Source organism: Embleya sp. NPDC020886 (assembly GCF_044333915.1).
GTDB lineage: Bacteria > Actinomycetota > Actinomycetes > Streptomycetales > Streptomycetaceae > Embleya.
The window spans coordinates 399,652-451,081 of the sequence record NZ_JBIRRX010000009.1; the positions used below are offsets into that span (position 1 = coordinate 399,652).

A 51,430-nucleotide genomic window follows, 5' to 3' on the forward strand; every position below is an offset into this window, starting at 1 on the left:
AGCGCGGTCGCCGACGGGGAGTCGGGCGCGGCCGTGGCCACCACCAGCGCCGGGCCGGTTCCCTGCGGGCTCTGCAACGTCTGCTGGGTGACGGTCAGCGTGCCGACCAGGGGATGGCGCATCTCGTAGTCGGCGACATGGCAGGCGACGATCCGATGGTCCGCCCACATCGCGGCGAACTCCCGGCTGCGCATCGTCAGTTCGCCGATCAACCGGGCCAGCGCGGCGTCTTCGGGATGGCGCCCGGCGGTCAGTCGCAGATTGCCGACCACGGTTCTGGCCTTGGCCTGCCAGTCGGCGTACAGGTCGCGGGTGTGCGGGTCGAGGAACACCATCGCGGTCAGGTTCGGCCGCCGACCCGGCTCGCTCGGACCGCCCGGGTCGAGATGGCCCGCGAACAGCGCGTGACCCTGCCGATTCCAGGCCAGCACGTCGCCACTGCGACCGATCGCGACGGCGGGCGTGCCGTCCAGGGCGGTCAGCAGGGCGATGGTGGACGCGGTGACGCGTTCCGGGCGTGGCCGACCGGCGGTGCCGCCGCGGCTCGGGGCGGTGGCCAGGAGGTGCAGGTGGGCCCGCTCGGAGTCGTTCAGGCGCAGGGCGTTCGCGATGGCGTCGAGCACCTCCCGCGACGCGTTGCGGGATTCGCCGCGCTCCAGGCGGGCGTAGTAGGGCGCGCTGATGCCCGCGAGCAGTGCCAACTCCTCGCGTCGCAGGCCCGGTACCCGACGCCGCTCACCGTAGGTGCGCAGCCCGACGTCCGCGGGGCGCAGCCGGCCCCGGCGGGCGCGGAGGAAGTCGGCGAGATGCCCGTTCGTGTTCATGCAGTCGAGTATGCGAACCATCGGCGCCGGGCGCCGCACCCTGCCGGGGTACGGATCCGCGCGGCGCCGATACGCCCGTACCCGCGATCCGGTGCGGATCGCGGGTACGGGTGCGCACGGCCGCCTCGGTGCGAGGCGCTACCTCACTTCTCCCACATCACGATCTGGTTGCCCCACGGGTCCAGGAACGAGGCGTGTTGTCCACCGAACTCCTCCCAGAAGCACTGCTCCCACAGCGCGGTCGCACCCAGCAGCACGGCCTTGTTCAGGTATTCGCTGGGTGCCGCGTCGACCAGGATGTACACCCGGGCGTGCAGTCCCGCGCGGGTCTGCTGGGGCAGCGGCGCCGGGTCGGGCACCTGGGCGACCTCGTCGTACAGGCCCAGGTGCAGCCCCTCGCCCGGCACGATCTGGTGGAAGACGCCCTGCGGGCGTGGGTTGATGGTCCAGCCGAACAGTTCGCGGTAGAACTCGGTGGTCGCGTCGATGTCGGGCGTGGGCATGTCGACGAAGACCAGGGTGTTGGTCATGCGGGGTCCTTTCCGGGGGGAACTCGGGTGCACCGAACGGGATCCGACGCGGCGTCGGACTCGGGGACGGGCGGGACGGGCGGGAGGGACGGGACGGACGGAACCGACAGGCGTCGGACTCGGGGACCGCCGGGGTCAGACCTGGTGGGCGTGGCCGTGGGTGAAGTACGTGCCCTTGTCGCGCCACAGCACGACCTCGTTGCCCCACGGGTCGCGGAACGCCGCGTAGCGGGCCTCGAACTCGGCCCACGGCTTCTCCTCCCACAACACGCTCGCGCCGGCGGCGACCGCCTTGTCGAGGTAGACGGGCGGCTCGTCGACCATCACGTAGATGCGCGGCACCGGACCCACCGCCGGGCTTGCCTCGCGGCGGATCCCGAGGTTGGGCTTGACGCCCGGGAGCACCTCGCTGAACTCGCCGGCGGGTCGCCGCTTGAAGTCCCAGTCGAACAGCGCCGCGTAGAAGGCCGAGGTGGCCTCCACGTCGGGGGTCGGCAGGTCCATGAAGATCACCGGATTGGGCACGTCGGCTCCTCGGAGCGAATCGGTTCGGATCGGATGGGTTCGGCGCACACCGGTTCGGCAGGCGTCGCCGCGGCGGGCGTCGCTTCGGCGCGGGCGGCAACGCCGGCCCCCGCGGGTACGGACACCCGCGCCTGTGCGGCGTCGCCGAGTTCGAGGAAGCGGCGCAGGCCGGTCGCGTACTCGGGGTGCGGTTCGGGCTCGAACACGGTCATCGCCGGGCGCGGCCAGTCGCCGGCCCGCCCGGCGCCGGGCGCGGGCCACCAGCGCGCCCCGGCCCCGGCGGCGAGCGCCGCGCCGTAGGCGGCCAGGTCGGTCTCCGCGGGCACCTCGACCGGCACGCCGAGCACGGCGGCCTTGATCGAGCACCACAGCGGGCTGCGCGCGGGCGATCCGGCGCAGACCAGGGTGGTCGGGCGGGCGCCGCGCGCGCTCAGTTCCAGGGCGATGTGCGCGAGCCCGTACGCGGCGCCTTCCAGGACCGCGCGGGCCAGTTCGCCGGGCCCGGCGCCCGCGCTCAGGCCGAAGACCTCGCCGCGCAACTCCCGGTTCCAGCGCGGTGCGCGCTCGCCCTCCAGATACGGCAACACCATTACGCCGCGGGCGCCCGGCGGCACGTGCGCGGCCAACCCGAGCAGGTCGCGCACGTCGCGCCCGGTGAGATCGCGCAGCCACTCCAGGATCAGCCCGTGCGCGGCCACCGGGCCGCCGACTATGTCGATCCCGGGCACCGCCGAGGGCAGCGCGTACGCGTCGGCGGCCGGCGAGCCCGCGGCCACCGCGACGGCGAGCCCACCGGTGCGTCCGCCGGGATCCATCGCCCGGCCGGGCCGGTCCAGGCCACCCGCCCAGAACGCCAGATACGCGTCCTGCGCGCCGGCCACCAGCGGCGTGCCCGCCGCGATGTCGTGCCCGGTGCCGACCGTGCCCAGCACCGACCCGGTCGGCACGATCGGCCCGTACCCGGTCAGCGGCGGATCCCCCGGCCAGCGGGCCTGCGCCCGCTCCGCGCCGAACCGCGCGGCCAGCCAGTCGTAGAGCTGCCACGCCCGCACGTCACTGCCGTGCTCGGCGCGCAACGCGGCGTGCTGCGCGTGGTGTTGCTCGACCGGCGAGCCGGTCGCGCCCGCCGGATGCCGGCAGGTCAGCGCCGACGCGGTGCCCGGTCGGGGCACCGCGTCGGGCACCGTGGTCGGGCTCTGCCCGCCCAGGCACAGTGCGGCGGGACGGGCCGCACCGGGCACCAGTGCGCGCAGTTCGGCGAGCGCCTGCGCGGTGGCGGCGAACCAGGCGTACGGATCGGCGCGGCCGGGCTCCCAGGTCGCCGCGCCGGGATAGCCGGCGGTGGCCGCGCCCAGGACGGCGCCGTCCGGATCGAGCGCGAGCGCGCGTACCGAGTTGCTCCCGACGTCGACGCCGACGACGACCGCGGGCGAGCCGGGCACGCTCAACCGCCCACGAGGACGCGATAGACCGGCGACTTCGCGGCCAGCCGGAAGGCGTCGTCGACCTCGGCGAGCGAGTAGGTCGCGGTGACCAGCGCGTCCAGTTCGGCGGCCAGGCGCCCGGAGGCGATGATCGCGGCGGCCTCGGTCCAGTCCTGCGGTTCCTGGCTGTACACACCCACGATGCTCAGCTCGTGATGGTGCACCAGGTCCGGACCGACCCCGGCCAGGACGTCCTTGGGGAAGGCGCCGAACAGCACCACGGTGCCGCCGTCGTCACACAGGGCCAGGGCGCTCTCCAGGGCGCCGGGGGCACCGGCGGTGACGAAGACGACGTCCTGTTTCCCGCCGGTGTCGGCGGCCTCCTGGGGGGTGCTCGTCCAGTCGGCGCCGGCCGCGCGGGCCTCGGCGAGCCGTTCGTCGCTGATGTCGATCAGGCCGACCGACGCGGCGCCCTTGAACCGGGCCAGGGCCAGATGCAGTCGGCCCATGTAACCGGCGCCGATCACCGCGACCCGGTCGCCGGCCCGCAGCCCGCCGAGTCGGGCCGAGTGGGCGACGCACGCCAACGGCTCGCCCATCGCGGCGTGCGCGATCGGCGCGTCGCCGGTGCGGAACGCCTGCAACGCCTTGACCCTGACGAACTCGGCGAAACCGGCGCCCATCGAGATGGTGCCGTCGGCCAGCGCGCCGCCCTGCGGTCGCTTGCACAGCGCGCTGCGCCCGCGCCGACACGAGGTGCAGGTGCCACAGCGGGTGAGCAGGTCGACGGTGACCGTGTCGCCGACGGCCGCGACCCCGGGCAGCCCGGCGACCGCGCTGCCGACCGCGACCACCTCGCCGGCGACCTCGTGCCCGGGGGCCACCGGGTAGATCGGCTTGGTGCCCAGGTAGAGCCGGCGCTCCATGGTGCACAGGCCCGCGAGGCCGACCCGGATCAGCACGTCCTCGGGCCCGACCTCGGGGACCGGCTCCTCGCGCAGATCGACCTGTTCGGGGGCGGTGACTACGGCAACTCGCATGTGGGACTCCTCGGTTGGCGAAATCTGTGGAATGCGGGTACGCGGTGGCCGGCGCGGCGCGCCGGGCGCGGATCAGTGCGCGGGCAGCGTCGGCCAGCGCGAGCGCAGCGGTACGCCGGCCCGGGCGAGCAGGGCCGTCGACGCGCGGCCGGCGAAGGTGCGCAGGGCCCGCTCGTCGACGGTCGTGCAGGTGTGGTCGCGGACCACGACCCGTCCGCCGATCAGCACGTCGCGCACCGAGCGGCCGTCCGAGGACCACACCAACTGCTGGGCGATGTCGCCGCGCGGGGTCCACTGCGGGCCGGTGGCGTCGTGCACCACCAGGTCGGCGTACTTGCCGGGTTCCAACGAGCCGATGCGATCGGCCATGCCGACCGCCTCGGCGCCGCCGATGGTGGCCAATTCCAATGCCTCGGCGGCGCCGGGGCCGGTGGGGTCGACCGCCATGTCCTTGGCCAGGCCCACCGCGAGCGCCGCGGTGCGCAGCAGGTCGGCCGAGTCGGCGGCGTTGCCCGCGTCGGTGCCCAGCGCGAGCCGGCCGCCGCGGCGCAACAACTCGGCGTGCCGCCCGGCGTGTGTGACGCCCTGGCCCAGCCGCAGATATGCCCACGGACAGTAGGCGACCGCGGTACGGTCCGCCAACAACGCCTCGACCTCGGCGTCGTCGAGCCACACCGCGTGCGCGAGCAGCAGGTGCGGGCCGAGCACCCCCAGGTCGGCCAGGTGCAACACGGGGCGACGCCCGGTGCGACGCAGGTAGTCGTCGGGGTCGGCGCCCGACGGCGACAGGTGCATCGTCATCCGGGCCCCGGTGCTCCGGGCCAAGTCGGCCGCGCCGCGCAGCAGTTCGTCGGAGGCCAGGCCGTGCCCGACCAGGGTGACCCAGCCCTCGACCGGCCCGCCGGCCGGGTAGGCGGCGACCAGTTCGGCGAGCCGGTCCACCACCTCGGCGGCCGGTGCGGCGAACGGCGCGCCGGGCACGTCCCAGCCCCACGCGCCGATCCCGCCGCGCACGCCGACCTCGGTCATCGCGGCGGCCACCCGGTGCGGGTGGGCCACGGTGCCGGCCTCGATGATGGTGGTGACGCCGTTGCGTACGCTCTCCACGCCGGCGAGCAGCGCGGAGAGTTCGTCGTCGCCCGGTCGGTGCGCCGCGTGCAGCGGCACCGCCCAGGTGTCGACCGAGGCGCCCGGCGGCAGGTCGTCCGGGATCCGGGCGCGGGCCAGTGGATCGCCGGTCTGGTGCAGGTGCGCGTTGACCATGCCCGGGGTGACCACGCAGTCGCTCGCGTCCCACTCCGGCGTGCCCGGCCAGCGTTCGCGCAGCTCGCCGGTGGCGCCGACGGCCACGATGCGCTCGCCCGCCACCGCGACCGTGCCGCCCAGCAGCACCTCGCGGCGCGCGTTCATGGTGACCACGTCACCGCCCACGACCAACAGGTCGGGCCGCGTCGGCCCGGTGCCGCTCACGTTGCTCTCACCTGCGAACTCGCCATGTCTGGGGACACTAGGCCCGGCGCCGTCCGCCGGCATCGTGGCCGGGAGCACAATCAAGTGGGCCCAGTACATGCCGGGGACACAATGCGAGCACAGGGCGACGAGGGCAAACCTGAACCGGTGCCGTGTCGGGCGAGGCTTCCAGGTTGCGGCGTCCGGCACGGCGTACGGCTCGAAGGTCCGTCCGCCGCGTCCAGGGAGTTGCCGCATGTCCGACACCACCAGCAGCGAGCCGCGCATCCGCGCCGAGTGGCTGCGTCCGGACCCGTACCCGCAGTTGATCGACGGGCGCGAGTCCTTCGACGGCGAGCCGCGCCCGGTGTTCGACCCCTCGACCGGCGGGCGGCCCGCCTCCTGGCTGGCGGCGAGCGACGCCGAGGTCGAGGCCGCGATCTCCGCCGCGCGCACCAGCTTCGACAGCAGGGTGTGGCGGCGCATGCCCGGCCCGCGCAAGGCCGAGGTGCTGGAAGCCGCCGCCGCGGCGATTCGGGCGGACGCCGGCCGGCTGGCCGCGCTGGAGGCGCTGGACACCGGGAAGGCGATCTCCGGGGCCCTGACGAACGACGTGTACGAGGCGGCCAACGCCTTCTCCTACGCCGCCGCGATCTGCCGCACCACGCACGGCGACGTGCGCCGCTCGTCCTTCCCGCCGGAGCTGCTGCCCGGGGGCGGTCCGGACCTGCTGACCCTGCGGCTGCGCGAACCGGCCGGTGTGGTGGCCGAGTTGTTGCCGTGGAACGGGCCGCTGATGACGGGCAGCCAGCGGATCGCCTCGGCGCTCGCGGCCGGCTGCTCGATCGTGGCCAAGCCGCCGGTGGACGCGGTGCTGACGCTGGTCGAGCTGGGCCGGATCCTGACCGCCGCCGGGTTGCCGGCGGGCGTGTTGAACATCGTGCTGGGCCCCGGCTCCACGGTCGGCGAGCGACTGATCACCGACCGGCGCATCGATCTGATCAGCCTGACCGGCGGCACCGAGACCGGCCGACACGTGCTGGCCGCCGCCGCGCGCAACCTGACCCCCGTACATCTGGAACTGGGCGGCAAATCCCCGGTCGTGGTGTTCGCGGACGCCGACCTGGACCAGGCGGTGGGCTGGGCGATGATGGCCGCGTTCGTGAACATGGGCGAGGTGTGCGTCGCGGGCAGTCGACTGCTGGTCGAGGAGTCGGTGTACGACCAGGTGGTGGAGGCGGTCGCGGCGGCGGCGGCCGGCCTGCCGGTGGGCGACGCGCTGCACCCGGACACCTTCATCGGACCCTTGATCAACGAACGGCACGCGGACCGGGTCCGCGGCTTCGTGCGCCGGGCACTGGACGCGGGCGACGCCACCGAGGTGGGCAAGCCGGGCCTTCCGGACGGCCTCCTGCCGACCTATGTCGCGCCGACCGTGCTGGGCCGGGTGCGTCGCGGTTGTGAGGTGGAACAGCAGGAGGTGTTCGGGCCGGTGCTGGCCGCGATGCCCTTCCGGGACGAGGCCGAGGCGCTGGCGTTGGCGAACGGGACCCAGTACGGGCTCAACGGCACCGTGTTCACCCGCGACATCGAGCGGGCGTTCCGCTTCTCGGACGGACTGGACTGCGGCGAGGTCAACGTGAACTGCCATTTCGCGCCGGACATGAACGGTGGGCGCGGCGAGCCGCGTCGGGCCAGTGGGTTCGCCCGGACCGGCGTGGACGCGTACACCCGGACCAAGGCCGTGAACGTCCAGGTGCACAGCGGGTGAAGCGTGGGGTTGTGCTGCGGGACCAATGACCACACCTGACCGAGCTTCATACCTTCTGATTGTCAGACCAACAGCCTGACCCACACCCTGAGGAGGCCCGATCGTGGCCGTTACCGGGATGAACCACGCGGTGCTGTACGTGCGCGACGCACACCGGACCGCCCGGTTCTACAACGAGGTGCTGGACTTCATCACCGTCATCGACGGCCCGCCCGGCAGCTACGTCTTCATGCGGGCGCCGGCCTCCGCGAACCACCACGACATCGCGTTCTTCACGATCGGTGCCGAGGCGGGCGACTCGCAGGCCGGCCGGCGCACCGTGGGCATGTACCACGTCGCGTGGGAGGTGCCCACCCTCGACGCGCTGGCCGAGGCCCGCGAACGCCTGGTGGCGGCGGGCGCGTTGATCGGCGCGAGCGACCACGGCGCGAACAAGAGCCTGTACGCCAAGGACCCCGACGGCCTCGAATTCGAGGTGATGTGGCTGGTCCCGCCCGCCCATTGGGGCGACGAGGAACACGAGGCGATCATCCGGCCGCTGGACCTGGACGCGGAACGCGAGCGGTTCGCGTCCCTGGCGGACGCGTAGTGCCCTTGCGGGCACCGGGGGACCGGATCCGGTTCGCCAAGGTCGCGCGACGCACGATCTCCGAAGAGGTCCGCGACGCGCTCCTGACGAGCGTGCGTGAGGGCGAACTGCGCCCGGGCGCCCAACTTCCCCCGGAACGCACCCTGTGCGAACAGTTCGGGGTGGCCCGCACCTCGGTGCGCGAGGCGATCCAGGGACTGGTCTCGCTCGGCTGCCTGGTCAAGCGCGGCAACCGGTTCTACGTCGCCGAGCGACTGCCCGGGGTGTCCTTCGACGCGGACGACGGCCGCAAACTGCGCGTCTCGGAACTGTTCGAGGTGCGCCAGGTCACCGAGGTGGCCATCGCCCGCCTGGCCGCCCTGCGGGCCGCACCCGACGAGCGGGCCGAGATCAGCGAACTCGCGGCCGGCTTCGACCCACAGATGACCCTGGAGGCGTTTCGCCGCCAGGACCGCCGCTTCCACGCGGCACTGGCCCGCGCGTGTGGCAACACCACACTGCGCGAGTTGTACGCGAAGGTGCTCGACGCGGTATTCGCGTCCGGCGACTTCGCCTCGCTGCTCGACGCCGAGGGCAACGCCGAGGCGGTCCGCCAGGTGATCGCCGAATCCTGCCGCTCGCATCGCGGCATCGCCGAGGCGGTCGCGGCGGGCATCCCCGACGCCGCCGCGCACGCCGCCGCCGACCATCTCGGCGAAGTGGAGCGGCAGATGACCGCCCGGATGTTCTAGGGCGTGTCCCCGGCCACACCCCGGCGTGGTCGGCCCGGGGCCGACCCGCCCGCACTGCGCGCATCAACCGGAGAGGACGGCCGTGACATGAGCGACATACAACGCGTATGGACCTTCGACGACAGCGAGTTCGTCGAGGTCAAGCCGGGATTTCGGCGCCGCGTCTACACCGGCGACGAGATGATGTTGACCCTGTGGCGGATCCGCGAGGGTTGCGGCCCCACTCCCTACGACGACCATCCCGAGCACGAGCAGTACGGCATGGTGCTCAAGGGCAAGCTGGACTTTCGCATCGACTCGGACGAACGCCGGGTGCTCGGCCCGGGTGACGTCTACTGGGCGCCCAAGGGCTGCGACCACGGGGACAGCCTGTTCATCGGCGACCCCGAGCACGGCGAGACCTGGATCCTGGACATCTTCACCCCGCCGCGCGACGAATACCGCAACGGCTGACCCACGCACCACCCGCGACCCGCCTCACCCGGGGGTCGCACCCGGGCAACTCCGCACCACTGTCGGACGGTCGCGCGCGCCGCAGGCGTCGCGCACCGACCCCCACCCGCTTCCGGGCCGGACATTCCCGCGCCACCGGAACGGGTCCCACCGCCGGACCGACACCCACCCCGGCCGCGACACTTCACCCCCGAACCCGGCACACCCACCGTGCCCGTCCGGGGTGCCGCGCACCCGTCGGTCCGTGTCGAACCAACGCGCCCTGATTCGTCTGGAGACCTTCCGATGAAGAACATGGTTCGAGTCATCGCGGCCTCGGTCATCATACCGGGACTGCTGGTCACCGCCTGTGGCGGTGGCTCCTCCTCCTCGTCGAGCCCCGCCGCGGCGCCCGCCTCGGCCGGTGCGCCCGGCGCCGGCACCCTCCCCGCCAACGAGCCCGACGTCAACAAGGACAACAAGGTCGTCATCGGGGTGATGAGCCCCGGCGACACCAAGGACAAGGGCTACTACCAAAGCTTCGTCGACGAGGCGAACGGCTATGCCGACGCCAACGGCTGGAAGCTCGTCGTGGTCGACAAGATCAACCCGGCCAACGCCGTCCAGCAGGCCCGCAACCTGTGTCGGCAGAAGGTCGACATGATCGCGATCGGCGCCAGCGAGCTCAAGGACGCGCTCAGCGCGGCCAAGGAACCGCAGTGCAAGGGTATCGCCTGGTACATCAGCGGCGGCCAGGGCGTGACCCAGACCCCCGAGTTCACCCAGTCCCTCGACTACATCAACGAGTCGCTGTACGTGGCCGGTTACGCGGCCGGCCTGATCCTCAAGGAGAACGGCGGCAAGAAGGCCGGCTACATCACCGGCCCCGACCTCCAGTTCGCCCGGGACGTGGCCAAGGCGTTCGAGGCCGGCATCAAGAAGGTCGTCCCGGACGCCGAGATGGTGCAGACCTACACCGGCGACTTCAACGACTCCGGCAAGGCCAAGGAGGCCGCCCAGGCGCAGATCAGCCAGGGCGTCAAGGTGATCTACCCCTACCTCGGCGGCGCCACCGACGTGGTCACCCAACTCGCCAACGAGAAGGGCGTCCCGGCGCTCACCCCCGGCACCGACCGCTGCTCGACGCCCGGCGCGCAGTACGCGGTGTCGGTGATCTTCAGCCCCGGCGCCTACTTCGCCGGCGCCCTGGAGGACTTCAAGAAGGGCACCCTGCGGATGGGCGTGGCCCGCGAATGGCACCTGGGCAAGGACCCGGTGCCCACGGTCAAGCTCTGCAAGCCCACCGGCGACCAGGAGCAGCAACTCAAGGCACTGATCCAGGACATCGGCAGCGGGAAGGTGAAGGTCGATGAGGCCGTCGCCGCAGGCAAGTGACACCGCCGTGACCCCACCCGCCGCGCGACCTCGAACGGGCGACGAACACCCGCCCGCACCCTCGGTACTCCCCGTCCCCGTCGTGCAACTGCTCGGCATCGGCAAGCGGTTCGGCGCGGTCCGGGCCTGCGAGGACGTCTCGCTGCGGGTACAGGCCGGCGAGATCCACGGCCTGCTCGGCGAGAACGGCGCGGGCAAGAGCACCCTGATGAAGATCCTGCTCGGCCTGGTCGTGCCGGACACCGGGCGGATCCTGCTGCACGGCGAACCGGCCGTGATCACCGACCCGTCGGCCGCCGCCGCACACGGAATCTCGATGGTGCACCAGCACTTCAGCCTGGTGGACCGGCTCAGCGTGTGGGAGAACGTGGTGCTCGGCGACCGGGGCCGGGTGGACCGGGACCGGGCCCGGACCCTGGTCCGCGAGGTCGGCGCGCGCTACGGCCTGGAGGTGGACCCCGACGCGTGCGTCGAGGACCTGTCCACCGGCCAGCGCCAACGCGTGGAGATCGTCAAGTGCCTGCGTCGGGACCCCGGCGTGCTCATCCTCGACGAGCCCACCTCGGTGCTCACCCTGGAGGAGTCGCGCGAACTGTTCACCGTGCTGCGCCGGGTGGTCGCCGACGAGGGCAGGGCGGTGATCCTGATCAGCCACAAGCTGGACGAGATCGTGCACGCCACCGACCGGGTCACCATCATGCGCCAGGGGCGCGTGGTGGCCCGCCGGGCCACCGCCGACACCGATGTGCGCTCACTGGCCCGGGAGATGGTCGGCCGCGAACTGTCCAAGTGGACCGCCGCGTCGGCGGTCGGCGCACTGGACGCGCTGATCGAACCCGGCACCGGCGAGCCGACCGGCGGCACCGCGCTGCTGGACGTACGCGAACCGGCCGCCGCACCCGCACCGGACCCCAGGCCGCCGGCCGGCGAGGTCCGGCTGCGGATCAGCGACGCGCACGCGAGCACCCTCGACCGGCGCCCGCTGCTGCGCGGCCTGACCCTGGAGGTGCGCGCCGGCGAGATCCTGGGCCTGGCCGGCGTCGAGGGCAACGGTCAGGCGGCGCTGGGCGATCTGCTCTCCAGCCTGCTCCCGCTCGGCACCGGCCGGGTCGAGGTGTGCGGCGTGCCGGTGGCCACCGGGCGACCCGGCGCGATGCACGCCGCCGGGGTCGGCATCGTGCCCGAGGACCGACACGTGTCCGGGTGCGTCCTGGACATGAGCGTCGCGGAGAACCTGCTCCTCGCGGACCTGTCCTCGGTGACCAGCCGAGGACTGCTCAGCCGGCGCCGGATGGCGGACCGGGCGCGGCAGTTGATCGAGGAATTCGAGATCGCCACACCCTCGCCGGACACCCCGATGCGGCAACTGTCCGGCGGCAACCAGCAAAAGGTGGTGTTGGCCCGCGAACTGGCGGCCCAACCGCAGGTATTGGTCGCCGCGCAGCCCACCCGGGGGCTGGACATCGGTGCGATCGAGTACATGACCGAGCGGTTGCACGCCGCGGCCCGATCCGGCATCGCGGTGCTGCTCCTGTCCACCGAACTGGGCGAGATCCTCACCCTCTCGCACCGTGTCGCGGTGATCCACCGCGGCGCCGTCGTCGGCGAGATGGACCGCGCCGACGTCGACACCGAACGACTGGGCCTGCTGATGGGAGGTCAGGCGGCATGACCCCGACCCTGATATCCGAACCCGCCCCGGCCCTCGCCGTGCCGCCGGCCGACCCGCGCCGCCGACCCCGGGTCGCCGACCTGGGCACCCCGTTGCTGTACGCGGCCTCGTTGTCCACCGCACTGGTCCTGGCCGGTCTGCTGATCGCGCTGGTCGGCCTGTCCCCCTGGGACGCGGCCCGCGCGATGTACGACGGCAGCCTGGCCGACGGCGCGGCCATCGGGCAGAGCATCGACCAGGCCGCACCGCTGCTCCTGGTCGCGATCGGTTCGGTGATCGCCGCCCGCGCGGGCATCTTCAACATCGGCCAGGAGGGCCAACTCCTGGTCGGCGCGAGCGTGGGCGCCGCGATCGCCCTGTTCACCCCGGGCCCCGGCCCGCTGGTGCTGATCCTGGCCCTGCTCGGCGCCGCCGTCGGCGGCGCCCTGTGGGCGGCGATCGCGGCCGTGCTCTTCTACTGGCGCGGTGTCGCGGTGGTGATCAGCACCCTGCTGCTGATCTTCGTCGCCAACCAGGCCGTCTCGTACGCGGTCAACTCGCCGTCGCTGCTGCGCGAGAAGGCGGTGGCCGGCCAGGTCACCACGTCGCAGACGGACATGCTGGCCGAGTCGGTCTGGCTGCCCCGGATCGGCGAATACCCCGACTTCAACATCGGCGCGGGCATCTTCATCGCGCTCGCGCTCGCCGCGGGCACCTCGGTGGTACTGGTCCGCAGCCGACTCGGCTTCCGGATACGGATGCTCGGCCTCAACCCCAAGGCCGCACACCGGGCGGGCGTCGGCGCGGTGCTGATCGGCGGCGGCGCGCTGCTCGCCTCCGGCGCGTTCGCCGGCCTCGCGGGCGGCGTGATGCTCACCGGCAGCGGCCACCGCATGCAGGACGGCTTCGCCGACAACGTCGGCTTCGACGGCCTGTTGGTGGCACTGGTGGCCCGGGACAAGCCGATGCTGGCCGTGCCCGTCGCGCTGTTCTTCGGGGCGCTGCGCGCGGGCGGCGGATTCCTGTCCGCGACCGGCGTGCCGCGCTACATCGTCGCCGTGGTCACCGCGCTCCTGGTGCTGGCCACGGTCTTTCCCGCCGCCTACGCCGAGGTGCGCCGCCGGCGCACCGCAGGCGCCTGAGACCAGGAGGTTGACATGATCGACGACCTTGCCATGGTCCTGGCCAGTTCGGTCCGACTCACCGTGCCGCTGGCCTTCGCGGCCTGCGGCGAGTACATCGCCGAACGGGCCGGCACGATCAACATCTCGGTCGAGGCGATGATGCTCGGCGGCGCGTTCAACGCCGTGTGGGGCGCCTCGTTGACCGGATCGGCGTCCTTCGGCCTGGTCTTCGGCATGCTCGCCGGGCTGGTCATCGGGTTCGTGCACGCCGAGTTCAGCCACCGTCTGTCGGTCAACACCTACGTGGTCGGGTTGGCCCTGAACGCGCTCGTGCTCGGCCTGACCAGCTTCCTGCTCGACTCGGTCGACCTGACCGGGCACCAAGTCGACGCGCTGAACATCCCCGTACTGTCCGATCTGCCGCTGCTGGGCCCGGTGTTGTTCGCCCACCGCTGGCCGGCCTATCTGCTGGTCGGGCTGATCCCGCTGGTGTGGTGGCTGGTCCAGCGCAGCCGGTTCGGCCTGGAACTGCGCGCCGCCGGGGAGAATCCCCAGTCGGCCGACGTGACCGGCATCGACGTACGCCGCCGGCGTCGGCAGAGCGTGCTCTTGTGCGGTGTGCTGGCCGGACTCGGCGGCGCCTACCTGGCGGTCGGCGAAGTCGGCGCGTTCAACCAGAACATGACCGCCGGTCGAGGCTTCGTGGTGATCGCCGCGGTGATCTTCGGCGGCTGGACCCTGCGCGGCACGATGGCCGGTTGTCTGGTGTTCGGCGCGGCCGACGCGATGCGGCTCGCGCTGCCTGCGCTGGGCGTGCACCTGAACTCCCAACTGCTGATCGCCGCCCCCTACCTGTTGGCGCTGCTCGCGATGATGTTCCTGGCCAAGACACACCGCCAACCGGCGGCCCTGGGCGCGCCGTTCGTCCGGGGGATCGTATGAGGGCCGTCCTGCACCGGGGCCACGGCGGGCCCGAGATCCTGGAACCGGTGTCCCTGCCCGATCCCGAACCGGGCCCCGGCGAGGTGCTGATCGCGGTGCGCGCGGCGGCGGTGAACCGACTCGACCTGCTCCAGCGGCGCGGCCCCGGCCTGCTGCCCCACTTCAGCCTCCCGCACGTGCCCGGCATGGACGTCGCGGGCGACGTCGTCGCGCTGGGCGCGGGAGTGCACCAACGTCGGGTCGGCGACCGGGTGTTGGTCAACCCGGCACTGCACTGCGGGCATTGCGCCGGGTGCCGGTCGGGGGACGACGCGTGGTGCGTGGGGTTGCGCGTGGTCGGCGGCAACCGGCCGGGCGGCTACGCCGAGTTGACGGTGGTACCGGCCGACCGCACGCATGCGATCCCGGCGACCCTGGACCATGTGGCTGCCGCGAGCCTGCCCACCGCGTACGGCATGGCCTGGCAGGGCCTGGTGGTGCGCGGCGGGTTGCGGGCCGGCGAGACGTTGATGGTGCACGGCGCGGGCAGCGGGATCAGCATCGCGGCGGTGCAACTGGCCCGGGCACTGGGCGCACGGGTGCTGGTCACCTCCGGTTCGCGGGCCAAACTCGACCGGATGGCCGAGCTGGGTGCCGACGTGCTGATCGACACCGCCACCTCGGACCTGGTGACCCGGGCCCGGGCGGCGACCGGCGGGGCCGGCGTCGACCTGGTGTTCGATCATGTCGGTCCGGCGTTGTTCCAGGCGTCGCTGCACGCGTTGCGGCCGCGCGGCCGGTTGGTCTTCTGCGGTGACACCACCGGGACTTCGGCGACCTTCGACCTGCCGCACGCCTTCCACACCGGGGTCACCCTGCTGGGCGCGGGCTCCTGCGGGGCGGCGGACTTCGCCACGATGGTCGATTTCTGCCTCGATCGCGCGCTGATCCCGGTCCCGGACACGAGCTACCCGCTCGCGGACGCCGCGCACGCACACCGCCGGGTGGCGAGCGGCGCCGCGTTCGGCAAGGTCACGCTGTTGCCCGGAAGTTCGGCATGAACCCCGCCGAGGCTCTGCTCGTGCTCGTGGCGGGCCTCGGCGCGGGCACGGTCAACACGGTGGTGGGCTCCGGCTCGTTGCTGACCTTTCCGGTGTTGCTCGCGCTGGGTTATCCGCCGGTGGTGGCCAACGTCTCCAACACGATCGGGCTCACCCCCGGCTCGATCAGCGGTGCACTCGGCTATCGACGCGAACTGGCCGCGCAGTCCGCCCGGTTGCTTCCGCTGTCGATCGCCGCCGTGCTCGGCGGGGTGAGCGGCGGGCTGCTCCTGCTGGGCCTGCCGCCGGGTGCGTTCCGCGCCGTGGTCCCGGCACTGGTACTGCTCGCCGCACTCCTGATGGCGGCGCAACCGTGGTTGTCCCGACGACTGCGCGCACGGCGCGAACGGCGCGCTACCCCCGAGGGCGGCACCGGTGTCGGCGCGGCGCTGCTCGCGGCGGTGTTCACGGTCAGCGTGTACGGCGGCTACTTCGGCGCCGCACAGGGCGTACTCCTGCTCGCCCTCCTCGCCACGCTCCTGGACGAGGACCTGAACCGGCTCAACGGCCTCAAGAACCTCCTCCAGGCCCTGGTCAACCTGGTGGCCGCGGTGCTGTTCACCATCACCGCCGAAGTCGCCTGGTACCCGGTGCTGTTGCTCGCCCTCGGCTCGGTGGCCGGCGGCCGCCTCGGCGCCCTCCTCGGCCGCAACATCCCGGCCCCGGCCCTGCGCACCCTGGTGGTCGCGATCGGCACCACAGTCGGCCTGGCCCTCCTCCTCACCTGACCCCACCCACCCACCCGCCTCCCCACCGGCCCGTCGAGCCACCCGCCCAGCCCGAGCCACCCGCCCCGCCCACCCGCCTCCCCACCGGCCCGTCGAGCCACCCGCCCAGGTCCGAGCCGCCCGTCCCGCCCGCCCCACCGGTCCGTCGAACCATCCGTTCAGGTCCGAGCCGCCCGCCCCGCCCGCCCGTTTCCCCACCGGTCCGTCGAGCCATCCGCCCAGGTCCGAGCGACCCGTCCCGCCCGCCCGCTTCCCCCCGCCCGCCCCGCCCGCCCCGCCCGCGCTGCCCGACCTGCCCGCACCGCCCGACCGATCCGTATCCGTATCCGTATCCGTGAAAGAAGGACCCCCATGTTGCGTTGGCTCACCGCAGGTGAATCGCATGGTCCCGCGCTCACCGCCGTCCTGGAGGGGCTGCCCGCCGGCGTGGAGGTGTCCTCCGCCGACCTGGCGCGCGCGTTGGCTCGGCGCCGGCTCGGCAACGGTCGGGGGGCGCGGATGCGCTTCGAGCGCGACGAGGTCGAGTTCAACGGCGGGGTGCGACACGGGCTGACCCAGGGCGGCCCGGTCGCGCTGCGGGTGGCCAACACCGAATGGGCCAAGTGGGCCGAGGTGATGGCCCCCGATCCCACCGACGCCGACGGCCGGCGCTACGACGAACCGGGCCGGCTCCCCGACCGCGGCCGCGGCGCCGCGCTGACCCGACCCAGGCCCGGCCACGCGGACCTGGCCGGCATGCAGAAGTACGGCTTCGACGACATTCGCCCCGTGCTGGAGCGCGCCAGCGCCCGCGAGACGGCGGCCCGGGTGGCCATCGGCGAGGTCGCCCGCGCGTTCCTGGCCCAGGCGCTGGGCGTGGAGATCCTCAGCCACGTGGTCCGGATCGGCGCGGTCGCGCTGCCCGAGGCCCTGGTCCCCGAACCCGGCAGCGGGGACGCGATCGACGCCGACCCGGTGCGCTGCGTCGACCCGGACACCGCCGCCGCGATGAACGCCGAGATCGAGGCCGCGCACAAGGACGCCGACACGCTCGGCGGCGTGGTCGAGGTGGTGGTCTACGGACTGCCGCCGGGCCTGGGCAGCCACGTGCACTGGGACCGACGCCTGGACGCCCGCCTGGCCGCCGCGCTGATGGGCATCCAGGCGATCAAGGGGGTCGAGGTCGGCGACGGCTTCACCACCGCGACCCGACGCGGCTCGGTCGCTCACGACGAGATCACCCCGGTCGCCCCCGGCCGGCCCGGTCCCGCCCGGGTGCGCCGCGAGACCGGTCGCGCGGGCGGCATCGAGGGCGGCATGACCTCCGGCGAACTCCTGCGGGTGCGCGCCGCGATGAAGCCGATCTCCACCCTGTCCCGGGCACTGGCCACCTTCGACGTGCGCACCGGCGATCCGGCCAAGGCGATCGCGCAACGCAGCGACGTGTGCTCGGTGCCCGCGACCGGCGTGGTCGCCGAGGCGATGGTGGCGCTGGTCCTCGCCGACGCGGTACTGGAGAAGTTCGGCGGGGACAGCGTGGCCGAGACCCGCCGCAACGCCGAGGCGTACCTCGAGGCCCTGCCGGTGACCGTCGCCGACGCGTGAGCGCGGGTGCCGAGCCGAAGCGGACCGACGGGCTCCGGGGCGATCGCCCCGGAGCCCATCGGCGGGTCAGCCCCCGGCCGGCGCGCCCGCCAACAGCCGCTCGCGCAGGCCCTGGTCCAGCGCCGCGTCCACAGCCGTCCAGGCCATCGCCAGCCCACCGTCCAGCAGCGCCCGATCCGCCGCCGGCCGCACCGCGTAGGCGGCGAACTCGGCCTGATGCAGCCCGGCACTGCCCGAGTCGATCGACACCAGCGGCTGGATGGACGGAATCGCCAGCGACACGTTCGCCATGTCGGTCGAGCCCGCCTGCCGATCGTCGGCCGCGGTCACCGGCGGGAACTCCCGCCCCACGGTCAGCGCATTGCGCTCGTACGCGGCCAGCAGGTCGCCGTCGTGCCGGAACTCCGAGTACGCGGGCGAGGTCGAGGAGATGGTCAACCGCGACCGGGTGGCCACCGCGCCCGCCTGGAAACACTCGCGCACCCGCGCCTCCAGGTCGGTCAGCCCGGCAAGCGTCGCGGCCCGTACGTAATAGGCGGCCTCGGTGTGCTCGGGGATCACGTTCGGCACCTGCCCGCCGGTCGTGGTGATCCCGTGCACCCGCTGATCCGGCGTCATGTGCTGGCGCAGCAGCCCGATCGCCACCTGGGCCACGGTCAGCGCGTCGGCGGCGTTGACGCCGTCCTCGGGACACGCGGAGGCGTGCGCGGCCCGCCCGTCGTACTCGACGTGCAGTTGCGCGCGGGCCAGGCACGTCGGGTCCAGCCGCTCGCGCGGCGAGGGATGCACCATCATCGCCGCGTGCACCCCGGCGAACGCGCCGCGCTCCAGCATCAACACCTTGCCGCCGCCGTTCTCCTCGGCGGGCGTGCCCAGCACGCGTACGGTGATGCCGAGGTCGTCGGCCAGCGCGCCGAGCGCGAGCGCGGCGGTGGTCGCGGCGGAGGCGATCACGTTGTGCCCACACGCGTGCCCGATGCCCGGCAGCGCGTCGTACTCCGCGCAGATCCCGAGCACCAGCGGTCCGCTGCCGCGTTCGGCGACGAAGGCGGTCGGCAGCTCACAGACCCCGGGGGTGACGGTGAAGCCGTGTTCGGTCAACGTTTCGCCCAGCCAACCGCAGGCCCGTTCCTCGGCGAAGCCGAGCTCGGGGTGGGCGTGCAGGCGGTGACTGAGTGCAACCAGATCCGGGGCGGCGGCGTGCACCGCCGCCTGGGCAGCGGCCTTTGCACCGGCCGCGAGGTCGAAGGCTCGCATGGGCGCATCCTGCCCCACGAAAGACGTAACGGGAAGTGACCGATCGAAGTATCTGTTCCGCGTAACAACGACCGGCTAAGGTGCGGAAATCCATGATCGACAAGGCAGAAGTCACGGCACACCGGACCCCCGTGGCGGACCGGGCAGAGGCGTTCGAGCGGGAGCTGAACGTGCTGGCCCTGTCCGGCGACGGCTGGCTCGCCATCCTGCGCGCCCTGGCCCAACGCACCGGTAGGACCGCCCGACTGGTGGGCGTGCACGGCGGAGTGCTCGCCGCCACCGACGACGGCACCGAGTCGATGACCCCGGTCGCCGTCGCCCACGTGTTCGTCGAGGACAAGGTGGTCGAGGTCACCTGCGACGAGGGCTGGCCGGCCTCGGCACTGGCCGTCCGGGTGGCGCAACGCCGGGTCGGACTGCTGCTGTTGGGCGAACCGGACGGCGCCGCCGACGACGAACCGCTGCTGCGGGCCGCGGTCACGGCGGTGGCGATCGAGGCGATCCGGCGGGACGCGGTGGCCACCGCGACCGCCGAGACGGCCGGCCGGCTGATCGACGAACTGCGCTACGGCGCGCTGCGCAACCTCGCCGACGTGACCCGGACCGCCGCGCGCTTCGGACTGCACCTGGACCGCCCGCACTCCGCCGTGGTGTTCGCCTACGCCGGACCCAACCAGCGCACCTGGACCACCGCGCTGTCCTGGCTGGAGATGCCGGTGCGCCAGGAGGGCGAATTGGGCCTCGCGGTGCTCTCCGGCAACGTCGAGCGGGAGATCAGCCGGATCCGGATCCGCCTTCAGGGCATGGTCGGCGACGTTCCGGTGCTGGCCGCCGCCGGGCCCACGGTCAGCGACCCGCGCGGCACCGCACGCTCGTTCCACGACGCCGAGACGGTGCTCGGCCTGCTGCGCCGGCGACCCGGCGAGGTGCAGTTGATGTTCTCCTCGCTGGGCCTGGCCCAGTTGTTGTTCGGTGTGCCGCCGGCCCGACTCCAGGCGTTCGTGGACCAGCACCTGGGGCCGATCCTGGAACGCGAGGAATGGGTGGCCACCCTCAGCGCGTGGCTGGCCACCAACGGCAGCCGCGCCGCGGTCGCCGAACTGTTGCACCTGCACCGCAACTCGGTCGGCTACCGGATCGGCCAGATCCGCGAACTCCTCGGCGCCAACCCCCTCGACCCCGAGGTCACCCTGCAACTCCAGGCCGCCCTCACCGCCCGCGAACTCCTCCTGGCCCTCAAGGAAGTGCCCTGAGCCCGGCCGAGCGGGCCCGACCACGGCCCGGGCGGGGCAGCGCCTCGTAGCGGACGCCCGGGGTGTGGGTCTGCGGCCATTCGGATGAGTCGTGGGCGCGTCTTCGTCCGAACCGGCCGCGCCTCGGCGGTGGGTCGGCGACTGTGGGTCACAGTCGTTCCAGCCCCGGCGCGGACCGCCGGGACGTCGGTGCGCGGGTCGTTGCGGTCGAGTTCCGCCGGCCCGGCCCCGGATGGTCCACCGGTTGAGAGGCGATCAGCATGACCGATACCGACGTCACCCGTGCCCCGCAGGCGGCCACCCGGCTGCGCGAACTCGCGTTCAGCGCGATGTCCGCCGCCGCGGTGCGCGCCGCCCTGCGCCTGGGGCTTCCGGACGCGCTGGGCGAGGGCCCGGCGACCGTGGACGAGTTGGCGAGGGCGGTGTCCGCCCACCCCGGTGCGCTGCACCGACTGCTGCGCGCGTTGGCCTGCCAGGGCATCTTCGCCGAGGAGCCGGACGGCCGGTACACGCACACCGAGGAGTCCCGACTGCTGCGGGCCGACGCGCCGCGCAGCATGCGCGACGTCGCGCTGTGGACGACCGAGCCGTGGACGTGGGAGGTGTGGCCGCGCCTGGACGAGGCGGTGCGGACCGGCAAGAGTGTCTTCCCGGGCCTGCACGGCAAGCAGTTCTTCGACTACCTGCACGAGGACGCGCCGGAATCGGCCGCCGCCTTCGACCGGGCGATGACCCAGTCCAGCCGGCAGTCCGCGCAGGACGTCACCGCGGTGCTCGACCTGACCGGCATCGACAGCGTCGCCGACATCGGCGGCGGCCAGGGACTGGTGCTGGCCACCCTGCTGGAGCGCAACCCGACCCTGCGCGGCACCCTGCTCGACCTGCCCGGCGTGGTCGCCGCGGCCGACCCCAGACTGCGCGACGGCGGCGAACTCGCGCCCAGGGCGACCCTGGTGGGCGGCGACTGCCGGGTGGACATCCCGGTCCGAGCCGACCTGTACATCGTCAAGAACATCCTGGAATGGGACGACGACAGCACCCTGCGCACCCTGCGCAACATCGTGGCGACGGCCGCGCCGGGCGCCCGGGTCGTGATCATCGAGAACCTGGTCGACGAGACCGCCTCGATGCGATTCACCGCCGCGATGGACCTGTTGTTGCTGCTCAACGTCGGCGGCCGCAAGCACACCACGGACAGCCTGCTGACCCTGATCGAACAGGCGGGCCTGCGCGGCCGGGACGTGCGCGCGGTGAACCCGTCGCTGCACATGTTCGAGTGCACGGTTCCGGCCTAGCACCCCACTCGGGAGCTCCGCCGACGTCGGGAAAGCTACTTAAAGTGACATTCCATGACCCTGTGCCAAACATCGGGCTGCTCCCGGCGAGTGAAGCACGCCGCGATTTCCATCCGAGAGGCCCAGGGGCGGACCTCGAATGCAGTCATGCCGGTCGCGGGTCGGCAGGGGCCGTTCGATGGTGATTAAGGCGCCTCGCCGATCCCCGTGTGCCGACGTCCGTCGGCAGTTCGCGAAGCGTCCGGAAGGAATATCACGATGCGTCGTGCACGCGCTCTTGTCGCCGGTACCGCCCTCGGCTTCGCCGCCCTGACCCTGGCGGTTCCGTCCGCCTACGCCGACGCTCCGGCGCCGGTGAAGCCGGATTCCGGGCCGGCGGCTCCGGAAAACGGTGCGTCGGAGAAGTCCTGGTCCGGCGAGTCGAAGTGGACGCCCGAGAAGGATTCCGAGCACCGCGAGAGCTCGGACAAGGGTGGCGAAAGCAAGGGCAAGGAAGGCAAGAGCACCGAGAGCAAGGGTGACGAAGGCTCCTCGCACGAGAAGTCCTGGAAGGACCACAAGAGCCCGCACGGCGGCGTGCACACCGGCATCGGTGGCGCCTTCCTCGACGACGGCGCGGCGCTCGGCACCGGCGCGGCCCTGATCGCCGGCGGCATCGGCCTGGGCGTATACGCCCTGCGTCGTCGCCCCGGTGCGGCGGCCACGGCCTGATCCGTCCTCGCCCAGGCAACACGAGCCGTGGCCACCGCCCTTCACCGGGGCGGTGGCCACGGCGACGTCGTTGTCGGCGCGGCATCGCGAGCCGCGGCCCAGGAGCGTCCGCAGCCCAGGAGAAAGGCACCGCCTTGCAAGACCCGGCACCGCCCATGGACAAGTCCGAGCCCCCCGCGCCGCGCCGCGTCAGCGCGGGCAAGCTGATGCTGATCGCGGCCACGGCCGTCCTGCTGGGCGTCCTGATGATCAAGCACGACCTGACCACCGACTCCGGGCCACCACCCCAACCGATGCCCGCCGCCGCCCAACCGAGCGCCCCGCCGACCGCCGCGTCCTCGGCGAGCCCGGGCGCGAGCTCCGCCGGGTCGCCGGCGATGCGGCGCTCGCCACCGGTGCGGATCAAGATTCCCACCATCAAGGTGGACGCGCCGTTCATCGGGTTGAACCTGAACGGCTCCGGCGTGCTGGAGGTGCCGCCGCCGGCGGATCGCAATCTGGCCGGCTGGTACGCGGACGGGGTCACCCCGGGCGCTCGCGGCAACGCGATCGTGCTCGGCCACGTGGACACGATGATGGGCCCGGCGGTGTTCTGGGGGCTCGGCAGCCTCAAGCCCGGCGACACGGTGGAGATCGCCCGGGCGGACGGCAGCGTGGCCCGGTTCGCGGTGGACTCCGTCGAGGCGTTCCCCAAGGACGCGTTCCCCGACGAGCGGGTCTACGGCAAGACGACGGACGCCCAGCTTCGCCTGATCACCTGCGGTGGCGTCTACGACAAGAAGGCCAAGGACTACAAGGACAACGTGGTGGTGTTCGCACACCTGTTGCCGCCGACGTAGACCGCACACGCACACCGAACGGCCGGCCCCGGAATCCGCTCCGGGGCCGGCCGTTCGTTCCGGTGCTCAGCGGTCGACTTCGACACCCACCCCGGCGTCCACCTCGGCGTCCGACTCGGCCCGGCACGCCACCGTACGCAGCACGATCAGCATCGCCTGCTCCGGATCCAGCTCGACGGCCGGCGCCCGCCACGCGACGAACCCGTCCGGACGGATCAGCACCGCCCCCTCGTCGGTGACCCCGTGCAACTCCGCCCAGTCCACGTCCGACGCGGTGACCAGGTCCACCGAGGCCGACTCCGCCTCGGTGCCCACCCGGTGGATCGTCAGGGGCACCTCGAGCAGCCGGCTCGCCGCCCGCGCGGCCCGCTGCCACGCCTCGCCCGCCGCACCGGCACCGACCAGCAACACCGGTGAGGTCTCGTACAGATCCAGGGTGGACAGCCGAACGCCGTCCCGGTGCAACCACAGGTGCGGAGCCCGGGTGCCGGGTTCGCCGGCGGGCGGGCGGAACCGCTCGGGCAACACCGGCACTTCCGGGTCGACGCCGAGCACCGCCGCGGACGCGTAGCGGTAGCCGAGCACCACTCCCAGCACGCCGGGTTGCCGGCCGCCGGCCACCGGGGGAGCGGCGTACCCCGGGTGGCTGTGCTCGGCGGATCGGGAGGACGCACGCGCGGCGGTGGCGCGGGCCACCGGTCGGCGCTCGGCCTCGTAGGTGTGCAACAGGTCGGTGCCCGCATGCCCGTTCAGCACGGTGGCGAGCTTCCAGGCCAGATTGTGCGCGTCCTGGATACCGGTGTTGGAGCCGAACGCCCCGGTCGGCGACATCTCGTGCGCGGAGTCGCCCGCCAGGAACACCCGCCCGACGCGGTAGCGTTCGGCGACCCGCTCGGCCGCGTGCCACGGCGCCTTTCCGGTGATCTCCACATCCAGATCCGGGACACCCGCGGCGGCCCGGATGTGCTCGACACAGCGCTCATCGGTGAACGCCTCGATCGGCTCGCCCCGTTCGGGGTGCCATGGCAGGTGGAAGACCCAGTGATCCCGGTTGTCCACCGGCAACAGCGCGCCCTCGCCCAGGGAGTTCGTCAGATAGCAGACGATGAACCGCCGTTCGCCGACGAACTCGGCCAACCGGCGGGAGGTGAAGGTGACACTCACGTTGTGGAAGAGGTCGCCCGGACCGGACACCGCGATGCCCAGTCGCTCGCGCACCGGACTGCGCGGCCCGTCCGCGGCGACCAGATAGTCCGCCCGTACGGTCTGTTGCCGCCCGTTCGCCCTGGTCCGAACGATCGCGGTGATGCCGTCGTCGTCCTGCTCGAAGGACACGAGTTCGGTGCCGAAACGCAGGTCGCCGCCGAGTTCGCGGGCATAGTCGGCCAGCACCGGCTCCAGATCGTTCTGGCTGCACAGGCACCACGAACTCGGACTGAACCTGGCCAGACCACCACCGGGGTCGATCTCCTTGAACAGCCACTCCTGACGGTCCCCGGCGATCGTGTCCGCCTGCAGGATGCCGTGGTTGTCGGCCAGTACGGCGGACGCGGCACGCACTCGTTCCTCGACCCCCGCGGTCCGGAACACCTCCATCGTGCGCACGTTGTTCCCGCGCCCGCGGGGGTGTCTCGAGGTGTCGGCGTGCCGTTCCACCACCAGGTGCGGTACGCCCAGCCGGCCCAGGAAGACGGACGTGGACAGCCCGACCAGCGAGCCGCCCACGACCAGGACCGGTACCCGGTGTTCGATCTCGGGATTCATCAGTTCTCCTGCATTGGCGAGTACTGCGGACCTGTGAGCTCGCGGTGCGGGCCCTGTCCGTCGGTGTGCTCCTGTTCCCGCTGAGTTCCGCTGAGCCGTTCGCCGTGGCGAATGTCACTCATATGCCCTCAAAAGATGCAGAGAGTGATGATTCGCCGCCACGCTCGAAGTCGAGGCCGGGCGGCTTCGGCGTGGCCCGGTCCCCCGGGATTGCCCGCGCCGGATGGCACCACACAGGCCGATTCCCAAGACCAAAGGAATGACATGGACACCCTCGTCCACTCCTCGGCGAATCCCACCGCCGACACCACGTCCAAGCTCCGGGTACTGCTCATGCTGGAGCTGCACGAGGGGTCGGAGCAGCGCTTCCTCGAAGCCTACGAACGCATCCGGCACCAGGTCGCCGCCGTACCGGGCCACCTGCGCGACCAGTTGTGCCAGTCGATCGAGGACCCGACCCAGTGGCTGATCACCAGCGAGTGGGAGGGCAGTTCGCAATATCTGGCCTGGGTGGACAGCCCCGAGCATCAGGTGATGGTGCAGCCGCTGCACGGTTGTGTGCGCGGCACCCGGTCGTTGCGCTTCGCGGTGGCCCGGGAGACCGACCTGCGCGCGGACGCGGCGGGCTCGGTGATCACCAAGGGGGGCGCGGGCGGGAAGGCGAAGGCGGGTGCGCCCGGCAAGGCCAAGGCCAAGTCCGGGACGAGCGACAAGGTCAAGGCCGGTGTGGGCGACCGGGCCAAGGCCGGCGTGGGCGAGAAGGCGCGGGCCGGGGCCTCGGCGGCGCCCGGCGTGGTGCGCTGCGCGCTCACCTTCACCGTCAAGCCGGGCAGCGAGGCCGAGGTGGCCAGGATTCTGGCCGGCTACAAGTCCCCGGCGGCCCGGGTGAACGCCACCACATCGCTGCGCCGGACGTCGGTGTTCATGCTCGGCAACCGGGTGGTGCGCGCGATCGAGGTGGAGGGCGACCTGCGGGCCGCGCTGCGGCACGTGGCCGAACAGCCGCAGGTACGCGCTGCCGAGGAACTGCTGAACCCGCACCTGGAGGAGGCCCGCGACCTCAACGACTCGGAGGCCGCCCGGGCGTTCTTCATGCGCTCCTCGCTGGCCGAGGCGTACCACCTGGAGGCCCCGGCCGGAAAGTCGGCGAAGGCGTCGACCAAGCGCCGCGCGCTGCTGTACCCGGTCCGGCACGGTTGTGGCGAATCCGCCGCCACCGTGCTCCAGCGCCACGACGAGCGGGTGATCGGGTCCGGATCCGGACCGATCGCGAGCAGTTCGGTGTTCCTGCGCGGCGAGATCCTGGTCCGGGTGCTCGACCTGCGCGGCGACCCGGACGACCCGGCGCTGATCCTGGGCATCGACCGCAAGGAGTCCGCGGCCCGGTTGAGCCGGCTCCTGGCGGTGGGCGAGGACGGTGCGCTGGACACCGACGAGGGCCTGCGGCACCTGCTGGCCTCCGCCGAGACCACCCTCGTCACCGACCGTCGCGCCGACCGCGACGCCTGATCCCACGGGCGGCGCCTGCGGGCGCCGCCCGCCACTTGGAGGTGGCACACATGACCACGCAGACCGTACGCATCGTCAACGTCGACGAGGTCGAGCCCAATCGGCGTCGGGGCGGTGAACTGCGCGTCACGCTCGGCCCGGCGACGGTGGGATGCACCAGCGGCTTCATGGGCCTGGCGATCATCGAGCCCGGCGAGATGATCACCGAGCACTACCACCCGTACTCCGAGGAGTTCATCCACGTCATCACCGGGGAGCTGGAAGTCGACCTGGACGGCGTCACCTATGAACTCCGGCCCGACCAGGGCCTGATGGTGCCCAAGAACATGCGGCACCGATTCCGCAACGTCGGTCGGGCGCAGGCGCGGATGGTCTTCCAAATCGCCCCGTTGGCGCCCCGGCCGGAACTGGGGCACGTCGACACCGAGGGGATCGAGCCCGCCGAGACCGTGGGCGTCGACTCTTGAGGCGCCGGGTGGCGGTCACCGGCGTCGGCGTCGTGGCGCCCGGCGGCGTGGGTGTCACCGCGTTCTGGGACATGCTGATGGCCGGCCGTACGGCGACCCGAGGCATCACCTTCTTCGACCCCACCGGCTTTCGCTCCCGGATCGCCGCCGAATGCGATTTCGACCCGATCGCGTGCGGCGTAGACCGGGCCCGGGCCGAACGCGCGGACCGCTACGTGCAGTTCGCGCTCGCGGCGGCGGCCGAGGCGATCGGCGACTGCGGTCTGGACCGGGACGCGGAGGATCCCTGGCGGATCGGCGTCTCGCTCGGTACCGCCGTGGGTGGCACCACCCGGCTCGAACACGACTACATCGCGGTCAGCGACCGGGGCCGCGACTGGGCGGTGGACCCCAAGCGGGCCGACCCGTTCCTGCACCGGGCGTTCTCCCCGAGCACGCTGGCCTCCGAGGTGGCCGAGGAGTTCGACGCGCGCGGCCCGGTGCAGACGGTGTCCACCGGTTGTACGTCCGGCCTCGACGCGATCGGGTATGCCGCACACGCGATCGAGGAGGGTCGGGCGGACGTCTACCTGGCCGGTGCCTCGGACTCGCCGATCTCGCCGATCACGGTCGCCTGCTTCGACGCGATCAAGGCGACCTCGACCCGCAACGACGACCCGGCGCACGCGTCCCGGCCGTTCGACGCGGACCGGGACGGCTTCGTGTTGGGCGAGGGCGCCGCCGTGCTCGTGCTGGAGGAACTCGAACACGCCCGGCGCCGCGGTGCCCATGTCTACTGCGAGGTCGGCGGCTTCGCCACCCGGGGCAACGCGCACCACATGACCGGCCTGACCCGGGAGGGCCTGGAGATGTCCGAGGCGATCGACCGTGCACTGGCCGACGCACAGGTCGACCCGACCGGGATCGACTACGTCAACGCGCACGGCTCGGGCACCAAGCAGAACGACCGCCACGAGACGGCGGCGGTCAAGCGTTCGCTGGGCGAGCACGCGTACCGGACGCCGATGAGTTCGATCAAGTCCATGGTGGGCCACTCGCTCGGCGCGATCGGTGCGATCGAACTGGCGGCGTGCGCCCTGGCGATGGAACACAAGGCGGTGCCGCCCACGGCGAACTACCAGACCCCGGACCCGGAGTGCGACCTCGACTACGTGCCGGGGACGGCCCGGCCGATGGCACTGAAGACGGTGCTGTCGGTGGGCAGCGGGTTCGGCGGCTTCCAGTCCGCCGTGGTGCTGGACCGCCGGGAAAGGAGACCCCGGTGAAAAACTCCGCACCCAGACGCACGGTGGTGACGGGTGTCGGCGTCGTCGCGCCCAACGGCATCGGCCCCGACGTGTTCTGGAAGGCCACCCGCGAGGGCCGGTGCGTGCTGGACCGGATCACCCGTGAAGGGTGCGCGGACCTGCCGTTGGCGGTCGCCGGCGAAGTGCGCGAGTTCGACCCCGCCGCCGTGGTCGAGGAGCGCTTCCTGGTCCAGACCGACCGCTTCACGCACTTCGCGATGGTCGCCGCGGATCAGGCACTGGCCGACGCCGCGCTCGGCCCGATGCCCACCTTCGGCGTCGGGGTGACCACCGCGAGCTGCTCCGGCGGCGGCGAATTCGGCCAGCGCGAGCTGCAGAACCTGTGGGGTCAAGGCCCCGGCTTCGTCGGGCCCTACCAGTCGATCGCCTGGTTCTACGCCGCCACCACCGGCCAGATCTCCATCCGCGGCGGTTTCAAGGGGCCGTGCGCGGTGCTGGCCAACGACGAGGCGGGTGGGCTGGACGCGCTCGCGCACGCGGCCCGCACCATCCGACGCGGCACCGACGCCGTCGTGGTCGGCGCGGCGGAGGCCCCGCTGGCGCCGTACTCGATGGTCTGCCAGCTCGGCTACGACGCGCTCAGCCTGGCTCGCGAACCCGGGCAGGCGTACCTCCCGTTCACCGCGAACGCGTGCGGGTTCGCCCCCGCCGAGGGCGGTGCGATGTTCGTCGTCGAGGAGGCGGCGGCGGCGCACCGGCGCGGCGCCCGGATCCGGGCCGAAGTGGTCGGACACGGCGCGACGTTCACCGGCACCTCGGGCTGGGGACCTTCCCGGCACGGTCTGGCCCGGGCGATCCGCGACGCGCTGGCCGAGGCCGAATGTGCCCCGCAGGACATCGACGTGGTCTTCGCGGACGCGCTCGGGGTGCGCGAGGCCGACCAGGCCGAAGTACTGGCCCTGAGCGACGCGTTGGGCGGACACGCGGCCCGGGTGCCGGTGACCGCCCCCAAGACGGGCATCGGCCGCGCCTACTGCGGCGCGCCGGTGTTGGACTGCGCCGCCGCGATCCTGGCGATGGAACACGGCGTACTGCCGCCCACGCCGGGCGTCTTCGACGTCTGCCACGACCTGGACCTGGTCACCGGCCGGGCCCGGAGCGCCGAACTGCGCACCGCCCTGGTGCTCAGTCGGGGCCTGATGGGCCACAACGCGGCCCTGGTGTTGCGCCGCGGCGACGGCCGGCCCGGGACGCCCTACCCGACCGCGTAGCGGTCCCCGCAAGGAAGCACGGAAGAAGGAAGCCTGCGATGAACGGACCCTTCAGTTACGAAGAACTCGCCGCGCTGATGAAGACCTGCGCCGGCGTCACCGCCGATCCGCAACGGATGAGCCTGCCGGGGTCGACGTTCGAGGAATTCGGACTCGACTCGCTCGGCCTGCTCGGGATCGTCTCCGAACTGGAGCGGCGCTACCAATTCCCGCTCGGCGCGGACGTGGACCAGTGCAAGACCCCGCGCGAGTTCCTGGAAACCACCAACTCCCAACTCACCTCCGGAGTGTGACATGGCAGGCCATACCGACAACGACATCGTCATCTCGGCCCCGTTCGACCTGATCTGGGACATGACCAACGACGTGGAGCACTGGACCGACCTGTTCAGCGAATACGCGTCGGTGGAGATCCTCGCGCGCGAGGACAACAAGGTCACCTTCCGGCTGACCATGCACCCGGACAAGGACGGCAAGATCTGGAGCTGGGTCTCCGAGCGCGAGGCCGACCGCGAGGCGCGGACGGTGTGGGCCCGCCGGGTGGAGACCGGGCCGTTCGCGCACATGCACATCCGCTGGGAGTACCAGGAGGTCCCCGACGGCGTGCGGATGCGCTGGGTGCAGGACTTCGCGATGAAGGAGACCGCGCCGGTCGACGACGCGTGGATGACGGACAACATCAACCGCAACTCTCGCGTGCAACTGGAGCTGATCCGGGACCGGATCCAGCAACGCGCCCGGGAACTGGACGTGGCGCCCACCGCGCGCACCTGGTGACACCCGCGTCGGTGCCGGTTCGCCCGGCGCCGACGCGCCCGGTCGGCGGGTCCGCCCCGCGCGGTCCCGCCGACCTCCCACCGATCGACCGGAAAGGACCATCGCACATGCACCGCACCCTGATCGTGGCCCGGATGAAGCCCGATTCGGCCCCCCGAATCGCGGACATCTTCGCTTCCTCCGACACCGGTGAACTCCCGCACCTGGTAGGGGTCACCGGCCGCAGTCTGTTCCAGTTCGGCGACCTGTACCTGCATCTGATCGAGGCCGATCGGCCACCGGGGCCCGCCGTCGCCAAGGTGGCCGGACACCGCCAGTTCCGCGACATCAGCGAGCGACTGGCCGCGCACGTGGGCGCGTACGACCCGGAGACCTGGCGGTCGCCGCAGGACGCGATGGCCCGGGAGTTCTACCGCTGGGAGCGGGACGCGCAGGAATAGCGCGTACGGCCGTCGTGTACGTCGCCGTCGGCCAACGCCCCTTCTTCTTGGGCCCCTTCGTCCCAGGCCCCTTCGTCCAAGGACCCTGAAGCCATGATCGAGACCGACCTCGGGCTCACCGTCCACGCCCGACCCGACTGGGTCAAGTGCGGGCGCTGCGCCGAACTCGTATACGGCAAACGCTTCGCCCGGGACCTACAGGTGTGCCCCGACTGCGGTGATCACGCCCGGCTCACGGCGCGGCAACGACTGGATCAACTACTGGATCCCGGCTCGGAGACTCCGCTGACCGCCGGGCCCACCCCCCACGACCCGCTGGAGTTCGTGGACTCGCGCCCCTACGCGGAGCGCCTGGCCCAGGCACGCGCCGCCACCGGCATGGACGAGGCGGTGCTGTGCGCGCGGGGCACCGTCCACGACCGGCCGGTCGTGGTGGCCGCGATGGACTTCCGCTTCCTGGGCGGCAGTCTCGGCTGCGCGGTGGGCGCGTTGGTCACCGAGGCCGCGAACGAGAGCCTGCGCAGCCGTACTCCACTGCTGCTGGTCACCGCCTCGGGCGGGGCCCGCATGCAGGAGGGGGTGCTCTCGCTCATGCAGATGGCCAAGACCGCCCACGCCCTGGCGGAGTTGCACGAGGCCGGCGTCCTGGTGGTGTCGCTGATCACCGACCCCACCTACGGCGGGGTGGCCGCCTCGTTCGCCACGCTGGCCGACGTCATCCTGATCGAACCCGGCGCCCGACTGGGCTTCGCCGGCCCCCGGGTGATCGAGCACACCATCCGCGAACGGCTGCCCACCGGCTTCCAGACCGCCGAATTCCTGCTGGAACACGGGATGGTCGACGCGATCACACCCCGACCGGCGTTGCGCGCGACCATCCGCCACCTCCTCGCAGCGGGCGATGCGCGCGAGGTTCGTCCCGAGGAGGCACCGGGCGAGCCGACCACGCAACCGCCCGCGCCCGGACCGGCGGCGAACGCGTCGACGGCGAACGGGGCGGCGGACCAGGGCGATCCGTGGGAGGCGGTCCGGCTGGCCCGGCACCCCGCGCGACCCACCGCCCTCGACTACGCCGGGCGAATCCTGGACGACTTCCACGAGTTGCACGGCGACCGGATCGGCGCGGACTGCCCCGCGGTGATCGGCGGCATCGGCCGGCTGGACGACGTGCCGGTGATGCTGATCGGACATCACAAGGGGGGTGACAACCTCGCCGAACGTCAACACCGCAAGTTCGGCATGGCCACCCCGGCGGGTTTTCGCAAGGCCGCCCGGCTGATGCGGTTGGCCGCCAAGCTCGGCCTGCCGGTGATCACCCTGGTGGACACGCCCGGCGCCAACCCCGGACCGGACGCGGAGCGGGACGGCCAGGCCGTGGCGATCGCGGAGAACCTGCGCCTGATGTCCCGACTGCCCACCCCGATCGTCACGGTGATCACCGGCGAGGGCGGCAGCGGCGGCGCCCTCGCGCTCGCGGTCGCCGATCGGGTGATGATCGGCGAGCACGGTGTGTATTCGGTGATCAGCCCGGAAGGGTGCGCGGCCATCCTGTGGAAGGACGCCGCAGCCGCGCCCGCGGCCGCCGCGGCGCTGCGCATGCGCCCACGCGAACTGCTGCGCCTGGGCGTGGTCGACCGGATCGTGCCCGAGCCGCCCGGTGGCGCGCACACCGACCCGGGCAAGGCCGCCGCACTGCTGCGCGCCGCACTGATCCCGGTCGTGCACGAGTTGCGCGCGCTGGACCAGACCCGGCTCCTGCGCGAACGCGGGGACCGATTCCGGGGCTTCGGCGTCGCGCCGGCTGCCCGTGTCGAAGGAAGTGCGTGATGACCCCACCCCACGGAGCACCGGACGCGCACGACGCGCACGCCGACAACCACGTCAACCACTCCGGCTATGCGGACGAGCGGTGGGTCAAGCCGCTCACCCCCGCCTCCGCCGCGCAGCCGCACACCCACCCGCACCCGGCCGACCGGCCGCAGCCGGCACCCTCCGCCCCGGTTCCGCCGCGGTTGATCCGGTTGCGCTGCGGCGACACCAGCATCGAGATCGAGTGGCCGGAAACCCCCGCGCCCGGCCCGGCCGCCGTCGCCCTCGACGCACCCGCCGCCGCGCCGCGGAGCGAGCAATCGGCCGCGCCGGAGGGCACCCGGCGGTTCGTCCGCGCGCCGATGGTCGGCACCTTCTACCACGCGCCCGAGGTGGGTGCGAAGCCCTTCGTCAGCCTCGGCGACACCGTCCGCGCCGGTCAGACGGTGGGCATCCTGGAGATCATGAAGATGATGAACACCATCACCGCCGAGGTGTCCGGACAGGTGGTGGAGGTGCTGGTGGCGGACGCGCAACCGGTGGAGTACCACGAGCCGTTGCTCGCGATCGAGCCACGCGCGACCGGCCGGGACGCGAACGCCGAGCACGACGGCGGGCCCGACGACCGTCCCGGTACGGGCCACGACGGCCCGGCCGGGCGGCACTGACAACGACCGAGGGGGTCCAGGTGTTCTCGACCGTGCTCATCGCCAACCGCGGGGAAATCGCCCTGCGGGTGGCCCGCACCTGCCGCGAACTCGGTATTCGCAGCGTCGCCGTGTACTCGACCGCGGACCGTGATTCCGCCGTGGTGCGTTTTGCCGACGAGGCCGTGCACATCGGCCCGCCATCCGCCAGATCCAGCTATCTCAACATGCCGGCGATCATCGAGGCGGCCCGACGCACCGGTGCGCAGGCGATCCACCCGGGCTACGGATTCCTGTCCGAGGACCCCGACTTCGCGGAGATCTGCGAAGCGCACGGGATCACCTTCATCGGACCGCCGCCGCACGTGATGCAGCAACTGGGCGACAAGAGCGAGGCGCGCGCGGTGATGGCCGCCGCCGGGCTGCCGGTCCTGCCGGGCAGCGACGCCGCGTTGGCCTCGCCGGCCGAGGCGGCCGAGGTCGCCGCCCGGGTCGGCTACCCGGTGATCCTCAAGGCGGTCGCGGGCGGCGGCGGTCGCGGCATGAGTGTGGTGCGCGACCCCGACGAACTGGCCTGGGCGTACCAGGACACCCGGGCGCACGCCCGTGCCGTGTTCGGCGACGAACGGCTCTACCTGGAGCGCTACATCGACGACGCGCGGCATGTCGAGGTGCAGGTGTTGTGCGACGGCCACGGCGGCGCGGTGCACCTCGGCGAGCGGGACTGCTCGGTGCAGCGTCGGCACCAGAAGCTGGTCGAGGAGTCCCCGGCCCCGCACCTGCCGGCGGAGGTACGCGACGCGATGTGCGCGGCGGCGCTGCGCGGCGCGAGCGCCGTCGGCTATGTGGGCGCCGGCACCTTCGAGTTCGTGGTCACCCCGGAACACCGGTTCCACCTGCTGGAGATCAACTGCCGGATCCAGGTGGAACACCCGGTGACCGAGATGGTCACCGGCGTCGACATCGTGCGCGAACAGCTCGGCATCGCCGCCGGCGCACCGCTGACGTTCGGTCAGCAGGACGTGGTGCCACAGGGGGTGGCGATCGAGTGCCGGATCAACGCGGAGGACCCGGACCGGGGGTTCGCGCCGACCCCCGGTCGGCTCACCGAGTTCGTGCCGCCCGGCGGGCCGTGCGTACGGATCGACACACACGCCTACCCGGGGTGGACCGTGGGCCCCGACTACGACTCGCTGCTCGCCAAGGTGATCGTCTGGGCGCCCGATCGGGACCGGGCCATCGCGCGCGCCGAGCGGGCGCTGGGCGAGTTCCGGGTGGCCGGCGACGGCGTCCACACCACGGCGGGCTTCCTGCGCCGACTGCTCGCCCACCCGGTGTTCCGCGCCGGGAGACATTCCACCGCCCTGGTCGACACGATGACTTCGGATCCCGCCGAGGTCGCGCCGGCCGCATTGCCCGAGCCCGTTTCCTGAACCGCGCCCGCGCGCCACCCTCTTCCTCTTCGCCACTCCCTCTCTCCCGAAGGCAGAACCTCGCTCATGCACGCACAACGGCTGCTTCCTCTCGCCTGCGCCACCGTCCTGACCGCGCTGGGCTCCGTCCTGGCCCCGGCCGCGCACGCCGACACCCGGCATGTGGTCCATCCCGGCGAATCGATCCAGGCGGCGGTGGACGCCGCCGCGCCGGGGGACATCGTCGACGTGCTGCCCGGCACCTATCCCGGCAGCGTGACGATCGCCACGGACGGCGTCACGATCCGCGGGAGGGGCGAGCGCACCGTGATCACCCCGGGGGAAGCGGACGCGGCGAACGTGTGCGCGGCGGCCGGTCACGGGATCTGTGTGACCGGCACGGAGGAGGATCCGGTGTCCGAGGTACGGATCCAGTCGTTGGCGGTCACCGGCTTCGGCAAGACCGGAGTGATGGGCAGCGGCACCGAACACATGGTGGTGCGGCGCGTGTTCGCGCACGACAACGGGGAGCACGGGATCGGTCAGGAGAAGTCCACCCGCGCCGAGTTCACCGACAACACCGCCGACGACAACGCCCAGGCGGGGCTGTTCCTGGCCGATACCGCCGATGCGATGGGCGCGAGCATCGCCCGCAACCACGCCTCGGGCAACCGGCTCGGCGTGTTGATCCGGCGCGGACGCATGTTGGCGATCGAGTACAACGAACTGACCGGGAACTGCGCCGGCGTGTTCATCGTGGGTGACGAAACCCAGCCGGTGGCCGGGGCGTTGGCGATCCGCCACAATCGCATCGACGAGAACAACAAGTACTGCGAGGCGAATTCGCGGCTGGCCTACATCCAGGGGTCGGGCATTGTGCTCACCGGCGCCCAGGAGACGCAGGTGAGCGACAATCAGGTCCGGGACAACCGGGGCGAGTCGCCGATGTCGGGTGGCATCGTGATGGTGCCCAGCTTCGCCGGCGGGCCGACCACGAACAACGTGATCTCGGACAACGTCGTGCAGCGCAACGAACCGGCGGACCTGGCGAATCGGGACGCCGCGGCGGACAACACGTTCACGGCAAACGTCTGCGGCCGGTCGGAACCGGCCGGCCACTGCTGACCCGCGGTGCCTGGCGGGCGGCAACGCCCGCCCCACGCAGTCGGATTCAGCCCGGCCCCGACATGCCCGGCATGTCGGGGCCGGCGGGTGGGGTGTCGCCGTAGCCCAGGGTCGCCATCATGCCCAACTCGCTGTGGTAGAGGTTGTGGCAGTGCAACATCCATTCGCCGGGATTCTCGGCGAGCACGTCCACGGTGACGCTCTCCCGCGGACGCACCACCACGGTGTCCTTGCGCGGCCCGCCCCCGGCGGCGCCCCGCACCTGGAAGGTGTGTCCGTGCAGGTGGATCGGGTGCCACATGCGGGTGGTGTTGGTGAAGGACAACCGGACGCGCTCGCCGACGGCGACCGGCACCCGCAGCGGGGGCGTGTCGAACGTGGCGGTGGTGCCCAGTCTCCACCCGGTTCCGTCGGGTCCTCGACCCAGCACGAGATCCACGCCGCGAGCCGGCGCGTCGCCCAGATCCACCGAGGGGTCGGCGACCAGGTCCGCCAGGGTGAGCAGACGGCCGTCCGACTCGGGCACGTCGACCGAGGCCGAGGGCGCCTCGCCGCCCGAGGTGCGCACCACCGCGAACGCCCGGTCGCCCTTGCCCTCGGCGAGGGCCACCAGCGGGAACACCCCGTCGGCCAGCGTGACCAGTACGTCGTAGCGCTCGCCCATCCCGATCAGCAGCGTGTCCACGGTGACCGGCAACACCGGGTATCCGTCGGTGTGGGTGACCGTCAGCTCGTGTCCGCCCAGGGCGACCCGGAAGGCGGTGTCCGCCCCGGCGTTGATCAACCGCAGCCGCACGCGGTCACCGGGCGCGGCGCCGAACTCCTCGGGGGCCTGTGGGGTGCGGCCGTTGACGAGGTAGTGCGGGTAGGCGAGGTGACCGGCGACCCCGCCCAGCAGCGTGCTCAGCATGGTCCGCACCGGTCGGGGTCGATCGCGGATGTCGGCCAACGCCGCGTCCGGGTCGGTGCCGGTGCCGTCGAGCCAGTCGTCGAGGACGACGGTCCACTCGGCGTCGTAGCCGAGCGGCTCGGCCGGGTCCTCCACCACGAACGCCCCGTAGGCCGCGCGGTCGAGTTGGGTGCCCACGTGCGAGTGGTAGAAGTACGTGCCCGGATCGGGCGCGGTGAAACGGTAGTCGAAGACGCCGCCCGGAGGCACCGGGACCTGGCTGAGTCCGGGGGCGCCGTCCATCGCCGGATCGATCCGCACGCCGTGCCAGTGCACCGTGGTGTCCTGCGGCAGGTTGTTGCGCAACCGCGCGGACACCGTGCCGCCGGCGGTGACCCGGATCTCCGGACCGGGCACCCGGTCGCCGTAGCCCCACGTGGGCACGGTGCGTGAACCCAGGTCGACGGTGACCGGCGCCGCGTCGAGCAACACGGCGGTGTCCGCGACGGGGAGCACCGATCGTGGGGCGGCGGGGCCGGTGCCGAGCAGTGCCCGAGGGCCGCCGGCGAGCAGGGCGGCGGTGCCGGCCGTACCGAACAGCAGGGCGCGGCGGGTCGGGTGGGAGGGGACAGGCACGATGCGGCCCTGCTTCCTGGGGTCGGCTTGCGATCGGGCTTCGCCCGCCGGGGGCACCGGCGCGGTTCGGCGGCCAGTACCCCGCGCCGACTCGCCGAACACGCCGTTCCGGCCCGGCATCGGCTCCCGCCCGGCGGGTGCCGCCACCCGGGTGAACACCGCGAAAGAGCAGTTGCCTGCCGGGATTCGGGTCGTTGCACCGGTCGGTCGCGCCCATTCACGGCGCCATCCGAAACGGAGCTCAGATGAACACGATCAAGAAGTCCGCGGCCCTCACCGTCGGCATTGCCGCGCTCGTCATGTCGGGTGCCGGTGTCGCCAACGCCGGTGCGGACGCCCAGGGTGCGGCGGTCGGTTCGCCCGGCGTCCTGTCCGGCAACAACCTCCAGGTCCCGATCCACGTGCCGATCAACATCTGCGGCAACAGCCTCAACCTGCTGGGTGCGCTCAACCCGACGATCGGCAACGTGTGCGCGAACGTCGACGGCGACCACGACAAGGGTGAGCACCACTCGAACGGGCACGGCAAGGGTGAGGCCCCGCAGCACCACGGTGGCGGCCACCAGGGCTGACCTGTCGATGCCGCTCGTCCTCCGGCGATAGCGCTCGACACCGCTGAACCGGCGGCCCCTCCGATACGGACGGATCCGAGGGGCCGCCATGCCGGGCGGTCGGGGTGTGTCTTCGGCGGCGCGGCGGGTGTCTCGGGCCCACGTCCGGTTCCGGTCGGCTACGGTTTGCGGCCCACCGCGCCGTACATGGCCACGTCCGGGGTCCGGTCGCCGGCCTCGGGCCGCCAGCGCGAACACGAGACGACGCCGGGTTCGAGCAGTTCCAGACCGTCGAAGAAGCGCGCGATGCCCTCGGGCGAGCGCTGCTTGAGCCGGGGCGTGCCGTGCGCGTTCCAAAAGGCCACGGCGTCGTCCACGTCCGGTGGCGCCGGGGGGCTGGTCACCGTGTGGGACAAGGCCAGGTGACTGCCCGAGGGAAGCGCGTCCAGCAGTCGGCGGACCGTCCCGTACGCCTCGTCGTCGTCGTTGACGAAGATGATCACGCCGAGCAGGACCAGCGCGATGGGCCGGCTGAAGTCCAATGTCTTGGCCGCGCGGGCCAAAATCTCGTCGACGTCGCGCAGATCGGCGTCGATGTAGCGGGTCGCCCCCTCCGGACTGCTGGTCAGCAGGGCCCGGGCGTGCACGAGCACCAGGGGGTCGTTGTCGACGTAGACGATCCGCGACTCCGGGGCCACGCCCTGGGCGATCTCGTGGGTGTTCCCGGCGGTCGGCAGTCCCGTGCCGATGTCGAGGAATTGGCGGATACCCAGGTCGCCGGCGAGATGGCGGATCGCTCGGCCCAGGAACTGCCGGTCGGCGAGCGCGTAATCGCGCGTTCCCGGGTGGATCGCGGCGATCCGATCACCGGTCTCGCGGTCCACGGGATAGTTGTCCTTGCCGCCCAGCCAGTAGTTCCACACCCGGGCGGTATGTGCCACCTCGGTGTCGATCTTCCGCTCTGGTAAAGCCGATTCTGCGTCGAGCATGGACTCGGCCACGAACTCTCATCTCCGGATGCCGTGTGGGGTGGTCCAGGCCAATCTAGGCGCCCGGTACGCCCGGCCGACAGGCATCCCGGTGAACGTTCCATCACGTTCGGCAAACATTTGCGGCCCTGCCGGTCGTACCAGCCGCCGGGCCGCGGCGCTATCGGGCGCGTTCGTGCACGAGGTCGGTGAAGCGCCGCAGGGCGGTGTCGTCGTCGATGATGAACAGGTTGGGCTCCACCAGTTCCAGTTCCATCAGGACCGGGGATCCGTCGTCGGCCAGGGCCAGGTCCACCCGGGCGTACAACGGTGTGTGCGAGCCGGGCACGGCGGCCAACGCGGCTGCGGCCAGGTCCAGTTCGGCGGCCGAGGGTTGGTGCGGGAGCAGGCCCGGATGTGCTTCGCGATCGTTGTCCAGGACGCCCGGCTCGGTCAGCACCGGCCCCTTGCGCATCGCGTGGCTGAACGCGCCGCCGAGGAAGACCAACGCCCGTTCGCCCTCGTCGATCCGGGACAGGTAGGGCTGCACCATCGCGGTCGCCCCACCCGCGTGCAGCGCGGCGACGTGTCGACGGGCGGCGTCGCGATGCCGCTGCGCGTAGCGGGCGGTGTCGCGGGCGCCGGCCGAGACGGCGGGCTTGACCACGAACTCGCCGTGCTCGGGCAGGATCGGCGGCTCGCCCGGGGCGACGAACCGGGTGGGCACGACCGGGACACCCCGGGCGGCGAGTTCGTGCAGGTATCGCTTGTCGGTGTTCCACCGCAGCAGGGCGATCGGATTGTCCAGCCGGGTCACCGCCGCGACCGCCTCCGCCCAGGCCAGGTAGTGCGTTCGGCGCTCGGCGTAGTCCCACGTGGATCTGATCACCACGGCGGCGCAGGCCGACCAGTCGAACCCCTCCGCGTCCCAGCACACCGCCACGGCGTCGAGCCCGCGGGCGCGCAGCGCGGCGAGCATCGCCGGCAGGTCCCGGTCCAGGTCGAGCCCCGGGGTCGAGGTGGCCAGTGCCACCCGGATCGCGTCGGACATGCGAACCTCCGCATCGGGGCGAAACAGGAACCGCGCCGGTCGGCGCGAGTTCGCCCAGCCTAGGGTTCCCGTGCCCGACGGGTGGTACGCGGTCACCTCGGGTCGGTCCGAACGGGCGAAGGGCAGCGGTCCGGGACGACACCGCCGGCCCGACGCAGCCGTGAGGCGTGCCGTCGGGCCGGCGGTGGGTGGTGCGTCCGGGCGTGCCCGGGGTGGTTCAGGCGCCGGGGCCGGTGAACAGGCCGCGGCCGGCCTTGATCGCGCGACCGGCCTTGACCAGGCCCTCCGTGGACGTGCGCACGCTCTCCATCCGGCTCTTGGTGGCGGTCTCGCCCAGGGCCTCGGTGAGTTGGCGGACGTTCATGGGTTCGCCGGTGCCTTCCAACAACGCGGCGATCTCGTCGCGCAGGTGGGAGCGGACCGGGCGAGCGGCCACCGGTTCGGGTGCGACCGGCTCGGGTGCGACCGACTCGACGGGAGCGGCCTTCGCCCGCGTGGTCTTCCTCTTGGCGGCGGGCTTGGCAGCGGACTTGCTCGCCGGCTTCGCGGCCGGCTTGCCGGCGGGCTTGGCCGCCGGGGCCTTACGCGTCGACGCGGACTGTATCCGCGTCTTTTCCTTCGTGGCGGCGACCGCCTTGCGCTTCCGGCTCGGGGCCGGAGTGGCGACGACGACCTCTTCGACCGGCGCCGCTTCGACCGCGGCCTCTTCGACCACGTCCGCCTCGACCGGCGCCTCCTCGACCGGCACGACCTCGACTGGCGCCTCGGCCGGGGTTTCGGCCTCGACCGGCACGACCTCGACCGGTGCGACGGGCTCGACCTCGACCCGCGGCAGCGGCACCAGCGGACGGATCAGCGCGAGGTGCTCCACCGCGCTGATCCGGGCCGCCAACTGCCGTTCCACGTCCGCCAGTTCATCGCGCAGCCGGTCTCGCTGCGCGGTCAGTTCGGTAGCCTCCCTCTCCAACGAAATCCGCAGTTCGTCCACAGACGATGCGACCATCCGGCGACTCCTTCTCATGCCACTGGGACAGTGAAAGGGTGAACGCAACCCACCGATGGGCCGACGATTCCCCTCCCGGCGGGTGGGAACTTCCCACCCGCACTGCGCCCATGATCCACCGAAACCCCTTTCCGCGGGGCGGCGGTATGCAAGTGTGATGAAGGGAAGGCCGTAATGGTGTAGGGACGCCGCCGGACGCCGGGTACCGTTCCGGCCCGCCGGGCCCCGGTCGAGGCGGGCCGGAACGGTGGTCAGCCGGCGGTCAGCACGGCGGGGTGCGGGTCCCCGGTGTCGCCGGTCGGGTCGACGTGTTCGGGAACGAGGAAGCGCGAGACGCTGTACAACTTCTCCCGGGTCTCCTCCAACTCGCGCTCGGGGGTGGAGTGCGCGACGACGCCCGCGCCGGCCCGCAGCCAGGTGTGCCCGTCGTGGCGGAAGACGCTGCGCAGCACCAGGGCCGCGTCCAGGGTGCCGTCGGCGTCGACGGTGAGCACCGATCCGCTGTACAGGCCCCGGGGCCCGCTCTCCAGACGGTGGATCAGCCCGCATGCCTCGGCCTTGGGAATGCCGGACGCGGTGACCGCGGGGAAGAGCGCGGCCACCGCGTCCCACGCGGTGCGCCCCTCGGCCAGTCGGCCGGACAACCGCGAGGCCAGGTGTTGCACGCTGCCGCGTTCCTTGACGCTCATGAAGTCGTCGATGTGCACGCTGCCTTCGGCGCAGACCGTGGCCAACTCCTCGCGGGCCAGGCGCACGGATATGGCGTGCTCGAAGACCTCCTTGGCGTCGCGGTACAACTCCTCGCGCCGGGACCGGTCCGCCGTGGGGTCGCCGGCGAACGCCCGGGTGCCCGCCAGTGGTTGGGTGGTCACGGTGCGGTCCCGGGTGACCCGGGCGACGATTTCCGGACTGAAACCGGTCGCCTGCCACCCGCCCAGCCTCAGCAGGAACGAGCGGGCCGGGTCGTTGCCCCGACGACCGGCGAGATAGGTGGCGGGCAGATCGATCGGCTCGGGAACGGGCACGCGTCGGGAGACGATGACCTTGTCCAACTGCCCGGCCCGGATGGCGGCGACCGACGCGGTGACGGCCGCGCGATAGTCGTCGGCGCCGTGATCGCGCACATCGGCTCGGATCCGGGCCGCACGCACGGGCGCCTCGGCCGCCGACACGGCGGCGGCGAGCCGCACTTCGAGGTGGTCGAGATCGTCCGGGTCCAGGGCGCGCAGCAGCGCCGCCCCCTCGGTCAGCCGGATCTCCCGGCGCGGCACGGCGACCCGGGCGATCGGCGGACCGTCCGTGCCGGCGGCCCGGGCCGGGCCGCCGCCGTGCAACGCGTGGCTCAGCTCGAAGGCCAGCCAGCCGTACGCCCGCCACCCCGTGACGTCGACCTCGGCCAGGGCGCGGGCCACCGCGTCCAGTGGGCGCGCCCCGGTGGCGACGGTGCGGGTCGCGCCGGCCACGGTCAGCGTGGTCGCGCCGACACCCGCGGACACGAGTGCGTACGGCGACTCCCCCCAACCGACTTCGCCTTCGTTCTCGTAGACGACGAACTCGTCCGTGGTGGAGGCGGCGAGGGCGGCGGCGACGGCGACGGGGTCGGCGGCGCAGGCCACCGGCCGCTCGTGGAAGACCGAGGGGGAGGTCACAGCTCTTCTCGCTTTCAAGAAGGGGCCAGCGTTCAAGAGACCGAGCGAAGCGAAATTCAGGTTCCCGGTGGGCGAGGACACGGCGACGTATTCAGGTTAGCCTAACCAAAGTCTCGCATCTCGAACAGTGATCGTTCCGGAGGTCGACCACCCGATGAGCCAAGCCAACTCGCCGGTGCCGCCCCGTGCTTCGGGCCTGACGCCGTGGCCGGAAGAGACGGCCGCCGCCTACCGCGCGGCCGGATACTGGGACGGCCGCACGCTGGGCGGGCTGTTGCGCGACTGGACCGCCGCGTACGGCGACGACCTCGCGGTCGTGGCCGGCGAACAGCGCCTGACGTATCGTCAACTCGACGCCCGGGTCGACCGGATGGCCGGGGGGCTCGCCGATCTCGGGCTGCGTGCCGGCGACCGGGTCGTGGTGCAACTGCCCAACGTCGCCGCGTTCCCGGTGTTGTTCTTCGCCCTGGCCCGACTCGGCGCGATCCCGGTGTTGACGCTGCCCGCGCACCGCATCACCGAGATCGGCCACCTGGCCCGGCTGAGCGAGGCCGTCGCCTACGTGGTGGCCGACGAGTTCGCCGGCTTCGACTACCGCGACCTGGCGACCCGAGTGCTCGCCGAGGCGCCCTCGGTGCGGCACGTCCTGGTCGCCGGCGACCCCGGACCGCATCGGGCCCTGGACACCGTCGACGGCGAACCGCGCCCGCACGCCGAGCCCGATCCGGGCGACCTGGCACTGCTGTTGGTGTCCGGCGGCACCACCGGCGTGCCCAAACTCATCCCGCGCACGCACGACGACTACGGGTACAACGCCCGGGAGAGCGCGCGCGCCTGCGACCTCGACGCGGACACCGTCTACCTCGCGTGCCTGCCGGTCGCGCACAACTTCCCGCTGGCCTGCCCGGGTCTGCTCGGCACGTTGTCCGTGGGCGGCACCGTGGTGCTCTGCCCGTCACCGGCACCCGACGCCGCGTTCCCGCTGATCCAGGCCGAGGGGGTCACGCACACCGCGCTGGTCCCGCCGCTGATCCCGCTGTGGCTGGGCACCGCCGAATGGGACGACAGCGACCTGTCCAGCCTGCGACTGCTCCAGGCCGGCGGCTCGAAGTTGTCCGCCGAGGTGGCCCGGACGGTGCCCGAGGGGCTGGGCTGCGCCGTACAACAGGTCTTCGGCATGGCCGAGGGCCTGCTCAACTACACCCACGCGGGCGACGACGAGGAGATCGTCACCGGCACCCAGGGCCGACCGCTGAGCCCCGACGACGAACTGCGCGTCGTGGACGCGGAAGGGCGCGACGTGGCCCCCGGCGAGATCGGCGAACTCCTGGTTCGCGGGCCGTACACGCTGCGCGGTTACTACCGGGCGCCCGAGGTGAACGCCACGGCCTTCACCGCCGACGGGTACTACTGCTCCGGCGACCTGGTCCGGTGCCTGCCCTCCGGATACCTGGTGGTCGAGGGGCGGGTGAAGGACACCATCGACCGCAACGGCGAGAGCGTCTCCGCCGAGGAGGTCGAGACCCACGTCCGAGCCCACCCGAGCATCGAACACTGCGCCGCGATCGGGCTGTCCGACGCCGACCGCGGCGAACGCATCTGTGCGGTGGTGATCCCGGTGGGCGGCGTCGAGGCGCCCACGCCGGCGCAGTTGCGCGCCTTCCTGATCGAACGCGGCGTCGCGGCGTTCAAGCTGCCGGATCACATCGCCGTCGTCACCGAGTTCCCGCTCACCGCGATCGGCAAGATCGACAAGCGCGCGTTGGTCGACACGTTGTCGCGGCCGGCGACGCACTGATCGACGCCGGACGGACGGACCCCGGGCCCGCGCACCACCGCACGTGACCGGGGTGGCGGGCGGTCGGGTGGGCGTCGACGATGAAGAACACGGGGGTCGTTCTTCGTCGGCTTCTCTGGAGGTTCTCGTCATGCCCGTGGTCACCAACCCCTACGTGCCCGGCACACCGTGTTGGGTCGACCTGATGGTTCCCGACCAGCAGGCCGCCCTGGACTTCTACCGCGACCTGTTCGGCTGGCAGGGCGAGGTCGGGCCGCCGGAGACCGGTGGTTACGCCGTTTGCTCGCTGAACGGGAAGGCCGTCGCGGGCATCATGGCCGCGATGTCCCCGGACGGCGGGCCGCCGCCGCCGACCGCGTGGACCACCTACCTGGCCGCCATCGACGCGGACGCCACCCAGGAGGCGATCAAGAAGGCAGGCGGCCGGGTGATCATGCCGGCGATGGATGTGATGACGCTCGGCCGGATGGGTGTGGTCGCCGAGCCCGGGGGCGCGGTGTTCGGTCTGTGGCAGGCGCGGGACTTCGGTGGCTCGGAGGTGGTCAACGAGCCCGGCGCGGTGATCTGGAACGAGCTGAACACCGGCGACGTCGCCGCCACGAGCACGTTCTGCTCGACCGCGCTGGGTCTGGAGGCCGCGGCGATGGAGGGCGCCGAGGGCTACTACGCGCTGAGCGCGGGCGACCGGGTGGTCGCCGGGATGCAGGATTTGACCCAGTTGCCGCCCGGCACGCCCGCGCACTGGCTGACGTACTTCTCGGTGGACGACACGGACAGCACCGTCGACGCGCTGGTCAAGGCCGGCGGCAACGTGCTCAAGCCGCCGTTCGACATGATGGCGGGCCGGATGGCCGTGGTCCAGGATCCGCAGGGCGGCGCGTTCGCGGTGATCCAGGCGGTGGGTCCGGCGCCGGCCTGAGCCCGATCCGCGCCCGGCGTCGCGAACACCCGCCGGGGCGATCCCCCGAACGGCCGAAGCCCGCTCGATGCGATGGCATCGAGCGGGCTTCGGCGATCGTGGTCGGGCGCGGCGGGTCAGCCGGCGATCGGGGCGGGCACGGCCGGGTCGGTCCGGTCGGTCGTGGTCGGGTGGGTTTCGTCGGCGAGAGCCTTGAAGCCGCGCAGGCGCAGGCTGTTGCTGATCACGAAGACCGAGCTGAAGGCCATCGCGGCGCCGGCGAGCATCGGGTTGAGCAGTCCGGCCGCGGCGAGCGGCAGGGCGGCGACGTTGTAGGCGAAGGCCCAGAACAGGTTGGACTTGATCGTGCCCAGGGTCTTGCGGGCCAGCCGGATAGCATCGGCGGCGGCGCGCAGGTCGCCGCGGACCAGGGTCAGGTCGGACGCCTCGATCGCGACGTCGGTGCCGGTGCCCATGGCCAGGCCCAGATCGGCGGTGGCCAGGGCCGCCGCGTCGTTGACGCCGTCGCCGACCATCGCCACGATCCGGCCCTCGGCCTGGAGCCGGGTGACCACGTCGACCTTGTCCTTGGGCATCACCTCGGCGTGCACGTGCTCCGGGTCGATGCCGACCTGCGCGGCGACGGTGTGTGCCACCGTGGCGTTGTCGCCGGTGAGCAGGATCGGGGTGAGCCCCAGCTCGCGGAAGCGCCGGATGGCCTCGGCGGAGGTGGGCTTGACCGCGTCCGCGACCACCAGGACGGCGCGGGCCCGGCCGTCCCAGGCCACCGCGACGGCGGTACGCCCCAGGGCCTCGGCGTCGGCCATCGCCCGTTCCAGCTCGACCGGCAACTCCAGGGCCCATTCGGCCAGCAGCCGGGTGCGGCCGACCAGCACGGCGTGGCCCTCGACGATGCCCTGCACGCCGAGCCCCTCGACGTTGGCGAAGTCCTCGGGGTCGGGCAGGTCGCCGACCCGCTCGGCGGCGCCGGCGGCGATCGCCTGGGCGATCGGGTGCTCGGAGGCGTTCTCCAGGGCACCCGCGAGCCGCAGCACCTCGTCCGCGTCCTCGCCGACGGCCAGGTGGGTGTCGAGCAGGGTCATCCGGCCGGTGGTGACGGTGCCGGTCTTGTCCAGGACGATCGTGTCGACGCGGCGGGTGGATTCCAGCACCTCGGGGCCCTTGATCAGGATGCCCAGTTGTGCGCCGCGCCCGGTGCCGACCATCAGCGCGGTGGGCGTGGCCAGGCCCAGGGCGCACGGGCAGGCGATGATCAGCACGGCGACGGCGGCGGTGAACGCGCCGGCGATGCCCTGTCCGGTGCCCCACCAGAAGCCGAGGGTGGCGGCGGCCAGCGCGATCACGATGGGTACGAAGATGCCGGAGACCTTGTCGGCCAGGCGCTGCACCTGGGCCTTGCCGTTCTGGGCGTCCTCGACCAGGCGGGCCATCCGGGCGAGCTGGGTGTCGGCGCCGATCCGGGTGGCCCGGACCACCAGTCGGCCGCCGGCGTTGACGGTGGCGCCGGTGACGGTGTCGCCGGGGCCGACCTCGACGGGGACCGACTCGCCGGTGAGCATCGAGGCGTCCACGGCGGAGGTGCCCTGCTCGATCACGCCGTCGGTGGCGATCTTCTCGCCGGGGCGGACCACGAACAGGTCCCCGACGGCCAACTGCTCGACCGGGATGCGCTCCTCGCGACCGTCCCGCAGCACCGCCACGTCGCGGGCGCCGAGTTCGAGCAGGGCCTTGAGCGCGGCGCCGGAGCGGCGCTTGGCGCGGGCCTCGAAGTAGCGGCCGGCCAGGATGAAGGTGGTCACGCCGGCGGCGGCTTCGAGGTAGATGTTGCCCGCTCCGTCGCCGCGTTCGATGGCGAAGGAGAACGCGTGGGTCATGCCGGGCTCGCCGGCGGAGCCCCAGAAGAGTGCGTAGACGGACCAGGCGAGCGCGGCGAGGGTGCCCATCGACACGAGGGTGTCCATGGTCGAGGTGCCGTGCCGCAGGTTGGTCCACGCGGCCTTGTGGAACGGCCAGGCGCCGTACGCGACGACCGGCCAGGCCAGGGCGAGGGAGAGCCACTGCCAGTTGGTGAACTGAAGGGCGGGAACCATCGCCATCGCGATCACCGGCACGGTCAGCACGGCCGAGATGAGCAGCCGGTCGCGCAGAGCGCGCACCCGACCCCCGTCCGCGTCCGCGCCCGGCGCCGGCTCGCCGGCGGCTCCGGCGGTCTCGGGCGGGGCGGGGAGCTCGGCGGTGTAGCCGGCGGCCTCGACCTGGGCGACCAGGTCGGCGGGGGCGATGTCGGCGGTGTAGCTGACCTTGGCCTTCTCGGTGGCGTAGTTGACCGTCGCGGTCACACCGTCGAGCTTGTTGAGCCGCTTCTCGATGCGCATCGCGCACGAGGCGCAGGTCATGCCGCCGATCGAGAGTTCGATCTCCCCGCTGTTCGGTGGCGCCGAGGTCTCGGTGGTCGAACCCATCGCCTGCTCCTTCGCATCTCGCTCGTACTGGTGTGGCCGTCCCACGATCACATTGAACTATACCCTAGGGGGGTATCGGGAGGACAGCGGTCGGCCTTTGTTTCGATCTTGACGGGTGTTGCTAGTGTCCGTGCTCGCCGTGTTCCGGGGTGCCGGCGGGCGGTGTGGCGGCCTGCGCCGCGGGTGTGTTCGGGGCGCCGACGGCGACGGTGAACTCCGCGGTGCGGACCGTGTCGCCGTGCCGGAAGTCCAGGTACAGGCGGTAGTTGCCCGCGCTGGGCGCCTGGGCGTGGAAGGCGATGCCGGGTCCCGCGGGGGTCTTGCCGTCGCCGGGCGCGCCCTGCGGGTGGACGTGCAGGTAGCCGAGGTCGCCCTGGCGGAGTGCGACCAGGTGGCCGTACGCGCCGAGGTAGGGCTGGAGGTCGGTGACCGGGCGGCCGTCCCGGCTCACGTTCAGGGTCAGCAGGCCCGACTGGGCCGCGGACAGGTCGCCGGTCAGGGTCACGGTGTAGCCGTCGACGGTCGCGGTGCGGGTCGGGGCCGGCAGCGCGGCCGGTTCGTAGGCGCCGGCGACGATCACGTCGGCGCCGAGGGTGAGCGGCCCGGCCGGGTCGCCGGTGGGGGTGAAGTCGGCGAACATCCGGTAGGTGCCGGCGTTCGCGAAGGTCAGCGGCACGCTCCAGGTCCCGTCCGCGCCGAGCACGGGGTGCACGTGTTGGAAGCCGGACAGGTCGCGCCGGGCCACGATCAGGTGCAGGTCCTTGTCGTGGGCACGGTCGTAGCGGGTCCATGGTTGCCCGTCCGGGCCGAGCACGCGGAAGCGGAATTCGGTCGAGGTGCCGGCCGGCAGCGGTTCGGCGGGCGGTACCAGGGTGTAGCCGCGTTCGGCGACCTGTAGGCCACCGGGCATCTCGGCGGCGGGTGCGGCGGCGGGCACGGCACCGGTCGGGCCGGTGGGAGCGCCGGTGCCGGTCGACGGGCCGGCGGCGCCGCCGTGCCCGCCGTGTGCGGGCGCCGGGTCGGAGCCGACCGGGCCGACCGCGTGGCCCACGCCGAACGCGGCGCCGAAGGCCAGGACGATGCCGGCGCCGAACGCGCCGACCTTGACTGCCGTGTTCATGGTCTCTCCGTGATCGATGCGTCGGGGTGTCGGCCGGCGGTGGGGCCGCCGGGAGGGCGTCGGGGCCGACCGCCGCCCTCCCGAGGTGGTCAGTGGCAGGTGCCGCAGCAGCTCGCGCCCGCCGCCGGCGCCTCGACCGGGGTCGGGACGAGCGCGTAGCCGGCCTCGTCGATCGCCGCCGCGACGGCGGTCTCGGCCAGGGCGGTGTCGGAGGTCACGGTGACCCGGCCGCTCGCGAGGTCGACCGCGACGTCGGTGACGCCGTCGAGCAGGCCGACTTGGGCCCGCACCGACGAGACGCAGTGGCCACAGGTCATGCCGGTGACGGTGTAGGTGGTGGCGACGGCGGAAGTGGACGTGCTCATGGCGAAGCCTCCTGATGCTCGGTTTCGCCGCACCGGAGGTGGCCCGGTCGGCGAGTACGGTTACAACATACCCCCCCTAGGTATGTAGTCAAGCCCGTTCGAGTCGATCGGGAGTGCTGATTGCCGCCGAGGTCCGGCGGCTCGCGGTGCACGGGCCGCACATGGCTCGGCCCCGGCCCGGGAGTCCGGGTCGGGGCCGGCGGCGGTTCGCCGCGGGGTGGGGTGCGCGCACCCCGGGTCGGGTCAGTCGCGCAGCATCAGGATGACGCCGGCGGTGACCACTCCGATCGCGACGGCGGCGATGCCGTAGGCGAGGCGGTGGGCCCGCAGGACCGGCAGGAAGCGGTCGACGGCAAGTCGACCGGGGCCGGTCAGCGCGAGTGCGGCGGCGGCCGAGGTCAGCAACAGTTCGTACTCCACGCCGTTGGGCGCGAAGAAGCCGCCGTCCCACTTGACCGCGACGGCGTTGATCATGGTGCCCACGATCGCGGCGGCGGCCAGGGGTGTGCACAGGCCGATCAACAGGGCCAGGCCGCCGAAGGTCTCGGTCAGGCCGGCCACCGTGGCCATCGCCTTGCCGGACGGGTAGCCGCTCATGGTGAAGAACTGGCCGGTGCCGTCCAGGCCGGCGCCGTCGAACCAGCCGAACAACTTCTGGCTGCCGTGTGCGGCCATGGTCAGGCCGACCACCACTCGCAGCAGGGCCAGCCCCAGGTCGTAGCCGTGCAGGGACGGGCCGGGCGCGGTCGGCGACGCGGGGCCGGTGGGCCGGTCGGGGCTGCGGAGGGTCGTCTCGGCGGGGGAGGCCATGCGGGTGTCTCCTGTCGATGCGAGGGCAGTTCAAATTTGAACTACTTCGACGCTACAGGCCGACTTCGGCTTCGACAAGCTCAGTAGGCTGGGGCGCATGAGCGAACCGCGTTGGCTGGACGACCTCGAGATGGCTGCGTGGCAGAGCTTCGTCGAGGCCGGCCACCGCGTGGACCGAGCGCTGGAGCGACAGCTCAAGGACGAGGCCGGTCTCTCGCATCCGCAGTACGAGATCCTCGTGCACCTGTCCGCGGCGCCGGGCGGCGAACTGCGGATGGCCGAACTGGCCGAGGAACTGATCACGTCCAAGAGCGGGATCACCTACCAGGTCGCCCAACTGGAGAAGCTGGGACTGGTGCGCCGACGCGCGTGCCCCGAACAGCCGCGCGGCGTCTACGCGGTGCTCACCGAACAGGGCGAGCAGCGGTTGCGCGGCGCCGCCCCGGCGCATGTCGAGCGGGTTCGCGAAGTATTGATCGACGTCCTGGACCGCGAGCAACTCGCGGTCCTGGCCGAGGCGTTGGGCACGGTCGGCCGCCGGCTGCGGGCGCACGACCGGCCCTGATCGGCACCCGTGCCGAGCCCGAACGGCGAGGCGCCCCGCTCCCGGACGATGCGTCGGGAGCGGGGCGCCGATCGTCGGTCGCCCGATCGGGGACGGGTCAGGAGATGCTGACGTCGTCCACGAAGAAGGTGGTCGTGGCGGACTCGTCCTCGGCGCCGGCGAACTGGAGAGTCACCGTCTGGCCCGCGTAGGAGCTCAGGTCGATGGTCTTCTGTACGTAGGTGCCGGTGGCGTTGGCGTTGGAGTAGGTGGCCAGGGTCGTGCCGTTGACCTGGACGTTGAGTGTGTCGTAGACCGTGTTGCCGACTTCCTCGGTGGTGATCTTGACCCACACGCGGAGTTGGCCGTTGGCCGGGACCGAGATGTTGGACTGGCTCAGGGTTTCGGTGGCGGTGCTGCCGTAACCCATCATCCAGGCGTACCAGCCACCGCTGTGCGGGGTGGCCTGGGTGCTGTTGGTGATGTCGTTGGCGCTCTGCGTCCAGTTGGCGGTGCCCTGCTCGAAGCCGCCGTTCTGGAGCGCGTTGCCCGGGTTGGAGTTGCCCACGGTCAGGGTGTACGTGGTCGTGTGGGTGACCGAACCGGTGCCGATGACGGAGATCTGGTAGGTGCCGGGAGTGGTGTTGGCCGCGACCGTGATGGTGGCGGTCGAGGACGCCCCGGACTGGACGGACGTCGGGTTGAAGGTCACCCCGACCCCGTTCGGCGCGCCACTGGAGCTGAGCGCCACGGTCTGCGCCGCGCCGCTCACGGTGGAGGTGTTCACCGTCGTGGAGACGGTGCCGCCGGTGGAGGGGACGTTACCCGCGCCGGGCGCGACCGAGATCGAGAAGTCCGGGCCGGGGGTGGTGCCGCCGACCGCGGTCTTCCAGATGGTGTAGGCGACACCGTCGGCGCTGCGGTCCAGGACCGTGGCGCTGATGTTGGCGGTGGTGTCGCACGCGGAGTGGTAGCAGGAGTCGTACGAGGCGTTGGCCTGGCCGCCCCACTTGGTGGCCTGTGC

General features: G+C 72.4%; 47 protein-coding genes and 1 pseudogene (1 of these 48 cut by a window edge). 30 read left to right on the forward strand and 18 right to left on the reverse strand.

Annotated features, from left to right (window positions below):
• From ACH4U8_RS29965 to ACH4U8_RS29990, 6 genes are all read right to left on the reverse strand, one after another.
• Positions 1-824 carry the 5' portion of a helix-turn-helix domain-containing protein gene (locus ACH4U8_RS29965; protein ID WP_395781430.1) on the reverse strand. Its footprint begins 79 nt before the window's first position, so the window shows 824 of its 903 coding nt (coding positions 1-824); the start codon lies at positions 822-824; the stop codon falls past the left edge of the window.
• Between the two features lie 143 nt (positions 825-967).
• Positions 968-1,354: a VOC family protein gene (locus tag ACH4U8_RS29970; RefSeq protein WP_360319807.1), complete on the reverse strand. Its 387-nt coding sequence runs from the start codon at positions 1,352-1,354 to the stop codon at positions 968-970.
• 135 nt (positions 1,355-1,489) lie between these two features.
• Positions 1,490-1,879, reverse strand: coding sequence for a VOC family protein (locus ACH4U8_RS29975; RefSeq protein ID WP_360319805.1), 390 nt, complete (start codon positions 1,877-1,879; stop codon positions 1,490-1,492).
• Positions 1,864-3,321: an FGGY-family carbohydrate kinase gene (locus ACH4U8_RS29980; protein WP_395781514.1), complete on the reverse strand. Its 1,458-nt coding sequence runs from the start codon at positions 3,319-3,321 to the stop codon at positions 1,864-1,866. Before ACH4U8_RS29980 ends, ACH4U8_RS29975 begins: the two co-directional genes overlap by 16 nt.
• Positions 3,322-3,323: 2 nt before the next feature.
• Positions 3,324-4,343 (reverse strand): alcohol dehydrogenase catalytic domain-containing protein, encoded by a 1,020-nt coding sequence (locus ACH4U8_RS29985; RefSeq protein WP_360319803.1) that lies wholly within the window; start codon positions 4,341-4,343, stop codon positions 3,324-3,326.
• A gap of 72 nt (positions 4,344-4,415) precedes the next feature.
• A complete protein-coding gene (locus ACH4U8_RS29990; RefSeq protein WP_395781432.1) occupies positions 4,416-5,813 on the reverse strand; it encodes an amidohydrolase family protein in 1,398 nt (465 codons plus the stop codon).
• Positions 5,814-6,048: 235 nt separating this feature from the next.
• Between ACH4U8_RS29990 and ACH4U8_RS29995 the strand changes: the two genes are divergently transcribed.
• From ACH4U8_RS29995 to aroC, 11 genes are all read left to right on the forward strand, one after another.
• A complete protein-coding gene (locus ACH4U8_RS29995) occupies positions 6,049-7,563 on the forward strand; it encodes an aldehyde dehydrogenase family protein (RefSeq protein ID WP_395781434.1) in 1,515 nt (504 codons plus the stop codon).
• Positions 7,564-7,666: 103 nt separating this feature from the next.
• Entirely contained in the window at positions 7,667-8,152 is a 486-nt protein-coding gene (locus ACH4U8_RS30000; protein WP_360319797.1) for a VOC family protein, read from the forward strand.
• Positions 8,152-8,883 (forward strand): FCD domain-containing protein, encoded by a 732-nt coding sequence (locus ACH4U8_RS30005; RefSeq protein WP_360319795.1) that lies wholly within the window; start codon positions 8,152-8,154, stop codon positions 8,881-8,883. Before ACH4U8_RS30000 ends, ACH4U8_RS30005 begins: the two co-directional genes overlap by 1 nt.
• A gap of 87 nt (positions 8,884-8,970) precedes the next feature.
• Positions 8,971-9,336, forward strand: a complete 366-nt coding sequence (locus ACH4U8_RS30010; protein WP_360319793.1) for a cupin domain-containing protein — start codon at positions 8,971-8,973, stop codon at positions 9,334-9,336.
• Between the two features lie 294 nt (positions 9,337-9,630).
• Complete coding sequence (locus ACH4U8_RS30015; RefSeq protein WP_360319791.1) at positions 9,631-10,710, forward strand: BMP family ABC transporter substrate-binding protein; 1,080 nt, start codon at positions 9,631-9,633, stop codon at positions 10,708-10,710.
• Positions 10,685-12,382 carry an ABC transporter ATP-binding protein gene (locus tag ACH4U8_RS30020; RefSeq protein ID WP_395781436.1) on the forward strand — a complete coding sequence of 566 codons (1,698 nt, stop codon included), beginning with the start codon at positions 10,685-10,687 and terminating at the stop codon, positions 12,380-12,382. Before ACH4U8_RS30015 ends, ACH4U8_RS30020 begins: the two co-directional genes overlap by 26 nt.
• The gene (locus tag ACH4U8_RS30025; RefSeq protein ID WP_395781438.1) at positions 12,379-13,503 is read left to right on the forward strand and encodes an ABC transporter permease; all 1,125 of its coding nucleotides are present in this window, start codon (positions 12,379-12,381) and stop codon (positions 13,501-13,503) included. Before ACH4U8_RS30020 ends, ACH4U8_RS30025 begins: the two co-directional genes overlap by 4 nt.
• Before the next feature lie 15 nt (positions 13,504-13,518).
• Positions 13,519-14,427 carry an ABC transporter permease gene (locus tag ACH4U8_RS30030; protein WP_360319785.1) on the forward strand — a complete coding sequence of 303 codons (909 nt, stop codon included), beginning with the start codon at positions 13,519-13,521 and terminating at the stop codon, positions 14,425-14,427.
• Positions 14,424-15,467, forward strand: coding sequence for a zinc-binding dehydrogenase (locus ACH4U8_RS30035; protein WP_395781440.1), 1,044 nt, complete (start codon positions 14,424-14,426; stop codon positions 15,465-15,467). Before ACH4U8_RS30030 ends, ACH4U8_RS30035 begins: the two co-directional genes overlap by 4 nt.
• On the forward strand, positions 15,464-16,234 hold the full coding sequence (locus tag ACH4U8_RS30040) for a sulfite exporter TauE/SafE family protein (protein WP_395781442.1): 771 nt from the start codon (positions 15,464-15,466) through the stop codon (positions 16,232-16,234). The genes ACH4U8_RS30035 and ACH4U8_RS30040 overlap by 4 nt, the downstream gene beginning before the upstream one ends.
• 351 nt (positions 16,235-16,585) lie before the next feature.
• Positions 16,586-17,818, forward strand: a complete 1,233-nt coding sequence (gene aroC / locus ACH4U8_RS30045; RefSeq protein ID WP_395781444.1) for a chorismate synthase — start codon at positions 16,586-16,588, stop codon at positions 17,816-17,818.
• A gap of 66 nt (positions 17,819-17,884) precedes the next feature.
• Here the strand turns inward: aroC and ACH4U8_RS30050 are convergent, their stop codons facing one another.
• Positions 17,885-19,075 carry a M20 family metallopeptidase gene (locus tag ACH4U8_RS30050; protein WP_395781446.1) on the reverse strand — a complete coding sequence of 397 codons (1,191 nt, stop codon included), beginning with the start codon at positions 19,073-19,075 and terminating at the stop codon, positions 17,885-17,887.
• A gap of 92 nt (positions 19,076-19,167) precedes the next feature.
• Between ACH4U8_RS30050 and ACH4U8_RS30055 the strand changes: the two genes are divergently transcribed.
• The 4 genes from ACH4U8_RS30055 (at position 19,168) to ACH4U8_RS30070 (ending at position 23,173) form a co-directional block, all read left to right on the forward strand.
• Positions 19,168-20,328: a PucR family transcriptional regulator gene (locus ACH4U8_RS30055; protein WP_395781448.1), complete on the forward strand. Its 1,161-nt coding sequence runs from the start codon at positions 19,168-19,170 to the stop codon at positions 20,326-20,328.
• A gap of 260 nt (positions 20,329-20,588) precedes the next feature.
• Positions 20,589-21,623, forward strand: coding sequence for a methyltransferase (locus ACH4U8_RS30060; RefSeq protein ID WP_360319773.1), 1,035 nt, complete (start codon positions 20,589-20,591; stop codon positions 21,621-21,623).
• Positions 21,624-21,881: 258 nt separating this feature from the next.
• Positions 21,882-22,334: a hypothetical protein gene (locus ACH4U8_RS30065; protein ID WP_395781450.1), complete on the forward strand. Its 453-nt coding sequence runs from the start codon at positions 21,882-21,884 to the stop codon at positions 22,332-22,334.
• A 155-nt stretch (positions 22,335-22,489) separates the two neighbouring features.
• Positions 22,490-23,173, forward strand: coding sequence for a class F sortase (locus ACH4U8_RS30070; protein ID WP_395781452.1), 684 nt, complete (start codon positions 22,490-22,492; stop codon positions 23,171-23,173).
• Between the two features lie 66 nt (positions 23,174-23,239).
• Here the strand turns inward: ACH4U8_RS30070 and ACH4U8_RS30075 are convergent, their stop codons facing one another.
• Positions 23,240-24,937, reverse strand: coding sequence for an FAD-dependent oxidoreductase (locus tag ACH4U8_RS30075; protein WP_395781454.1), 1,698 nt, complete (start codon positions 24,935-24,937; stop codon positions 23,240-23,242).
• A 264-nt stretch (positions 24,938-25,201) separates the two neighbouring features.
• Here ACH4U8_RS30075 and ACH4U8_RS30080 point away from each other — a divergent pair, with 264 nt between their 5' ends.
• The 11 genes from ACH4U8_RS30080 to ACH4U8_RS30130 all read left to right on the forward strand — a co-directional run bounded on the left by ACH4U8_RS30080 (position 25,202) and on the right by ACH4U8_RS30130 (position 35,641).
• Positions 25,202-26,446, forward strand: a complete 1,245-nt coding sequence (locus tag ACH4U8_RS30080; RefSeq protein ID WP_395781456.1) for a SchA/CurD-like domain-containing protein — start codon at positions 25,202-25,204, stop codon at positions 26,444-26,446.
• 50 nt (positions 26,447-26,496) lie between these two features.
• Positions 26,497-26,913, forward strand: coding sequence for a cupin domain-containing protein (locus ACH4U8_RS30085; RefSeq protein WP_395781458.1), 417 nt, complete (start codon positions 26,497-26,499; stop codon positions 26,911-26,913).
• Positions 26,910-28,178: a beta-ketoacyl-[acyl-carrier-protein] synthase family protein gene (locus ACH4U8_RS30090; RefSeq protein ID WP_360319761.1), complete on the forward strand. Its 1,269-nt coding sequence runs from the start codon at positions 26,910-26,912 to the stop codon at positions 28,176-28,178. The genes ACH4U8_RS30085 and ACH4U8_RS30090 overlap by 4 nt, the downstream gene beginning before the upstream one ends.
• Positions 28,175-29,431, forward strand: coding sequence for a beta-ketoacyl synthase N-terminal-like domain-containing protein (locus ACH4U8_RS30095; RefSeq protein WP_395781460.1), 1,257 nt, complete (start codon positions 28,175-28,177; stop codon positions 29,429-29,431). Before ACH4U8_RS30090 ends, ACH4U8_RS30095 begins: the two co-directional genes overlap by 4 nt.
• Positions 29,432-29,469: 38 nt before the next feature.
• Positions 29,470-29,724 (forward strand): acyl carrier protein, encoded by a 255-nt coding sequence (locus tag ACH4U8_RS30100; RefSeq protein WP_360319757.1) that lies wholly within the window; start codon positions 29,470-29,472, stop codon positions 29,722-29,724.
• Between the two features lies 1 nt (position 29,725).
• Complete coding sequence (locus ACH4U8_RS30105) at positions 29,726-30,208, forward strand: SRPBCC family protein (RefSeq protein WP_360319755.1); 483 nt, start codon at positions 29,726-29,728, stop codon at positions 30,206-30,208.
• A 107-nt stretch (positions 30,209-30,315) separates the two neighbouring features.
• The gene (locus ACH4U8_RS30110; protein WP_395781462.1) at positions 30,316-30,648 is read left to right on the forward strand and encodes a TcmI family type II polyketide cyclase; all 333 of its coding nucleotides are present in this window, start codon (positions 30,316-30,318) and stop codon (positions 30,646-30,648) included.
• 93 nt (positions 30,649-30,741) lie between these two features.
• Positions 30,742-32,475: an acetyl-CoA carboxylase, carboxyltransferase subunit beta gene (accD, locus tag ACH4U8_RS30115; protein ID WP_395781464.1), complete on the forward strand. Its 1,734-nt coding sequence runs from the start codon at positions 30,742-30,744 to the stop codon at positions 32,473-32,475.
• Complete coding sequence (gene accB / locus ACH4U8_RS30120) at positions 32,475-33,125, forward strand: acetyl-CoA carboxylase biotin carboxyl carrier protein (protein WP_360319749.1); 651 nt, start codon at positions 32,475-32,477, stop codon at positions 33,123-33,125. The genes accD and accB overlap by 1 nt, the downstream gene beginning before the upstream one ends.
• A gap of 20 nt (positions 33,126-33,145) precedes the next feature.
• Positions 33,146-34,537 (forward strand): acetyl/propionyl/methylcrotonyl-CoA carboxylase subunit alpha, encoded by a 1,392-nt coding sequence (locus tag ACH4U8_RS30125; protein ID WP_395781466.1) that lies wholly within the window; start codon positions 33,146-33,148, stop codon positions 34,535-34,537.
• 66 nt (positions 34,538-34,603) lie between these two features.
• Positions 34,604-35,641: a nitrous oxide reductase family maturation protein NosD gene (locus tag ACH4U8_RS30130; protein WP_395781468.1), complete on the forward strand. Its 1,038-nt coding sequence runs from the start codon at positions 34,604-34,606 to the stop codon at positions 35,639-35,641.
• 46 nt (positions 35,642-35,687) lie between these two features.
• Here ACH4U8_RS30130 and ACH4U8_RS30135 read toward each other — a convergent pair whose 3' ends face one another.
• Entirely contained in the window at positions 35,688-37,166 is a 1,479-nt protein-coding gene (locus ACH4U8_RS30135) for a multicopper oxidase family protein (RefSeq protein WP_360319743.1), read from the reverse strand.
• Positions 37,167-37,411: 245 nt separating this feature from the next.
• Between ACH4U8_RS30135 and ACH4U8_RS30140 the strand changes: the two genes are divergently transcribed.
• Positions 37,412-37,738, forward strand: a complete 327-nt coding sequence (locus ACH4U8_RS30140; RefSeq protein WP_360319741.1) for a chaplin — start codon at positions 37,412-37,414, stop codon at positions 37,736-37,738.
• A 158-nt stretch (positions 37,739-37,896) separates the two neighbouring features.
• Here the strand turns inward: ACH4U8_RS30140 and ACH4U8_RS30145 are convergent, their stop codons facing one another.
• The 4 genes from ACH4U8_RS30145 to ACH4U8_RS30160 form a co-directional block, all read right to left on the reverse strand.
• Positions 37,897-38,706 (reverse strand): SAM-dependent methyltransferase, encoded by an 810-nt coding sequence (locus tag ACH4U8_RS30145; protein WP_395781516.1) that lies wholly within the window; start codon positions 38,704-38,706, stop codon positions 37,897-37,899.
• 160 nt (positions 38,707-38,866) lie between these two features.
• Positions 38,867-39,736, reverse strand: a complete 870-nt coding sequence (locus tag ACH4U8_RS30150; RefSeq protein ID WP_395781470.1) for a RimK family alpha-L-glutamate ligase — start codon at positions 39,734-39,736, stop codon at positions 38,867-38,869.
• Positions 39,737-39,953: 217 nt separating this feature from the next.
• On the reverse strand, positions 39,954-40,739 hold the full coding sequence (locus ACH4U8_RS30155; protein ID WP_395781472.1) for a hypothetical protein: 786 nt from the start codon (positions 40,737-40,739) through the stop codon (positions 39,954-39,956).
• A gap of 251 nt (positions 40,740-40,990) precedes the next feature.
• The gene (locus ACH4U8_RS30160; protein ID WP_395781474.1) at positions 40,991-42,388 is read right to left on the reverse strand and encodes a salicylate synthase; all 1,398 of its coding nucleotides are present in this window, start codon (positions 42,386-42,388) and stop codon (positions 40,991-40,993) included.
• Between the two features lie 154 nt (positions 42,389-42,542).
• Here ACH4U8_RS30160 and ACH4U8_RS30165 point away from each other — a divergent pair, with 154 nt between their 5' ends.
• Together ACH4U8_RS30165 and ACH4U8_RS30170 are read left to right on the forward strand one after the other, a co-directional pair.
• On the forward strand, positions 42,543-44,186 hold the full coding sequence (locus tag ACH4U8_RS30165) for a (2,3-dihydroxybenzoyl)adenylate synthase (RefSeq protein WP_395781476.1): 1,644 nt from the start codon (positions 42,543-42,545) through the stop codon (positions 44,184-44,186).
• 130 nt (positions 44,187-44,316) lie between these two features.
• On the forward strand, positions 44,317-45,105 hold the full coding sequence (locus tag ACH4U8_RS30170; protein WP_395781478.1) for a VOC family protein: 789 nt from the start codon (positions 44,317-44,319) through the stop codon (positions 45,103-45,105).
• A 116-nt stretch (positions 45,106-45,221) separates the two neighbouring features.
• Here the strand turns inward: ACH4U8_RS30170 and ACH4U8_RS30175 are convergent, their stop codons facing one another.
• From ACH4U8_RS30175 to ACH4U8_RS30190, 4 genes are all read right to left on the reverse strand, one after another.
• Positions 45,222-47,567, reverse strand: coding sequence for a heavy metal translocating P-type ATPase (locus ACH4U8_RS30175; RefSeq protein WP_395781480.1), 2,346 nt, complete (start codon positions 47,565-47,567; stop codon positions 45,222-45,224).
• A gap of 121 nt (positions 47,568-47,688) precedes the next feature.
• Positions 47,689-48,687 carry a hypothetical protein gene (locus ACH4U8_RS30180; RefSeq protein ID WP_360319727.1) on the reverse strand — a complete coding sequence of 333 codons (999 nt, stop codon included), beginning with the start codon at positions 48,685-48,687 and terminating at the stop codon, positions 47,689-47,691.
• 89 nt (positions 48,688-48,776) lie between these two features.
• Complete coding sequence (locus ACH4U8_RS30185; protein WP_395781482.1) at positions 48,777-49,052, reverse strand: heavy-metal-associated domain-containing protein; 276 nt, start codon at positions 49,050-49,052, stop codon at positions 48,777-48,779.
• Between the two features lie 243 nt (positions 49,053-49,295).
• Entirely contained in the window at positions 49,296-49,862 is a 567-nt protein-coding gene (locus tag ACH4U8_RS30190) for a DoxX family protein (protein WP_395781484.1), read from the reverse strand.
• Positions 49,863-49,959: 97 nt separating this feature from the next.
• Here ACH4U8_RS30190 and ACH4U8_RS30195 point away from each other — a divergent pair, with 97 nt between their 5' ends.
• Positions 49,960-50,427 (forward strand): MarR family transcriptional regulator, encoded by a 468-nt coding sequence (locus tag ACH4U8_RS30195; RefSeq protein WP_360319721.1) that lies wholly within the window; start codon positions 49,960-49,962, stop codon positions 50,425-50,427.
• Between the two features lie 97 nt (positions 50,428-50,524).
• On the opposite strand, the pseudogene ACH4U8_RS30200 reads toward ACH4U8_RS30195, so the two are convergent.
• Positions 50,525-51,430 (reverse strand): annotated as a pseudogene (locus ACH4U8_RS30200) (peptidase M28); the annotation flags it as partial.

Bases quoted from the DNA above. Each gene is read 5' to 3' on its own strand.
- ACH4U8_RS29970 (WP_360319807.1), bottom strand. From the start codon at position 1,354: ATGACCAACACCCTGGTCTTCGTCGACATGCCCACGCCCGACATCGAC.
- ACH4U8_RS29985 (WP_360319803.1), bottom strand. From the start codon at position 4,343: ATGCGAGTTGCCGTAGTCACCGCCCCCGAACAGGTCGATCTGCGCGAG.
- ACH4U8_RS29995 (WP_395781434.1), top strand. From the start codon at position 6,049: ATGTCCGACACCACCAGCAGCGAGCCGCGCATCCGCGCCGAGTGGCTG.
- ACH4U8_RS30010 (WP_360319793.1), top strand. From the start codon at position 8,971: ATGAGCGACATACAACGCGTATGGACCTTCGACGACAGCGAGTTCGTC.
- ACH4U8_RS30015 (WP_360319791.1), top strand. From the start codon at position 9,631: ATGGTTCGAGTCATCGCGGCCTCGGTCATCATACCGGGACTGCTGGTC.
- ACH4U8_RS30020 (WP_395781436.1), top strand. From the start codon at position 10,685: ATGAGGCCGTCGCCGCAGGCAAGTGACACCGCCGTGACCCCACCCGCC.
- ACH4U8_RS30025 (WP_395781438.1), top strand. From the start codon at position 12,379: ATGACCCCGACCCTGATATCCGAACCCGCCCCGGCCCTCGCCGTGCCG.
- ACH4U8_RS30030 (WP_360319785.1), top strand. From the start codon at position 13,519: ATGATCGACGACCTTGCCATGGTCCTGGCCAGTTCGGTCCGACTCACC.
- ACH4U8_RS30035 (WP_395781440.1), top strand. From the start codon at position 14,424: ATGAGGGCCGTCCTGCACCGGGGCCACGGCGGGCCCGAGATCCTGGAA.
- ACH4U8_RS30040 (WP_395781442.1), top strand. From the start codon at position 15,464: ATGAACCCCGCCGAGGCTCTGCTCGTGCTCGTGGCGGGCCTCGGCGCG.
- aroC (WP_395781444.1), top strand. From the start codon at position 16,586: ATGTTGCGTTGGCTCACCGCAGGTGAATCGCATGGTCCCGCGCTCACC.
- ACH4U8_RS30050 (WP_395781446.1), bottom strand. From the start codon at position 19,075: ATGCGAGCCTTCGACCTCGCGGCCGGTGCAAAGGCCGCTGCCCAGGCG.
- ACH4U8_RS30055 (WP_395781448.1), top strand. From the start codon at position 19,168: ATGATCGACAAGGCAGAAGTCACGGCACACCGGACCCCCGTGGCGGAC.
- ACH4U8_RS30060 (WP_360319773.1), top strand. From the start codon at position 20,589: ATGACCGATACCGACGTCACCCGTGCCCCGCAGGCGGCCACCCGGCTG.
- ACH4U8_RS30065 (WP_395781450.1), top strand. From the start codon at position 21,882: ATGCGTCGTGCACGCGCTCTTGTCGCCGGTACCGCCCTCGGCTTCGCC.
- ACH4U8_RS30070 (WP_395781452.1), top strand. From the start codon at position 22,490: ATGGACAAGTCCGAGCCCCCCGCGCCGCGCCGCGTCAGCGCGGGCAAG.
- ACH4U8_RS30075 (WP_395781454.1), bottom strand. From the start codon at position 24,937: ATGAATCCCGAGATCGAACACCGGGTACCGGTCCTGGTCGTGGGCGGC.
- ACH4U8_RS30080 (WP_395781456.1), top strand. From the start codon at position 25,202: ATGGACACCCTCGTCCACTCCTCGGCGAATCCCACCGCCGACACCACG.
- ACH4U8_RS30085 (WP_395781458.1), top strand. From the start codon at position 26,497: ATGACCACGCAGACCGTACGCATCGTCAACGTCGACGAGGTCGAGCCC.
- ACH4U8_RS30100 (WP_360319757.1), top strand. From the start codon at position 29,470: ATGAACGGACCCTTCAGTTACGAAGAACTCGCCGCGCTGATGAAGACC.
- ACH4U8_RS30105 (WP_360319755.1), top strand. From the start codon at position 29,726: ATGGCAGGCCATACCGACAACGACATCGTCATCTCGGCCCCGTTCGAC.
- ACH4U8_RS30110 (WP_395781462.1), top strand. From the start codon at position 30,316: ATGCACCGCACCCTGATCGTGGCCCGGATGAAGCCCGATTCGGCCCCC.
- accD (WP_395781464.1), top strand. From the start codon at position 30,742: ATGATCGAGACCGACCTCGGGCTCACCGTCCACGCCCGACCCGACTGG.
- accB (WP_360319749.1), top strand. From the start codon at position 32,475: ATGACCCCACCCCACGGAGCACCGGACGCGCACGACGCGCACGCCGAC.
- ACH4U8_RS30130 (WP_395781468.1), top strand. From the start codon at position 34,604: ATGCACGCACAACGGCTGCTTCCTCTCGCCTGCGCCACCGTCCTGACC.
- ACH4U8_RS30140 (WP_360319741.1), top strand. From the start codon at position 37,412: ATGAACACGATCAAGAAGTCCGCGGCCCTCACCGTCGGCATTGCCGCG.
- ACH4U8_RS30145 (WP_395781516.1), bottom strand. From the start codon at position 38,706: ATGCTCGACGCAGAATCGGCTTTACCAGAGCGGAAGATCGACACCGAG.
- ACH4U8_RS30150 (WP_395781470.1), bottom strand. From the start codon at position 39,736: ATGTCCGACGCGATCCGGGTGGCACTGGCCACCTCGACCCCGGGGCTC.
- ACH4U8_RS30155 (WP_395781472.1), bottom strand. From the start codon at position 40,739: ATGGTCGCATCGTCTGTGGACGAACTGCGGATTTCGTTGGAGAGGGAG.
- ACH4U8_RS30165 (WP_395781476.1), top strand. From the start codon at position 42,543: ATGAGCCAAGCCAACTCGCCGGTGCCGCCCCGTGCTTCGGGCCTGACG.
- ACH4U8_RS30170 (WP_395781478.1), top strand. From the start codon at position 44,317: ATGCCCGTGGTCACCAACCCCTACGTGCCCGGCACACCGTGTTGGGTC.
- ACH4U8_RS30175 (WP_395781480.1), bottom strand. From the start codon at position 47,567: ATGGGTTCGACCACCGAGACCTCGGCGCCACCGAACAGCGGGGAGATC.
- ACH4U8_RS30180 (WP_360319727.1), bottom strand. From the start codon at position 48,687: ATGAACACGGCAGTCAAGGTCGGCGCGTTCGGCGCCGGCATCGTCCTG.
- ACH4U8_RS30185 (WP_395781482.1), bottom strand. From the start codon at position 49,052: ATGAGCACGTCCACTTCCGCCGTCGCCACCACCTACACCGTCACCGGC.
- ACH4U8_RS30190 (WP_395781484.1), bottom strand. From the start codon at position 49,862: ATGGCCTCCCCCGCCGAGACGACCCTCCGCAGCCCCGACCGGCCCACC.
- ACH4U8_RS30195 (WP_360319721.1), top strand. From the start codon at position 49,960: ATGAGCGAACCGCGTTGGCTGGACGACCTCGAGATGGCTGCGTGGCAG.